This is a genomic window from Acidovorax sp. 210-6 (assembly GCF_010020825.1).
GTDB lineage: Bacteria > Pseudomonadota > Gammaproteobacteria > Burkholderiales > Burkholderiaceae_C > Simplicispira > Simplicispira sedimenti.
On sequence record NZ_JAACJE010000001.1, the window covers coordinates 1240400 to 1297831 of the forward strand.

A 57432-nucleotide genomic window follows, 5' to 3' on the forward strand; every position below is an offset into this window, starting at 1 on the left:
GAGCGGGGCCGGGGGGCGGAGGCCGACGTGGCGGACGCTGACATCACGGCACCCACGCGCGCAGGTTAAAATCAAAAGCTTTGCCAAGGCGGCAAAAATAACCTTCAACCCATTGTCCAGGAACAAAAAATGGCCATCGAACGTACCCTTTCCATCATCAAGCCCGATGCAGTTGCCAAGAATGTCATCGGTCAGATCTATGCCCGCTTTGAGGCTGCCGGCCTGAAGGTCATTGCCGCACGCATGCAGCACCTCTCGCGCCTGGAGGCCGAGCAGTTCTATGCTGTGCACAAAGAGCGTCCCTTCTTCAAGGACCTGGTGGATTTCATGGTTTCCGGTCCCGTCATGATCCAGGTTCTGGAAGGCGAGAACGCCATCCTCAAGAACCGTGAACTGATGGGTGCCACCGACCCCAAGAAGGCTGCCCCTGGCACCATCCGCGCCGACTTTGCCGACAGCATCGATGCCAACGCAGTGCACGGTTCGGACGCTGCAGAAACCGCCCAGGTGGAAGTGGCATTCTTCTTTGCCGGCCTGAACGTTTACTCCCGCTGACATGGTTTTTGGCAGGCTGCATATTCCGCAACCCCGGCTCGGCCGTGTGGCTCCTGGGCCTTGCGGTGTCTTGTGGATCTGCCAACAGGAATCCAGCTCATGACGGTCAATCTGCTGGATTTCGACCTCGATGGGCTCACGGCCTTCTGTGAGCAGCTCGGGGAGAAGCGTTTTCGCGCAACCCAATTGTTCCGTTGGATTCACCAGCGCGGCGCGCAGGATTTCGACCAGATGAGCGATCTGGCGAAGTCCTTGCGGGACAAGCTCAAGGGTTGCGCCCAGGTGTTGCCCTTGCCGGTGGTCAGTGAGCACCAATCGGCAGATGGCACCGTCAAATGGCTTTTTGATGTGGGTGCGGGCAACGCGGTTGAAGCAGTGTTCATTCCCGAGGACGACCGAGGAACGCTCTGTGTGTCTTCGCAGGCCGGATGCGCGGTGGGATGCCGTTTCTGCTCCACGGGTCATCAAGGTTTCAGCCGCAACCTGACCACCGGCGAAATCGTTTCGCAGCTGTGGTTTGCCGAGCATGTGCTGCGCAAGCGTTTCCAGACCCAGGACCGCGTCATCTCCAATGTGGTGATGATGGGTATGGGGGAGCCGTTGCAGAACTATTCGGCCCTGGTTCCCGCGTTGCGTGTCATGCTGGACGACCATGGCTACGGTCTTTCCCGTCGTCGCCTGACGGTCTCTACGTCCGGTGTGGTCCCCATGATGGATCGGCTCGCTGCGGATTGTCCGGTGGCCTTGGCAGTGTCCCTGCATGCGCCCAACGATGCGCTGCGTGATGTGCTGGTGCCGCTCAACCGCAAGTATCCGATCGACGAATTGCTGGACGCCTGCAATCGTTACCTTGTGCATGCACCCCGGGATTTCATTACCTTCGAGTACTGCATGCTCGATGGCGTCAACGATCAGCCGGAGCACGCGCACCAGTTGGTCGAATTGGTGCGCAAGCACGCCGGCAAAGGCGTGTGGTGCAAGTTCAATCTGATTCCTTTCAATCCCTTTCCCGCATCTGGGTTGCGGCGATCTGAATCGGCGCAAGTGAGTGCTTTTGCACGCATACTCAGCGAGGCAGGGATTGTCACCACGGTACGCAAGACGCGGGGTGACGATATTGATGCTGCGTGCGGTCAACTGGCCGGAGAAGTGCAGGACCGCACCCGCGTTGCGCAACGCATGGCCAAGCGTCGCACCATACCCATTGCCGTGATGGGCGCAGGATCTGACAACAAGGAGGCATGACATGACGGAAGGCAGGGCTCTTAGGGGTGCGTTTGGGGTGCGCTTGGCAACAATGCTGCTGCCGTGGATTGGCGTTCTTGCGTTGCAGGCTTGTTCCACTGCCGCTGCACCCCAAGGGGCTGCGGCAGAGATTGTCACGCCCTCTGATGAATCAGACGCTCGGCGCCGTGCACGCATCCGTCTGGAATTGGCGGTGGGCTATTTCGAAGCGGGCAAGGTGGCTTTCGCGCTGGACGAAGTGAAGCAGGCTCTGGCTTCCGATCCTGGCTTTGCCGATGCCTACAATCTGCGCGGTTTGATCTACATGCAACTCAGCGATCTGCCGATGGCGGACGAGAGTTTTCGCCGGGCGTTGAGCCTCAGACCCGGTGATGCCAACGTGTTGCACAACCATGCCTGGCTCTTGTGTCTCCAGCAAAAGTACGGCGAGGCCGACAAGCGTTTTATCGAGGCATTGGCCAACCCGGGCTACACCGCTCGCACTAAGACGCTGATGGCCCAGGGCTTGTGCCAGACCCGTGCCGGTGATTTGGCTCAGGCCGAAAAGACTTTTTTGCGTGCCTATGAACTGGACACGGCCAATCCCGTCGTGGGCTACAACCTTGCCGATATCTTTTTCCGCAAGGGTGAGTTGACCAGGGCCCAGTTTTACATCCGACGCATCAACAACAGCGAGCTGGCCAACGCTGAAACGCTGTGGTTGGGCGTCAAGGTCGAGAGGGCCTTGGGTGAGACGGTCGCGATGCGCCAGCTGTCAGAGCAACTGCGCAAGCGCTTCCCGCAAGCCAAGGAAACGGCAGCGTTGGATCGAGGGGCGTTCGATGAGTGACATGGGCGTCGTCGCTGAAGGGGTGGGTACCGATGTGGGGCAGGGCGCAGTGGCTTCTCCAGGGGCCATGCTGCGCACTGCGCGTGAGGCAGCAGGCATGCACATCGAGGCCTTGGCGGTGTCGTTGAAGGTGCCTGTGAGCAAGGTGCGGGCGCTGGAAGCCGATGATTACCAGCATTTGCCCGACACCGTGTTTGCCAGGGCTTTGGCGGGCAGTGTGTGCCGTGCCCTGAAAATCGATTCGGCACCGATTCTTGCGTTGATGCCGACAGGCCCGGCGCCCCGCTTGCAGCCTCAGGCGCCAGATGTGAATACGGCTTTCCGTGACGGAACGGAGCCCTCCCGGGTGGGGCCTGCACTGAGTTTTCTGACACGTCCGATGTTCTTGGCCGTGGCTTTGTTGTTGGCGGGGGCGGCAGTATTGGCCTTTTTCCCCGGTCTGGTGACTGAGTTGGTCTCCATGGGCGAGCGCATGACTGTGTCTGAGAAGTCTGCGGCGCCTTTGTCCACCGAGTCGGCACCACCGCCTCCGTCGCCATCACCGCAGGCCCTGCCTGCAGGGCCTGTCGCCGCTACGGTGCAAGAAGTTCAGCGTCCTGCCGAGCCTGCGGCTTCGGAGGTACTGGTCGCGCAAGCAGCGGTGGAGACAGCGTCCAGCCCGGTGATCGGAGACTCCTTGCTTGCTTTGCGGGCCAAAAGCGCTTCCTGGATTCAGGTGCGGGATGCTTCGGGAGTAACCACCTTGCAGCGTATCGTGGCCGCGGGAGAGACGGTGGTGGCAGAAGGAAAGCCGCCACTGTCGGTGGTCATCGGCAAGGCCGATGCCACAGAGGTCTTTGTGCGTGGCAAACCTTTTGACCTTGCCCCGGTGACCCGTGAAAACGTTGCTCGCTTTGAGGTGAAGCCCTGATGGCACAGCCAAACAACGCTCCAATAGACATCGCAACCCCTCGCCAGCGCCAGACGCGCCAAGCACGCGCAGTATGGGGTAGCAGGGTGGTCACCATTGGTGGTGGCGCACCGGTGCGTGTGCAGTCGATGACCAACACTGACACGGTCGATGCCATCGCCACTGCCATCCAGGTCAAGGAGTTGGCCCAGGCTGGCTCTGAATTGGTGCGTATTACCGTCAACACCCCGGAAGCCGCTCAGGCTGTGCCCTATATCCGTGAACAACTCGACCGCATGGGAGTGGATGTACCTCTGGTCGGTGATTTTCACTACAACGGACACAAACTGCTCACGGAGTTCCCTGACTGTGCACAGGCACTGTCCAAGTACCGCATCAATCCTGGCAACGTGGGCAAGGGGGACAAGCGAGACCGCCAGTTCGGCCAGATGATCGAGGCGGCGGTGCGTTGGAATAAATGCGTGCGCATTGGTGTGAACTGGGGCAGTCTGGACCAGGAACTGCTGGCGAGTCTGATGGATGCCAACAGCCAGCGTGCAGAACCTTGGGATGCCCGTCAGGTGATGTACGAGGCGTTGATTGCCTCTGCCATTGATTCTGCATTGCAGGCTGAGCGCATGGGGCTCGATGGCAGCCAGATCATCCTGTCCTGCAAAGTCAGCGGTGTGCAGGATCTGATCTCGGTGTACCGCGAATTGGCCAGGCGCTGCGATTACGCGTTGCATCTGGGGTTGACCGAAGCCGGCATGGGAACCAAGGGGACGGTGGCTTCTTCGGCCGCGCTGGCGGTTTTGCTGCAGGAAGGTATTGGCGACACGATCCGGGTCTCCTTGACACCCCAGCCGGGTGAGGCACGTACTCAGGAGGTGGTGGTCGCGTCTGAAATCCTTCAGGCCCTGGGGCTGCGCATGTTCGTGCCCAGTGTGACTGCCTGCCCGGGTTGTGGCCGCACGACCAGCACCACCTTCCAGGAACTGGCCAAGCAGATCGATGATTTTCTGCGTGAGCAAATGCCCGTCTGGCGCGAGCAGTATCCCGGGGTGGAAGCGCTGAAGGTTGCCGTGATGGGCTGCATCGTCAATGGCCCAGGGGAAAGCAAGCACGCAGATATCGGGATCAGCCTGCCCGGAACGGGGGAGGCGCCTGCAGCCCCGGTCTTCATTGATGGCCAAAAAGCGATGACCTTGCGTGGTGACAATATCGCCCAGGAGTTTCATCAACTGGTGCAGTCGTACATCGAAAAGCGGTTTGGTTCTCCGAACGGCCATCCATAAGGCGTGGATTCTCGAAACCCTGAACAAGGCGACGGCCGCCTTGAAGGATCGAGATCGACGCATCCCCTCTAACTTCTCTCAAACATCAGTGCTGTGAACACAGAAAAGGCATCGACGCCTGCCAAGGCGGAAAAGCTGCTCGCCGTCAAGGGAATGAACGACATTCTTCCGGGCGAGTCCAGTCGTTGGGAATGGCTGGAGGACAAGGTTCGAACTTTGATGGCGCGTTACGCTTACCGCAACATTCGCACGCCGATTGTCGAACCCACCGCCTTGTTTGTCCGCGGTCTGGGTGAGGTGACAGACATCGTCGAGAAGGAGATGTACTCCTTCGAAGACAGGCTCAATGGCGAGCAGTTGACCCTGCGTCCGGAGTGCACTGCCGGCGTAGTGCGTGCCACGGTGGAGCATTCCATGCTTTACGACGGCGGCAAGCGTCTTTACTACATGGGGCCGATGTTTCGGCATGAACGTCCACAACGCGGACGTTATCGGCAGTTCCACCAGATTGGCGCGGAAGCCCTGGGTTTTCCGGGGGCGGAGATCGATGCGGAGATGATTCTGTTGGCTGACGCGCTCTGGAAGGAAATCGGCTTGACCGATGTGCGCCTGGAGATCAACAGCCTGGGGCAGCCGGAGGAGCGCAAGGCGCACCGTGCGGCCTTGATTGCCTATCTGGAGCAGAACGCGTCGCAACTGGATGAGGAGGCGCGCAGGCGCCTTTACACCAACCCGCTGCGCATTTTGGACACCAAGAATCCAGCCATGCAGGCACTGGTGGAGGGTGCTCCGCGTTTGGTGGACTATCTCGGGGAGGCATCGCTGACACATTTCAATGCGGTCAAGGCCATTCTCGACGCCAACGGCGTGGCCTGGCGCTTCAACCCCCGTCTGGTTCGAGGCATGGACTACTACAACCTGACGGTCTTTGAGTTCATTACAGATCGCCTGGGCTCACAGGGCACCATCTGTGGTGGGGGACGCTACGACTATCTGATCGAACAGATTGGCGGCAAGCCCGCACCGGCGGTGGGCTGGGCGCTCGGCGTGGAGCGGGTGCTGGAGTTGCTGAAAGAGCAAGGACTGGACAGTCCGGTACCAGTACCGGATGTGTATGCCATCATCCCAGAGGCATCTGCCTTGCCGATTGCCATCAAGACCCTGCAACAGTTGCGCGCCCTCGGGGTGCGTGCCCAGATGCACAGCCCCACGGGCGCGGCTGATGGCATGGGCAGTATGAAATCCCAGTTCAAGAAGGCCGATGCCAGTGCGGCTGCATTTGCGCTGGTGTTCGGTGCCGACGAGCTGCTGCGGGGGACTGTCCTCGTCAAGGCCTTGCGTGACGGCAGCGGTCAGCAAGTCGAACAATCCCTGCAGGACGTGGCATCCTGGGCGGGCCACCTACAATCCCAGCGTTAATTCCATCTCAAGCCATGGCAAACCATCTCGACCTCGAAGAACAAGAACAGATAGACCAGCTCAAGCATTTCTGGAACACCTGGGGAACGCTCATCAGCTCTGCGGCGCTGGTGATCGCGCTAGGCCTTGCGGGCTGGAACGGTTACCAGTTCTGGCAGAACCGCCAGGCCGGGCAAGCCGCAGCCCTGCTGGATGCTGTGGATGTGGCGGCAGCCAGTGGCGACATGGGGCGCTTGGAGCAGGCGTTCTCGGATATGCGCAGCAAGTTTGGCGGCACCGCTCAAGCAGGGCTTGCGGGGCTGACTGTGGGTAAGGCCGCATCGTCGGCAGGCAATTCGGCCTTGGCAAAGTCGGCCTTGACCTGGGTGACTGAAAGCGCCAAGGACGACGGTCACAAGGCCATTGCGCGCTTGCGTCTATCGGCCCTGTTGATGGAAGAGAAGGCCTATGACGAGGCACTCAAGCAACTCTCCGTGCCTTTCGCGGCAGAGTACGCCGCGGTGGTGGCGGATCGCAAGGGCGATGTGCTGGTATTGCAAGGAAAGAAGCAGGAGGCCGTGGAGGAGTATTCCCGTGCCTACCAGGCTTTTTCTGAGTCGATGGAATATCGGCGTCTGGTGGAAGTGAAGCTCAATGCATTGGGTGTGCAGGCACAAGGCCTGTCAGCCAAGGGTTCAACGGAGGCATCCAAGTGAACGTATCGCATCGCTCTGTGGTTGTATGGGGGCGGGCATTCCTGGCTCTTGCGCTGGGGGCGTCTGTGGTGGGTTGTTCACTGTGGGGTGGGGGCTCCGACAAACCCAAACCAGCAGATTTGGGGCCGAATGTGCCGGTGTTGGGTGTGCGCCAGGTATGGATGGCCAAACTCGCGCCCGTCCACAACCTGCCTTTGGCGGTTCAGGTTCAGGGATCGCAATTGATCCTGGCTTCCGCCGATGGTGCGGTGGCCGCGTTGGACGCACGGACGGGTGGCGAGGTGTGGCGCGCCAGCCTGGATACGGCACTGTCTGCTGGCGTTGGAAGTGATGGCCGCTGGTCTGCAGTGGTTTCTCGTGACAACGAACTCATCGTTCTGGATTCCGGACGAGAGGCATGGCGCAAGAGCCTTGGCTTCCAGGTTTTCACTGCGCCCCTGGTGGCAGGGGCCCGGGTCTTTGTGCTCGGTTCGGACCGGTCAGTGTCTGCCTTTGACGCCAAGAATGGAGCCAAGCTGTGGAGCCACACCCGCCCAGGTGACCCATTGGTGTTGCGTCAGCAAGGGGTGCTGTTGGCGCAGGGCGATACCTTGGTGGTTGGCCAGTCGGGGCGCTTGGTCGGTATGAACCCAGATACCGGTACGGTGCGGTGGGAGGCACCTATCGCCAGTTCCCGTGGCACGAACGATGTGGAACGCTTGGTAGAGTTGGTGGGGCCCGCCAGCCGGATCGATGCCTCGGTTTGTGTGCGAGCATTCCAAGCCGCTGTAGGTTGCGTCAACACGGCCCGCGGAACGGTGGATTGGGTGCAGAAAGCCAGTTCGGGTCAGGGAGTGCATGGCACAGACCAAGCCCTCTTTGGCACCGAGAGCAATGGCACCGTGGTGGCATGGCGGCGCAACGACGGTAGCCGCATGTGGACCTCCGAGCGTCTGCAACACCGCAAATTGACCGCTCCGCTTGCGTTGGGGCGCTCTGTGGTGGTGGGGGACGATACGGGTTGGGTGCACTTGCTATCGCGCGAAGATGGTGCCCCGCTCAACCGCATGGCGACCGATGGCAGTGCGGTAGTGGCTGCACCTGTGGTTGCGGCCGATACGCTGGTGGTGGTGACCCGCAACGGCGGGGTTTTTGCCTACCGACCGGATTGATGAAGCGAAGCGTGCCATGAAGCCTGTAATCGCCCTCGTGGGGCGGCCGAACGTCGGGAAATCGACCCTCTTCAACCGTTTGACGAAATCTCGTGACGCCATCGTTGCGGATTTCGCTGGGCTGACCCGCGACCGACATTACGGTAACGGTCGGCAAGGAAAGCACGAGTACATCGTCATCGACACCGGCGGGTTTGAACCCGATGCGTCCAGCGGTATCTACCGCGAGATGGCCAGGCAGACCCAGCAGGCGGTGGCGGAGGCCGATGTGGTGCTATTTGTAGTCGACGCCAGAGCGGGTGTTTCGGCGCAGGACCATGACATCGCCAATTACCTGCGGCGTTTGAGCAAGCCGTGCGTCTTGGTGGCGAACAAGGCGGAGGGGATGCAGGAGGGCGCGCAACTCAGCGAGTTTTACGAGTTGGGCTTGGGTGAGGTCCACGGCATCTCTGCTGCGCACGGCCAGGGTATCCGCAGCCTGGTGGAGATGGCACTGGGTTTGTTGCATTTGCCAGAGCCCGAGGAAGAGGATCTTTCGTCGGACAAGTCCACCATACGGCTGGCGGTGGCCGGCCGTCCCAATGTCGGCAAATCCACCTTGATCAACACCTGGCTCGGCGAAGAGCGCTTGGTGGCATTCGACTTGCCTGGCACCACCAGGGATGCTATTACTGTCCCCTTTGAACGCAATGGCCAGCGCTTTGAGTTGGTGGATACCGCAGGTCTGCGACGCAAGGGCCGTGTTTTTGAGGCGATCGAGAAATTTTCTGTCGTCAAAACCTTGCAGGCCATTGAGTCCGCGCATGTGGTGGTGCTGTTGTTGGATGCGACACAGGGCGTGACAGATCAGGATGCGCATATTGCAGGCTACATCTTGGAGAGTGGCCGTGCCGTGGTGCTGGCGGTGAACAAGTGGGATGCGGTGGACGATTACCAGCGCCAGCTATTGGAGCGTTCCATCGAAACGAGGCTTGCCTTTCTGCGCTTTGCTTCCATGCATTTCATTTCGGCGAAAAAGCGCCAGGGCCTGGGGCCCCTGTGGGCGTCGATCATTCAGGCGTACAAGGCTGCCACCTGCAAAATGCCCACACCAGTGCTGACCCGGCTGTTGCTGGAAGCGGTGCAGTTCCAGAGTCCCAAGCGCTCCGGTATGTTTCGACCTAAGCTGCGCTACGCCCATCAGGGTGGCATGAATCCACCAGTGATCGTGATCCATGGCAACTCCTTGGAGCATGTGTCGGACGCCTACAAGCGGTTTTTGGAAGGGCGTTTCCGCAAGGAGTTCGACCTGGTCGGAACCCCTTTGCGCATTGAATTCAAAACTTCCCACAATCCGTACGCGGAGTCATCGGGCTCTTGATGATCCCCTGTGCCCCGAGTGGGGTGTTGTCTGCTTTTCGCGCCGAGGCACCGGGCTGTGGTAAGGTGTCTTCCCAAGAATAACTTTTGAACACGGAGAATATCGTGAGCAATAAAGGCCAACTCCTTCAAGATCCCTTTCTCAATGCCTTGCGCAGAGAGCATGTGCCGGTGTCCATCTATCTGGTCAACGGGATCAAGCTTCAGGGGCAGATCGAGTCTTTCGATCAGTATGTGGTGTTGCTGCGCAACACCGTGACCCAGATGGTCTACAAGCACGCGATCTCTACGATTGTTCCGGGCCGCCCAGTGAGCTTCTCTGTCACTGATACTGCGGATCCAGGCTCTGCACCTGCATGAATGGTCTGATGGCCGACAGCGCGGTCACCCTTGGCATGCGCCCGTACCCATACTGCTGACTTGAGCGATTCCTCTGCAACCCATCGTCGGCCAGCGCCCGTGCTGTTGGTCGGAGTGGACTTCGGGTTTCCCCATTTTGATGGGGAGCTAGAAGAGCTCGCCCTGCTCGCCAAGACCGCAGGGATGGAGCCGGTAGCGCACCTGACATGCAAGCGCAAGGCGCCTGACGCTGCGCTTTTTGTGGGCAGTGGCAAAGCCGATGAGATTCGTATGCTGGCGCAGATGCATGGTGCGAAGGAGGTGCTCTTCGATCAGTCGCTGAGTCCGGCGCAGCAGCGCAATCTCGAAAGGCATTTGGAAATGCCGGTGAATGATCGCACGCTGCTGATTCTTGAAATCTTCGCTCAGCGAGCCCGCAGCCATGAAGGTAAGTTGCAGGTGGAACTCGCGCGCCTGCAATACCTGAGCACACGCTTGGTTCGTCGCTGGTCGCACCTCGAACGCCAAACGGGCGGTGCGGGCGTGCGAGGCGGTCCAGGGGAAAAGCAGATCGAGCTGGATCGGCGGATGATCGACGATGCGATCAAGAGAACCAAAGAGCGCTTGGTCAAGGTGAAGCGCCAGCGTTCGACGCAGAGACGCCAGCGGGAGAGGACAGCGGTCTTCAATGTTTCCTTGGTCGGCTACACCAATGCGGGCAAATCCACGCTGTTCAACGCACTGGTGAAAGCGCGGGCCTATGCGGCAGACCAACTGTTTGCCACCCTGGATACCACCACCCGACAGATGTATCTGGAGGCTGCTGGCTGCTCGGTTTCTCTCTCCGATACGGTGGGTTTCATCCGCGATCTTCCCCATGGGCTTGTGGCCGCATTTCAGGCCACGTTGCAGGAGGCTGTGGATGCTGATCTGTTGCTGCATGTCGTTGATGCGGCCAATCCCCACTACCCCGAGCAGATTCAACAAGTCCAGAAGGTGCTGAGGGAGATTGGTGCAGATGAGATACCGCAGATCCTGGTATTCAATAAACTGGACGCAGTGAATCCTGAAGCGCGCCCTGGTGTGCTCAAGGACAGCTACGATTTGGAGGGAAGACAGGTCGTACGCCTTTTCCTTAGTGCGCGCAATGCACAGGGCCTGGAGGCTCTTCGCACCGAGTTGGCTGAACGGGTGCTGGAAGCGCGCTTGACAACGATGTCCCCAGAACTTGATGCTCCATTGCAGGATACCCCGGATGATTGGGCACAATCGCCGGGCCAACCATGATAGAGAACCTGAGAAACTGCGCATGAACTCTGAACACAACGTCCGCCGCTGGGCCAGCTTGCCTCAGCGCATGCGAGGGATGTTCAACCTCAATGATCCTCGATGGGGCAGGGGTGATGACGATGCGGGTTCGCGTCCCGATTCAACCCGTCCTTCCTCCGAGCAGCCAGGCAATGATCGCGGTGGGCGTGATCCGAAGCAGGGAGGGCAGCCGCCCGACCTGGATGAGCTGTGGCGTGATCTCAATCGCAAGCTATCAGGTCTTTTTGGCGGAAAGAATGGTGGCGGAAGAGGTCCGACCAACAGCGGTGGTGGGGGCTTTCAGCCAGACATGAAGAGCGCTGGTGTGGGCGTTGGGCTTATCGCCGGCGTGGCAGTGTTGATTTGGCTAGGTACCGGCTTCTTTATCGTGCAGGAAGGCCAGCAGGCGGTCATCACCCAGTTTGGCAAATACAAAAGCACGGTAGGTGCCGGTTTCAATTGGCGCCTGCCCTATCCCATCCAGCGCCATGAGCTGGTGTTCGTGACGCAGATCCGTTCTGTGGATGTGGGGCGGGACACCATCATCAAGGCCACGGGCTTGAGGGATTCGGCGATGCTGACCGAAGACGAGAATATCGTCGAAATCAAGTTTGCCGTGCAGTACCGCCTCAGCGACGCTCGGGCGTGGTTGTTTGAGAGCCGCAATCCAGCGGAAGCCGTCGTTCAGGCTGCAGAAACGGCCGTGCGCGAGGTGGTCGGAAAGATGCGTATGGATTCCGCCTTGGCGGATGAGCGCGATCAGATCGCTCCCAGGGTGCGCACCCTTATGCAAACCATTTTGGATCGATACAAGGTGGGTGTGGAGATCGTAGGAATCAACTTGCAGCAGGGAGGCGTGCGACCACCTGAACAGGTGCAAGCCTCTTTTGATGATGTGCTCAAGGCGGGTCAGGAGCGCGAGCGTGCCAAGAATGAGGCGCAGGCATACGCAAATGACGTGATCCCCAGGGCGACAGGTACTGCTGCCCGGCTCAAGGAAGAGGCGGAGGCCTACAAGGCACGTATCGTGGCCCAGGCGCAAGGTGATGCGCAGCGATTCAGTTCCGTGTTGGCGGAGTACCAGAAAGCCCCACAGGTGACCCGCGATCGCATGTATCTCGACACGATGCAGCAGGTGTATTCGAATGTGACCAAGGTGATTGTGGACTCTCGCCAGGGATCCAATCTGTTGTACCTGCCGTTGGACAAAATCATGCAAAGCGTGGCACAGCAGCCTGCTGTGCTTGCGCAAGATGGTTCTGCCTCTGCCGGCGCAGGAATTGCCGCAGGGGCCGTACCTGCGCTCCCAGGAGCGGCATCCAATGACTCCAGGTCTCGCGACCTCAGCCGTTCGCGTGACCGTGAATCCCGTTAGGAGAGCAGTGTGAACAAGGTAGGTTTTTTTGCAACATCGATTCTGGTGGCCTTGGCTTTGCTCAGCTCGATGGTGTTTGTGGTTGACCAGCGCCAGTTCGGCGTGGTGTATGCCCTGGGGCAGATCAAGGAAGTGATTACTGAGCCGGGGCTGAATTTCAAGCTCCCGCCGCCGTTTCAGAATGTGTCCTACATCGACAAGCGGCTGCTGACTCTGGACAGTTCAGACACTGAGCCTGTCTTGACTGCGGAAAAGCAGCGTGTGGTCATCGATTGGTATGTTCGCTGGCGAATCACCGATCCATCGGAGTACATTCGCAACGTGGGTTTGGACGAGAGCGCTGGTGCTTTGCAGCTCAATCGAGTGGTGCGCAATGCTTTTCAGGAAGAAATCAATAAGCGCACTGTCAAAGAGTTGCTGTCCCTCAAGCGGGAAGCTTTGATGGCGGACGTCAAGCGCGAAGTTCTCGAGTCCGTCAAGGGGCAAAAGCCATGGGGTGTGGATGTGGTGGATGTCCGTATCACCCGCGTGGACTACGCTGAAACAATTACCGAGTCGGTGTACCGGCGCATGGAGGCCGAGCGCAAGCGAGTGGCCAACGAGTTGCGCTCTACCGGTGCAGCGGAAGGGGAAAAGATTCGCGCGGATGCGGATCGTCAGCGAGAAATCACCATTGCCAATGCCTACCGCGATGCCCAAAAAGTGAAGGGGGAGGGCGATGCAGAGGCAGCCAAACTATATGCAGATGCCTTCGGCAAAGATCCTCAGTTTGCCCAGTTCTATCGCAGCTTAGATGCCTACAAGGCCAGTCTGAGCAAAAAAGGTGATGTCATGGTGCTTGATCCCTCGACCACGGATTTCTTCAAGGCTTACCGAGGGGCTGGCGCAGGAAGCCAGGCCAATCGTTGAGCGTGGGTGTGCCTGAGTCTATCCAGTGGGTAGATTCGCTCTGGATCGCGCTTGCACTCTTCTTCGTGCTGGAGGGATTGCTGCCATTTGCATCGCCCTCGCGGTGGCGACAGTGGTTTTTGCAAGTGATGCAGATGCGTGATGGGCAGATTCGTTTCTTCGGCCTTGTGAGCATCCTGATGGGGTTGGCCATTCTGTTGCTTCTCTAGTGCTTGTGAAATGTGACCGTTTTTTGCTGCTTGGTGCGCAGCCGGTAGAATTGCGGTTTTAACAGCCACCCTTTCTTTCATGTCTGCCTGGCTCCTGCCGGATCACATTGCCGATGTTTTGCCTTCTGAGGCACGGAACATCGAAGAACTGCGCCGTAGCCTGCTTGATACGGCGCGCAGTTTTGGTTATGAATTGGTGATGCCTCCTTTGCTGGAGCACCTGGAGTCGTTGCTGACGGGTGCCGGCGAAGCGCTTGATTTGCAGACCTTCAAGCTTGTCGATCAGATTTCGGGTCGCATGATGGGTCTGAGGGCAGATACGACGCAGCAGGTTGCACGCATTGATGCACACTTGCTGAACCGACGAGGAGTCACTCGCCTGTGTTACTGCGGTCCTGTGCTGCACACTTGGCCCGATCGTCCCCATGCAACACGCGAGCCATTGCAGTTTGGTGCTGAGATCTACGGTCACACGGGCCCTGAGGCTGATCTGGAGGCACTGGACTTGTCCCGCGCCTGCCTGAACGTCGCTGGGGTTCGGAACATTACGGTGGACTTGGCAGATGTGCGGATTCTTCGCGCTTTGCTGGAAGGCGTTACGGTGGATCAGGACACCCTGCGCAGCGTGTTCGCGGCGCTGGCCGCCAAAGACTCCAGCGAATTGGCCTCGGTCACTCGGGAGTTTCCGGCCCATGCCCGGGAGGGGTTGCTGGCGTTGGTGCAACTGTATGGCGATATCTCCGTGTTGGATGAGGCGTCGTCTTGTCTGCGGTATGTGCCAGGTATTTCTGCGCTGCTGGCTGGATTGCGGTGGTTGGCGGATCGTATCGATGGTTGTGACGTCCGATTTGATTTGTCGGATTTGCGTGGCTACGCTTACTACAGTGGTGCTCGGTTTGGTATCTATGCCGATAGCGCCAGTGATGCACTGGTTCGTGGTGGCCGTTATGACCAGGTGGGGGCTGTGTTTGGACGTGACCGCCCGGCCGCAGGCTTCAGTCTAGACGTCAAGCAATTGGCCATGGTGACCCCAGTGCGACCGCTCAAACCTGCCATCCGCGCGCCTTGGGGTGATGCGGCAGACCTGCGACGGGTTATTTCCGACCTCAGGGCCCAAGGTGAGACGGTGGTCTGTGTGATGCCGGGCCATGAAAGTGAAGTCCAAGAGTTCCAATGTGACCGAGAGCTGATCATGGTTCAGAACCAATGGTCAGTACGTTCCATTGTTTAAAGCGTATCGAAATCGAAACTGGGTTGGAAATGAACACAAGCAAAGGTCGCAACGTTGTCGTGGTTGGTACCCAATGGGGCGACGAAGGCAAGGGCAAGTTGGTGGATTGGTTGACCGAAAGCGCCCAAGGTGTGGTGCGCTTCCAGGGTGGGCACAATGCCGGGCACACCCTCGTCATCAATGGTGTGAAGACAGCACTGCACTTGATCCCCAGTGGCATCATGCGCCCAGGAGTCAAGTGCTACATCGGCAATGGGGTGGTGCTTTCCGCTGCCAAGCTGTTCGAGGAGATTGAGGGGCTGGAGCGTGCTGGCGTGGATGTTCGCTCGCGCCTGCGAGTGAGTGAAGCATGCCCATTGATCTTGCCGTTCCATGCCGCCCTGGATGTCGCGCGCGAGGCAGCACGTGAAAAAGGCGGTACCGAGAAGATCGGTACCACAGGTCGTGGTATCGGTCCTGCCTATGAAGACAAAATCGCCCGCCGTGCGTTGCGTGTACAGGATCTTAAGGATCCGCAGCGCTTTGCGTCCAAGCTTCGCGAACTGCTCGCCTTGCACAACCATGTGCTGACTAGCTTTCTCAATTCGGCACAGTTCGATTTCGGGCCTGTGTTGTCACCGTATATCCAAAACGGCCAAGTGCAGTTCGAGCCTGTGTTTGAGGAGGCCGTGCGTCACGCAGAGCAACTCAAACCGATGATGGCAGATGTATCCCGGGAGTTGAACGAAGGCCACCTCCAAGGGCAAAACCTTCTTTTCGAAGGCGCGCAGGGTACCTTGCTCGATGTGGATCATGGCACCTATCCCTACGTCACATCCAGCAACTGTGTTGCCGGTAACGCGGCCGCAGGCGCCGGTGTGGGGCCTGGCATGTTGCATTACATCTTGGGCATCACCAAAGCGTATTGCACCAGGGTTGGTGGAGGACCTTTCCCTACAGAACTTGATTGGGAAACACCCGGTACGCCTGGCTATCACATGAGTACGGTAGGGGCAGAAAAAGGGGTTACCACTGGGCGCAGCCGTCGATGCGGCTGGTTTGACGCCGCTTTGCTCAAACGAAGTGCTCAGGTCAATGGCCTCACGGGTCTCTGCATTACCAAGCTAGACGTACTAGACGGCCTCAAGGAACTTCAGCTCTGCACGGGCTACATGCTCGATGGCGAACGGATTGATCTGTTGCCTATGGGCGCCGACGAGATTGCCCGGTGTACACCCATCTACGAAACGATGGAGGGGTGGAGTGATTCCACCGTGGGGATCACTGAGTACGGCAAGCTACCTGCAAATGCACGTTTGTACCTGCAACGCATTGAAAGGGTCACTGGTGTACCTGTGGCACTGATCTCGACCAGTCCTGATCGGGACCATACCATTGTGATGCAACATCCTTACATGCCTTAATGGCTTGAAAGCGCCAAAAATAAAGCGTCAATAGCTATTAAAATAGGAGCAAATATGTTGACTGAAGACGGTAAGCATCTATACGTCAGCTATGACGAGTACCACAGCCTGATCGAAAAACTCGCACTGAGGGTTCATCAATCGGGCTGGCAGTTCGACACCATTCTGTGTCTCGCGCGCGGAGGGATGCGCCCTGGCGATATTTTGAGCCGCATCTTTGATAAGCCTCTGGCCATCATGTCTACCAGCTCCTACCGGGCGGAGGCGGGAACGGTTCAAGGTCATCTTGACATTGCACGTTTTATCACCACCCCCAAAGGGGAAATTGCTGGTCGCGTGCTTCTGGTTGACGATCTTGCCGACAGCGGACACACCTTGCATGCTGTGATCAACATGCTCAAGACCAACTATGCGCCCATCACTGAGCTGCGCAGTGCGGTCATCTGGACCAAGGCGGTGTCTTCGTTCACTCCAGACTATTCCGTGGAGTTCCTCTCCACCAACCCGTGGATACATCAGCCCTTTGAAACCTACGACAACCTCAGCCCTGAGAAATTGCTGGAGAAGTGGAAGGTCTGACTTGGGCGGCTCGTGACGCGTGCTACAATTCGCCTCCTTGCTTGTCGTTGATTGGTTGGAACAGCTGCAAAAATAAAAATTTTTTGCAAAAGTCAGAGAAAACCGATGTACAATGCAAGGCTTCGCTGAACAGAAGGTTGCTGCTTGCGGTGGTTCTGGTTGGTGGGGGTGCTGAAGAGACGAAAGACCTTCAGTGTTGACGGGAAATAAAAAATCCTGTTATAATTTGAGGCTCTGCTGATCGCAGCGGGGTTTGCAAAGAGAGAGATACTTTTTGCGGTGTACGTTAAAAACATACAGCCGATAAGCGTGGGCGTTTGAGGCGAGTGACCAAGTTCGAAAGAACAAAAGTCGCAAGACTGAAACGCTCATGGAAATAGAAGTGAAGTTCACTTCAATTCCGTTTTTATGAGTAATAGCCGAAAGGCTTTAAATTTTAAGATCGAACTGAAGAGTTTGATCCTGGCTCAGATTGAACGCTGGCGGCATGCCTTACACATGCAAGTCGAACGGTAACAGGTCTTCGGATGCTGACGAGTGGCGAACGGGTGAGTAATACATCGGAACGTGCCCGATCGTGGGGGATAACGCAGCGAAAGCTGTGCTAATACCGCATACGATCTACGGATGAAAGCGGGGGATCGCAAGACCTCGCGCGGACGGAGCGGCCGATGGCAGATTAGGTAGTTGGTGGGATAAAAGCTTACCAAGCCGACGATCTGTAGCTGGTCTGAGAGGACGACCAGCCACACTGGGACTGAGACACGGCCCAGACTCCTACGGGAGGCAGCAGTGGGGAATTTTGGACAATGGGCGCAAGCCTGATCCAGCCATGCCGCGTGCAGGATGAAGGCCTTCGGGTTGTAAACTGCTTTTGTACGGAACGAAAAAGCTCTCTCTAATACAGGGGGTGAATGACGGTACCGTAAGAATAAGCACCGGCTAACTACGTGCCAGCAGCCGCGGTAATACGTAGGGTGCAAGCGTTAATCGGAATTACTGGGCGTAAAGCGTGCGCAGGCGGTTATGTAAGACAGAGGTGAAATCCCCGGGCTCAACCTGGGAACTGCCTTTGTGACTGCATAGCTGGAGTGCGGCAGAGGGGGATGGAATTCCGCGTGTAGCAGTGAAATGCGTAGATATGCGGAGGAACACCGATGGCGAAGGCAATCCCCTGGGCCTGCACTGACGCTCATGCACGAAAGCGTGGGGAGCAAACAGGATTAGATACCCTGGTAGTCCACGCCCTAAACGATGTCAACTGGTTGTTGGGTCTTCACTGACTCAGTAACGAAGCTAACGCGTGAAGTTGACCGCCTGGGGAGTACGGCCGCAAGGTTAAAACTCAAAGGAATTGACGGGGACCCGCACAAGCGGTGGATGATGTGGTTTAATTCGATGCAACGCGAAAAACCTTACCCACCTTTGACATGTACGGAATCCTTTAGAGATAGAGGAGTGCTCGAAAGAGAGCCGTAACACAGGTGCTGCATGGCTGTCGTCAGCTCGTGTCGTGAGATGTTGGGTTAAGTCCCGCAACGAGCGCAACCCTTGCCATTAGTTGCTACGAAAGGGCACTCTAATGGGACTGCCGGTGACAAACCGGAGGAAGGTGGGGATGACGTCAAGTCCTCATGGCCCTTATAGGTGGGGCTACACACGTCATACAATGGCTGGTACAAAGGGTTGCCAACCCGCGAGGGGGAGCCAATCCCACAAAGCCAGTCGTAGTCCGGATCGCAGTCTGCAACTCGACTGCGTGAAGTCGGAATCGCTAGTAATCGTGGATCAGAATGTCACGGTGAATACGTTCCCGGGTCTTGTACACACCGCCCGTCACACCATGGGAGCGGGTTCTGCCAGAAGTAGGTAGCCTAACCGTAAGGAGGGCGCTTACCACGGCAGGGTTCGTGACTGGGGTGAAGTCGTAACAAGGTAGCCGTATCGGAAGGTGCGGCTGGATCACCTCCTTTCTGGAAAACTGTCACACAAATTGAACGCCCACACTTATCGGTTGTTGGAAGAAGTCGCTGCGAAGGCGGGAAACTGCCCTGAGGCGGTGGCCGGCTTGGGTCTGTAGCTCAGTTGGTTAGAGCACCGTCTTGATAAGGCGGGGGTCGTTGGTTCGAGACCAACCAGACCCACCAAGTGCGGTGCCATGCGAAGCGACACGACAATGCGATTCCTGGGGGATTAGCTCAGCTGGGAGAGCACCTGCTTTGCAAGCAGGGGGTCGTCGGTTCGATCCCGTCATCCTCCACCAACCCAAAAAAATGCTTCAACACCAAAGCGGCTTTGCAAAAGGCTGCTTTGTTGTTGATCGAGATAGAGCGATCAAACGGCTGTTCTTTAAAAATTCATAGAGTCGAATCAGCGTTGCCGGCGGAAAGCAGGAAACTGCACCGTGCCGCCGGTGACAAAAATTTGATTGCGTCAAAACGAACGAACTTTGTTTGTTCAAGTAATGACGAATAGTTCTCCAGGTAGAAATACCGAAGAAAGATTCACATTACGGCATAACGCGCGAGGTGAAAGACCTCGCAAGTCAAGACAGATGGCGGAGATGTTTCGAAAGAGACGTCAAAGTTATAGGGTCAAGTGACTAAGAGCATGTGGTGGATGCCTTGGCGATGATAGGCGACGAAAGACGTGATAGCCTGCGAAAAGCTTCGGGGAGCTGGCAAATAAGCTTTGATCCGGAGGTATCTGAATGGGGAAACCCACCTAGCGATAGGTATCGTTGACTGAATACATAGGTCAACGAAGCGAACCGGGTGAACTGAAACATCTCAGTAGCTCGAGGAAAAGACATCAACCGAGATTCCGAAAGTAGTGGCGAGCGAAATTGGAAAAGCCTTGCAGTGATAGCGCGCTGGTTAGCAAAACGGGATGGAAAGCCCGGCCATAGCAGGTGATAGCCCTGTATGCGAAAGCCAACGTGTGGTACTAGGCTGCAGACAAGTAGGGCGGGGCACGAGAAACCCTGTCTGAACATGGGGGGACCATCCTCCAAGGCTAAATACTCATCATCGACCGATAGTGAACCAGTACCGTGAGGGAAAGGCGAAAAGAACCCCGGGAGGGGAGTGAAATAGATCCTGAAACCGCATGCTTACAAAAAGTAGGAGCCCGCAAGGGTGACTGCGTACCTTTTGTATAATGGGTCAGCGACTTACATTCAGTGGCAAGGTTAACCGAATAGGGAAGCCGTAGAGAAATCGAGTCCGAATAGGGCGAATTTAGTCGCTGGGTGTAGACCCGAAACCAAGTGATCTACCCATGGCCAGGATGAAGGTGCCGTAACAGGTACTGGAGGTCCGAACCGACTAGTGTTGCAAAACTAGCGGATGAGCTGTGGATAGGGGCGAAAGGCTAAACAAACTTGGAAATAGCTGGTTCTCTCCGAAAACTATTTAGGTAGTGCCTCAAGTATTACCGTCGGGGGTAGAGCACTGTTTAGGCTAGGGGGTCATGGCGACTTACCAAACCTATGCAAACTCCGAATACCGATGAGTACAGCTTGGGAGACAGAGCACCGGGTGCTAACGTCCGGACTCAAGAGGGAAACAACCCAGACCGCCAGCTAAGGTCCCTAAAATTGGCTAAGTGGGAAACGAAGTGGGAAGGCTAAAACAGTCAGGATGTTGGCTTAGAAGCAGCCATCATTTAAAGAAAGCGTAATAGCTCACTGATCGAGTCGTCCTGCGCGGAAGATGTAACGGGGCTAAGCCAGTTACCGAAGCTGCGGATGCACAGTTTACTGTGCGTGGTAGGAGAGCGTTCTGTAGGCCTGTGAAGGTGTGTTGTAAAGCATGCTGGAGGTATCAGAAGTGCGAATGCTGACATGAGTAGCGTTAAAGGGGGTGAAAAGCCCCCTCGCCGTAAGCGCAAGGTTTCCTACGCAACGTTCATCGGCGTAGGGTGAGTCGGCCCCTAAGGTGAGGCAGAGATGCGTAGCTGATGGGAAACAGGTCAATATTCCTGTACCGATGTGTAGTGCGATGTGGGGACGGAGAAGGTTAGCTCAGCCAACTGTTGGACATGTTGGTTCAAGCCTGTAGTCGTGCCTGGTAGGCAAATCCGCCGGGCTAAGATGAGGGGTGATAACGAGGAAGCTTGCTTCCGAAGTGAGTGATACCCTGCTTCCAGGAAAAGCCACTAAGCTTCAGCTGCACACGACCGTACCGCAAACCGACACTGGTGCGCGAGATGAGTATTCTAAGGCGCTTGAGAGAACTGCGGAGAAGGAACTCGGCAAATTGATACCGTAACTTCGGGAGAAGGTATGCCCTAAGTAAGTGAAGTTGTACAAATGGAGCTGAACAGGGTTGCAAAAAATCGGTGGCTGCGACTGTTTAATAAAAACACAGCACTCTGCAAACACGAAAGTGGACGTATAGGGTGTGACGCCTGCCCGGTGCTGGAAGATTAAATGATGGGGTGCAAGCTCTTGATTGAAGTCCCAGTAAACGGCGGCCGTAACTATAACGGTCCTAAGGTAGCGAAATTCCTTGTCGGGTAAGTTCCGACCTGCACGAATGGCGTAACGATGGCCACACTGTCTCCTCCGCAGACTCAGCGAAGTTGAAATGTTTGTGATGATGCAATCTCCCCGCGGAAAGACGGAAAGACCCCATGAACCTTTACTGTAGCTTTGTATTGGACTTTGAACGGATCTGTGTAGGATAGGTGGGAGGCTTTGAAGTGAGGTCGCTAGATCTCATGGAGCCAACGTTGAAATACCACCCTGGTGCGTTTGAGGTTCTAACCTGGGTCCCTTATCGGGATCGGGGACAGTGCATGGTAGGCAGTTTGACTGGGGCGGTCTCCTCCCAAAGCGTAACGGAGGAGTTCGAAGGTACGCTAGGTACGGTCGGACATCGTGCTAATAGTGCAATGGCATAAGCGTGCTTAACTGCGAGACTGACAAGTCGAGCAGATGCGAAAGCAGGACATAGTGATCCGGTGGTTCTGTATGGAAGGGCCATCGCTCAACGGATAAAAGGTACTCTGGGGATAACAGGCTGATACCGCCCAAGAGTTCATATCGACGGCGGTGTTTGGCACCTCGATGTCGGCTCATCTCATCCTGGGGCTGTAGCCGGTCCCAAGGGTATGGCTGTTCGCCATTTAAAGAGGTACGTGAGCTGGGTTTAAAACGTCGTGAGACAGTTTGGTCCCTATCTTCCGTGGGCGCTGCAGATTTGAGGAAGCCTGCTCCTAGTACGAGAGGACCGGAGTGGACACACCTCTGGTGTACCTGTTGTCACGCCAGTGGCATCGCAGGGTAGCTAAGTGTGGAAGAGATAACCGCTGAAAGCATCTAAGCGGGAAACTCGTTCCAAGATGAGATCTGCCGGGGGCTCGACCCCCCTGAAGGGTCGTTCTAGACCAGGACGTTGATAGGCTGGGTGTGCAAGAGCAGCAATGCTTTGAGCTAACCAGTACTAATTGCCCGTGCGGCTTGACCCTATAACTTTGACTTAACCGTCAATCTGTTATGCCAAGCACGCAATCAAATTCAATCTGACAAGACTCTATGAATTCGCCAGCCAGACCAACCATCTGGCCAGCAACAAGTTATGCCTGACGACCATAGCAAGTTGGTACCACTCCTTCCCATCCCGAACAGGACAGTGAAACGACTTTGCGCCAATGATAGTGCGGATCCCCGTGTGAAAGTAGGTCATCGTCAGGCTCCTATTCCAGCCCAGCAGCGCCCCGCACTAATACAGTGCGGGGCGCTTCTGCTTGGGGAAACGATTTCAATTAATGGACAGACGTGGTATGCAATTGCAGGACATCCTATATTCGCAAGGCTTCGGAACGAGGCGTGTATGTTGTGGGCTGATCCAGCAAGGCCATGTGCGTGTATGGCCTGCAGGCTGTCCAGATGTTGACGGCATCGAATGTCTGGATCCGTTGCAATCGTTTGAGCCTTTGGATTTGTGGTTCTCCGTGAATGGTGAGCGCTGGCCGTTCCAGGAGCATGCATACATACTCATGCACAAGCCCACGGGCACAGAGTGCTCGCACAAGCCTGCAGTGCACCCTAGCATTTACACCTTGCTCCCGCCACCACTGCGTCAACGGCCGGGACGCGGAGCGATTTCAGGGGTTCAGGCCGTGGGGCGGCTGGATCAAGACACGACGGGAATGTTGGTGTTGTCGGATGATGGGCAGTTCATCCACAAGACGACCTCACCCAAAAAAAAGGTGCCCAAGGTATACAAGGTCACCACCAAACATGAGATACGCCCAGAGCAGGTCCGGCAATTGGTGGAGGGGGTGTTACTGCATGACGAAAGCGTTCGGATTGCTGCGGCCGAGTGTAAACAGACGGCAAGCCACGTGTTGGAGCTTACGTTGACCCAAGGGAAGTTCCATCAGGTCAAACGAATGGTGGCCGCGGTAGGCAACCGAGTGGAGCAATTGCATCGTTTTCGGATCGGGGTACTGGAACTGCCTGAGGATTTGGGACCGGGTCAATGGCGTTGGTTGCAGGCGGAGGAAATTGACGCACTGACCCAAAGTCCCTGAACTCTGCCTGTCACCCGAATGCGACGGGACAGGGTATGCTTGCCAGCATGGGATCGATGTTTGATGCATTTTGGCGTGCGGCAATCTACTGTGTGCATCCGCGCGTGATCGCACTTTCTCTGCTGCCCCTGATACTCATGGCAGTGGGGGCTTTGGTTCTGGGTTACTTTTTTTGGCAGCCCGCGCTTGATCTGGCTGCCACATGGCTCGATGGGTGGCCGCTCCTGGAGTCGTTTTGGCTTCGCCTTGAGGATTGGGGTTGGGGTGGTGCAAAAGCCTGGGTGATTCCACTTCTTGTCGTTTTGGCATTGGCGCCAGTGGTGGTGATGGTTTCGCTGCTGGCGGTGGCGATTCTGGCCACACCATCGCTCTTGTCACTGGTGGCGCAACGGCGTTTTCCGCTGCTCGAACGCAAGCAAGGAGGATCATTCCTCTGGAGCATGGCTTGGTCACTGGGCTCCACCTCGTTGGCTTTCGTTGCGCTCATCCTTTCCATGCCCTTGTGGCTGATCCCGCCCTTGGTTTTGATATTGCCACCCTTGATCTGGGGTTGGCTGACCTATCGGGTGATGGCTTTTGATGCGTTGGCCGAACATGCGAGCCGACAGGAGCGCATCGCGCTGTTTGAGCGGCACAAGATGAGCCTCTTGGTGATGGGCGTGGTGACGGGGTTCCTGGGGGCTGCTCCGGCGGTGGTTTGGGCCTCTGGGGTGCTTTTTGTCGCCGCCTTTTTCATCCTGATTCCCTTGGCCATATGGATTTACACCCTGGTCTTTGTTTTCTCCTCGTTGTGGTTCATTCACTATTGCTTGGCGGCGCTGGAGCGTCTGCGGCTTGAGCAAGTTTCTGCCGCTGGCGCGGAGGCAGATCCCGTTCCCCCAGCGTCCGAGCCGACAGGATTGCCTGTGCAACCGCCCCTGCAACTACCCATGGATCAAGAGCCGAAACCATGACGCCTCAATTTGGATTGATTGTCGTTGGAGACGAAATCCTGTCGGGAAAAAGAGCCGACAAGCATCTCAACAAAGTGATTGACCTGCTCTCTGATCGCGGCTTGGCGCTGTCGTATGCGGAGTACGTGGGTGATGAGCCAGAGCGCATCAAGGCGGTGCTGTCCAGGGCCTTTGCTTCGGGCGATGTGGTTTTCTGCACCGGCGGCATTGGTGCGACGCCTGATGACCATACCCGTCTATGTGCCGCGCAGGCTCTGGGTGTGTCCCTGCAGTTGCATCCGCTGGCGGCGGAGTTGATTCGCGAACGCATGCAGGCGATGGCTCAGGAAAAAGGAGAGGTGTTTGACCCAGAGCGGCCCGACAACATTCACCGCTTGAACATGGGGTGTTTCCCGCAAGGAGCGTCCATCATCCCCAACCCATACAACAAAATTCCAGGGTTCAGTTGCAGTGGATCCGCCGGGGGGAGCGTCCATTTTTTTCCCGGCTTCCCGGTCATGGCATGGCCCATGCTGGAATGGGTGCTGGACACGCAGTATGCCCACCTGTTTGGCAGTCAGGCCAAGGTAGAACGATCGGTGATCGTGTACGAGGCCCTGGAGTCCACGCTGACGCCCTTGATGCAGAGGATTGAAGCCACCCATTCTGGGGTTCGGGTGTTCAGCCTGCCTAGCGTGGATCACCCGGTGCACGGTCGCCATATCGAACTGGGTGTCAAGGGTTTGGCGACGGACAGTTTGGCGGCCTGGAAGGACCTGATCGATGGATTGCACCATTTGGGTGCAAAACTAGGCCCTGAAATGGTGCGCGATTGACGGTCCTTGATCTGTCGCGCGTCATTGCACCAACATAGCGCAGACAATCATAAGAGGTCGTCCAAGACTGCGCACCGGATGATCCCTATTTCTTGGAGTTGCAGCTGGCACACTCCCTGCTAGTTGATAGCACCTTTCTTAACAGCCCTCTACCCAGGAGAACCTGATGGCCAAGACCGTTGCAGACGTGATGAAGATGGTGAAGGAAAACGAAGTCAAGTTTGTGGACTTCCGTTTCACCGATACCCGTGGCAAGCAGCACCACACCACGGTGCCTGTGTCGCATTTCGATGAAGAAAAGTTCTCCTCGGGTCATGCTTTCGACGGTTCTTCCATCGCTGGCTGGAAGGGTATCGAAGCGTCGGACATGCAGCTGATCCCTGACCCGAACTCGGCCAATATCGATCCCTTCTTCGAAGAGACGACCCTGATCATGACTTGCGACGTGATCGAGCCCAGCGATGGCAAGGCCTATGACCGAGACCCCCGTTCGATCGCCAAGCGCGCCGAGGCTTATCTGAAGGCTTCTGGCCTGGGCGACACCGCTTTCTTTGGTCCGGAACCTGAATTCTTCATCTTCGACGGCATTCGCTGGGGCACCGAGCCGCACAACACCTTCTACGAAATCGAAGAGTACGAAGCTCCCTGGAACACGGGCTCCAAGCTCGAAGGCGGCAACCGTGGCCACCGTCCCACCGTCAAGGGCGGCTACTTCCCCGTGCCCCCCGTCGACAGCACCCAGGACATGCGCGCCGAAATGGCCCTGATCCTTGAATCGGTCGGCATTCCGGTCGAAGTGTTCCACCACGAAGTGGCGGGCGCCGGCCAGAACGAAATCGGCACCAAGTTCTCCACCTTGGTGGAGCGTGCTGACTGGACCATGCTGCAGAAGTACGTGATCCACAACGTGGCTAACGCCTACGGAAAGACCGCCACCTTCATGCCCAAGCCCTACCACGGTGACAACGGTTCCGGCATGCACGTGCACCAGTCCGTCTGGAAAGACGGCAAGAACCTGTTCGCTGGCGACGGCTATGCTGGCCTGAGTGATTTCGCCCTGTACTACATCGGCGGCATCATCAAGCACGCCCGTGCCCTGAACGCCATCACCAACCCCGGCACCAACAGCTACAAGCGCCTGGTGCCGCACTTCGAGGCGCCGGTGAAGCTGGCCTACTCGGCCAAGAACCGCTCGGCATCGATCCGTATCCCCTACGTGGCCAACCCCAAGGCGCGCCGCGTCGAGGCCCGTTTCCCCGATCCGCTGATGAACCCCTACCTGGGCTTTGCCGCGCTGCTGATGGCCGGCCTGGACGGCGTGGAGAACAAGATCCATCCGGGCGAAGCCGCCACCAAGGACCTCTACCATCTGCCGCCCGAGGAAGACAAGCTGGTGCCCACCGTGTGCCACAGCCTGGACCAGGCCCTCGAAGCCCTGGATGCCGACCGTGCGTTCCTGACCAAGGGCGGTGTGTTCTCGGATGCCATGCTCGACGCCTACATCGAACTGAAGATGCAGGAAGTGACGCGCTTCCGCATGGCCGTGCATCCGGTCGAGTACGACATGTATTACTCGCTCTGATCCCCAGGGCAGTATGGGCAAAGCGGTCTGCGGACCGTTTTGTCGTTTTTGGGCTCGACGATCTGGTTCCCAATGGAACTGTGGTGCCGGAATGTGCTCCACCGTGGCATGGACCAAACGGCGTTGCCCTTCGTTGCAGATGCTTCGCGGGGCATGATTGGAGATGGCATCTCTTTGGGGGATACTCCCACACTGTCCTGCCCAAAGCCTGCCGCAATGGCTGCTTGCGAGAAAACCGTATGAACCTGAAACTGATGAGCGCACGTTGTCTGCCGCTGTTGCTGGCCCTGGGGGCTGCTTCGGCCGCGCAGGCGCAAAACACCATCTACCGATGCGGCAACGAATACACCAACAACGCCAACCAAGCCCGTGAGCGTGGATGCAAGCCGGTGGATGGGGGTAACGTGACGGTGGTGGAGGGTACGCGCCCTGCTGTAGCGGCTTCCGGTGCGGCCAAGCCCAGCTCCCCGGCGGGTGCTCCCAAGGTCACGGCCAACGACCAGCGTGCGCGTGATTCCGACGCACGCGCCATTCTGGAGGCCGAGCTGCGCAAGGCGCAGGCGCGCCGTGCAGAGTTGGTGAAGGAATACAACAACGGGGCTCCAGAGCGCAATGCCCTGGACCTGCGCAACCCGCAAAAATACCAAGAACGGACTGCTGAACTCAAGGCGAGCATTGCCCGCAGCGAAAGCGACATTGAGGGCATACAACGCGAACTCAGCCGTTTGCCTACACCTTGAGAGCCGCGCTGCGCCCGCATGCCATTGACCCATCCTGCGGGCGTCCCCGCGCACATGCTGGCCCTCGACTGGCTCTCCGTGCTGGTGGCGGTGTTGCGGCCCGACGGCGCCGTGATGTTTGCCAATGCCGCACTGGAGCAGCAACTGGGCATGTCGCGCCGCACCCTGGAGGGCGCAGACTTCTCAATGTGTTTTACCGAACCCGCCCTGCTGCAAACAGCGCTCGCCGGGGCGCGCAGCCAGGACTTCGAGGCCCTGCGCTACGAGGCAGGCCTCAAGCGCCTGCACCAGGAGCCCTTGCCGGTGCATGTGAACGTGTCGCCAGGGCAGGGCGATGAGTTGGTCGTGGAGCTGTGGCCGCTGGAGCAGCAGGCGCGACAGGACCGCGAAGACCGCCTGCTGGAGCAAGCGCAGGCGCACAAGGAGCTGATCCGCAACCTGGCCCACGAGATCAAGAACCCCCTGGGCGGCATCCGTGGCGCAGCGCAGCTTCTGGAAATGGAGTTGCAAAACCCCGAGCTGACCGAGTACACCGAAGTCATCGTCCACGAGGCCGACCGCCTGCAGGCACTGGTGGACCGCTTGCTGGCGCCGCACCGCCACCCGCACCAGGTGGGCGACGTCAACATCCACGAGGTCTGCGAGCGGGTGCGTTCGCTGATCCTGGTGGAGCACCCCCAGGGCCTGCGCGTGGTGCGCGACTACGACACCTCCATCCCTGAATTCCGGGGCGACCGCGCCCAGTTGATCCAGGCCTTGCTCAATATCGTGCAGAACGCGGCCCAGGCCCTGGCCGAACGCATTGCCGCCGGGGATGCCTGCATCACCTTGCGGACCCGCGTGGCCCGGCAGGTGACTTTTGGGCGCCAGCGCTACAGGCTGGCACTGGAATTGCATGTCATCGACAACGGGCCAGGCGTGCCCGACGCCATACGGGATCGGATCTTCTATCCCCTGGTGTCGGGCCGGGACGGCGGTTCGGGGCTGGGGCTGACGTTGGCGCAAACCTTTGTGCAGCGTCACCACGGCATGATCGAATGCGAAAGCAGACCCGGTCGCACCGATTTCCGCATCCTGATTCCCTTGCCCTGAGGAACCTACGACCCGCTGCACCAACCTGTGGAAGCACCCAAGCCCATGAAGCCGATCTGGATAGTAGATGACGACCCCTCGATCCGCTTCGTACTCGAGAAGGCCCTGGCGCGCGAGAACCTGCCCACGCGCAGCTTCACGCACCCGCGCGAGGTGCTCGATGCGCTCGAAGCCCTGCAGGGCGGCGATGTGCAGCACAGCGCGCCGCAGGTGCTGGTCAGTGACATCCGCATGCCCGGCGGCAATGGTCTGCAACTGCTGGAAAAGGTGCATGCCCTGCAACCGGGGCTGCCCGTCATCATCATGACGGCGTTCTCCGACCTGGACAGTGCGGTATCGGCCTTCCAGCGCGGCGCTTTTGAATATCTGCCCAAGCCCTTTGACCTGCCCAAGGCAGTGGAGCTGATCCGCCGCGCCGTGCAGGAAAGCGAGCGCGAATCAGTGGCCCAGGACGCGCACGAGGTGGCCCCGGAAATGCTGGGCCAGGCACCGGCCATGCAGGACGTGTTCCGTGCCATTGGGCGCCTGAGCCAGAGCCAGGTCACCGTGCTGATCACCGGTGAATCGGGCTCGGGCAAGGAACTGGTCGCCCGCGCGCTGCACAAGCATTCGCCCGTGGCGGGTGGCCCCTTTGTGGCCATCAACACGGCCGCCATCCCGAAAGACCTGCTCGAATCCGAACTCTTCGGCCACGAGCGCGGCGCCTTCACCGGCGCGCAGACGCAGCGGCGCGGGCGCTTCGAGCAGGCCGAGGGCGGCACGCTGTTCCTCGACGAAATCGGCGACATGCCCTTCGACCTGCAGACGCGCCTGTTGCGCGTGCTGTCGGATGGGCAGTTCTACCGCGTCGGCGGCCATGCCGCCGTCAAGGCCCATGTGCGCGTGATTGCCGCCACGCACCAGAACCTGGAGCAGCGCGTCAAGGACGGCGTGTTCCGCGAGGACTTGTTCCACCGCCTCAACGTCATCCGCCTGCGCCTGCCGGCGCTGCGTGAGCGGCGCGAGGACGTGCCCATGCTCACGCGCCATTTTCTGCAGCAAAGCGCGCGCCAGCTGGGGGTGGAGCCCAAGCGCATTTCCGACGCTGCTTTGGCGCGCCTGGGGCAGTTCGGCTTTCCGGGCAACGTGCGCCAGTTGGAAAACATCTGCCACTGGCTCACCGTGATGGCGCCTGCCCAAACCATTTCGGTGCAGGACCTGCCGCCCGAGGTGCTGGAGGCCCCCAGCGCCACCACCGATCCGCTGCTGGCCACATCACCGTTGGCGGAGCCGGCGGCAGAACCCCTGCCTGCCGTGGCGGCACCCGTGCCCGTGGCAGGCGTTTCAGCCGTGGCGCACCGGCCCGTCGCGGTGCCGCCGGGCAGTCCGTCGCCGCTTGCTGCGTACCCGCTGGTCGATGGGGCAGATGCCACCGCCTGGGAGCAAGCCCTGGAGCGCGAAGCCCAGGGCCTGCTGGCCGCGGGCCAGAACGATATTTGGGATGTGCTGGCGCACCGCTTCGAGTCACGCCTGATTCGCACCGCGCTGGCGGCCACCCACGGTCGCCGCATGGAGGCCGCCCAGCGCCTGGGCATTGGCCGCAACACCATCACCCGCAAGATCCAAGAGCTGGGCCTGGATGGTGTGGATGAAGCAAAAAACGGCTACGGCGCTTGATTTATAAGCGCTAGCAGCTATAAAAATAATAGCAAATTACAGTGTCAATTCCAGCACCACCGGCGCGTGGTCGCTGGGCTGGGGGTTCTTGCGCGGAGCGCGGTCGATGGTGCAGGCCGCCACGGCGGGGCGCAGCGCCGGGCTCACCAGCATGTGGTCGATGCGCAGCCCCCGGTTCTTCTGGAAACCCAGCATGCGGTAGTCCCACCACGAAAAGCTCTTGTCGGGCTGATCGAACAGGCGGAACGCATCCACCAGGCCCAAGGCCAGCAGCGCCTGGAAGTGCCCACGCTCTTCGGGTGTGTGGTGGATGGTGCCCGCCAGCCCCACGGGGTCGTAAGAGTCGCGGTCTTCGGGCGCCACGTTGAAGTCGCCCAGCAGCACCAGGCGCGGATGCGCGGCTAACTCACTGGCCACCCAGTCGTGCAGGGCCTGCAGCCAGCGCAGCTTGTAGGCGAACTTGTCCGTGCCCGGCGCCTGGCCGTTGACGAAATAGCCGTTGAGCACGCGCAGTGGGCCTTGGGGCGTTTCCACCGTGGCCGCGATCACGCGTGCCTGTTCATCCTCAAAGCCGGGAATGTTGCGCACCACAGCTGTGGGCGCTGTGCGCGTCAGAATTGCCACGCCGTTGTAAGTCTTCTGCCCGAACGCCACGGCCTCGTAGCCGGCTGCGTGCAGCTCCATGAAGGGGAATTTGTCTTCGGTGAGCTTGAGCTCCTGCAGGCACAGCACATCCACCGGGTGCGCGGCCAGCCAGTCCAGCACCTGGGGCAGGCGTACGCTCAGGGAGTTGACGTTCCAGGTGGCAATCTTCATGAGTTTGTCTAACTTATTGATTTATAAGGTAAAAATTGATTATCAAGACCTGGAAAATTGGGCTAGCTACCAGCCTAGCTACCAGCAAAAGGGGTGGTAGGAACCAACCGTTCCCTCTTGTGTGTCATGAAGAGTCATAGTATGCAACTTCATCCCAAGGCCAAAGCCGGACATCGCGGGCCTCTGTCGCGAGAGGAGGAGTTCAAGCCCGGAAAGAACACACCCTGGCTGCAGACGCCCGCTGACCTGATCGGCCCGCTGTACTTCGGCGCCGAGGACGAAACCATCCCGCCGTTTCTTCTGGCAAGCTTCGACGGCCAGCCGCCACGTCGCCGTGAATGTGGCGCGGTGCTCCTGTCTTCGAACATCGCCGACGTCTACGAAGACGGCGCCTACGAGCGCTATGGATGCGTGCTCGAGGTGTGGCTCCACAAGCGCACACGGTGGCGCTACCGCCCAGATGTCGAGCAGCCCGGTGGTCTTCAAGGCAGCGAGCCTGCAGTTTGGCGCCGCCCAGAGGATCAGAATTCCCTCGACGCGATCCGTGCCGGATCGGGTGAGCAGTGGTACGTGTGGAATCCCAGAGCCGTTTCCATCGTGCGGCGCCTTGCCTATCACGAAGCAATCCCGCTGCTGTGCGTCGCCCTGGATGAGGCGGGGCCCGCGGCCAGCTTCAATGGGCTTGTTGTTCATGATTACTCATGCATCTGGTGGGGGCGCATTCAGGGCAGTCCTCGGCTTTCGGTTCTCGCCTATCGGCAGCAGCTTGAACGCGTACTGCGACGCTATGTGGGGCGTAAGCGATCGCTTCGGCTACGAGACGCGGCTGAGCCCATGGGTGCTGCGCGCCGCGCGGTACGTGCGCGGGAACCAAGCCCTTCGGCTCGAGGGAGCTCCGGCCGAAAAGTTGAGCATTCTTGAGGGGTCCTTCGGCATCTCGAGACCGAAATGCGGTGGCGGGTGCCGTGCTCGAGCGGTGCGGCCGGTGCCTAGCTCTTCGGCGTCGAGAGCTCCTTCGCGACAAACAGAGGTGTCACTCCCAGGGTCAGCGCGCCGTGAGTATATCGTTTTGGTAGAGATGGGCTGTTTTTCTAGGAGAATTGCCGAACCTATAGCGAAATTGCATCCCATGCCTGACACCCTATTGGGCTTCCACCGGCTTGCCGAGCTCTACGGCATCCAACTGGTACAGCCGCTTTTCTCCCGCAGCCGCCTGGGGCCGGTGCGCCAGCGCGAAGCGGCGGATGGACGGGAGACGCGAACCTGGACCGCCGCGTATCAGCCCGCGGACAACTTCCGCGGGCACTTCGAGTTCGGTTTGAAGTACGAGCGGCTGAGCTTTGAGTTCTTCTCGCGGCTGTTCCAGCGGGTCGATCCTCAGGACGTGGTGGCGTGGGTGAAGGATGAGCCCACGGGGAGCTATGCACGGCGCGCCGCGTTCTTCTACGAGTGGTTCACCGGCCGGCAGCTTGCTGTGCCGGACACGGCGCCCAACGTGGGATACGTGGACGCGATCGATGCCGCACAGTATCTGGTCGCCCAGCGGCCGGATCGCGTCCGGCGCTGGCGTATCAACGACAACCTGCCGGGCTCGCGCGACTTCTGCCCCGTGGTGTACTTGGGACCGCAGGAGCAGCGCGAATGGCTCTACGACGTGGCGGCGGGCGTCCAGTTGCTCGACGACACCTACGGGCCGGAGTTACTGCTGCGCAGCGCGGCCTGGCTGACGTTTAAGGAATCGCGGGCGAGTTTCGCCATCGAACACGAGGCGGACAAGCAGGATCGGGTGAAGCGCTTCGCGGCGGCCATCGGTACGTACAGCGGCCACATGGACGATCCGATGGCGCCCGAGCAATTGCTCACGCTGCAGCAGGCCGTGCTCGGTGAGGCCGCGTTGCGCGTCGGCATTCGCCAGTCGCCGGTGTTCGTCGGCGAGCGCGGCTTCGTGAGCGAGATCGTCCACTACATTGCCCCGTCCGAGGAACTTGTGGTTGGTATGCTCGATGCGCTGCGCTGCTTCGAGAACCGCACGCGGGGCGCAAACCCGGTAGCGCGCGCGGCGGCAGTGTCATTCGCATTCGTCTACCTGCATCCGCTCGCCGATGGCAATGGGCGCATCCACCGCTTTCTTGTCAATCACCTACTCGCGGCGGACAAGGTGGTGCCCGCCAACATCATCGTGCCGGTCTCGGCGACGATCGCCGGCTCGGCCAAGGGGCGCGCCGGCTATGACCAGGCCCTGGAGGGCTTCTCCCGGCCCTTCATGCAGGTCTATGTCGATGCCTACCGCTTCGGATCGAAGCGGCTGTGCCCCGATGGCGTCGAGACCAATTTCGAGTTCCTTCGGACCGAGGACGCGCAGCATGCGTGGCGCTACCTCGACCTGACCGAGCAGGCGCGCTACCTGAGCAGCGTGCTGCGCCAGACGGTCGAGCAGGAGATGGCGCAGGAGGCACTGGTCCTGCGCCAGTACGACGAGGCGCGCACGGCGATCAAGGACTTTTTGGAGATGCCGGACCAGGACGCGGACCGCATCATCCGGTCGCTCAAGGAAGGGGACTGGCAGGTGAGCAACAAGCTGCGCAAGACGCTGCCCCAGATCTTCGCGGAGGACGGTGCCTTCTATGCGAGGCATGCGCAGATCATCGCAGCGGTGCGCTCCGTCTTCGAGGGCGAATCGCCGGAGGCAGAGAAGGCCTAGTCGTGCCTCGCGTGCTCCTGCCCATCGCGTCCGCACCGGCGTTACGATGAAGGCCGAGGTCAGAGGAGGGTTGGCGTGATGCCACTACCGGATAGAAAATCAGGCGTGGTCAACGTGCCCGACGTCCAGATGCGCGTGCTCCCGTTGGGCGAGCGTCATTTCGTGCCGCGCGTGAGCAGAAACGTGCGGTTGCTCGGAGTCGTTCGACGAGGCTTGGAAACGGGCGCTCTCGCCTGGTTGCCAGACGGGCGCTACGCGCAGGTCAACGGCGACATTGTTCAGCCCTTGGATCCGGTGGAGGTCGAGGCCGCGCTGCAGTGCGCAGGGATCGCCGTTCCCGGTGCCGCGCGGGCGGCACGGCGGCCCGATTCCGCGTCGGAACGACCGATGTCCGGCACGCCTACGGTGGTGATCAAGCGGCGCCGCACGATCCGGCTTCCCGATGAAGGGCACGGCACAGGGGCTTAGTTGCGGCATGGGCGGTGTCGGCTTGGGGAAGCGACGCCAGAGGGGGTTGGACAGAAATGCAATTCTGCAGCCATGGCGTGTCCTCGCCATTCGCGCTGGGCGGCACCGACTCGACACTGTGACCGCGCGCGGGCTTGCGCCTCGTCTGCGCAAGCCCGCGTAAAGGCGAAGATCAGCCGAGTAACTCCAGCACATGCTCTTCCGGGCTCGGCCCTACCGACAGGCGGAAGGTGCGACCCACCATCACTGGAAACCGTTCCAGGTTGAGCCGTTCCAGCATCGCGCGCAGCGTGGACACGGGGTCGCTGGCGCGCATGCGATGGATGAGTTCGGCCAGCATGGCCGTATCGGCCTCCATGTCGTCCTCGTGCCAGTGGCCATCCGAATCCACAAAGTCCGATGCCTGCTGAACCGCGCAGCCAGAGCATTCGCCGGCGGGAATGAAAAGCGTCCCTTCATGGGCGAGGCCATCCTCTTCGAGCTCCACGGTCTCGCCGCCGGCCTCGAGGCGCACGCGTTCGCACAGAACCACGTCGGCCCATAGCCAGCGTCCCTCCAGCCGCGTGCGGAGTGTCTCGCCCACGGCCCGCACGCTGACGTCGCGGGCCGACAATTCGCGCACGTGGGCATGGACCCAGTGGCCCGGACCCAGGACATGCGCGTCGAAGACGACCATCTTCAACGACCATGCAAGCATCCAATCGGCCATCGATTCATCGGATGGCGCGTCGAGGCTCACCAGGCGGAGCCGGCCCGATTCGACCTCCTCGCGCGTCGGGGCCGAGGCCAGCGGCTCCATGAAGTCGCGGGAAGGGAACGCCTCCTGGACAGGGTACGTGATCGTGTCGCAGAGTACCCGCGGCAGCACCGGCACGTCGTCCAGAAGATCGAGGTGCTTCCACATGTGCATCGCCCCGTAGAACGTCTCGACGAACTCGGCAGCGGGAAGACTGCCTTTCCTGTGCAGGAGAATCCGCCGCCACAGGTGCGTGACCGCCTCGTCGACCGCCTTGAGCTGTGTGTCCTCATCGATCAGCCTGTCGCGGTCAGGCAGGCGAGCGAGGTGTCGAGCCGGGTCCAAATGGACCACGTTCGAATCGTCGTGCTCGTCCAAGTGGCTGGGCCGGCGGTTCACGCAGAAGCCCTGCAAGTAGACGCGCGTGCGCACCGAGCATCTGCCGTCGACGGACCCCGACAGGCGCACGGCACCGACAGGCGTGTCGTGGAACCCATCGCCGTTGCTGGCGTCGGTCGCGTCCGGTCTCGGGATCAGCCGCCCATTGAACTCGACGGGCACCGGGAAGCCTCGGCACATCGGGCCGATGCGCCGGTGCAGCCCTTCCAGGTCCACGCCGTACAGTTCGACGATGGTCCCGGGATGCACGCCGACAGCGCTCGGCCTCACTGGAACGGACGCGTGCGCCAGCGCTGCCGCCGTGTCGATGTCCGCTTCGAGGCCCCCGCTCGTGACGATGCAGCGCGTGGAGGCATAGAGGCACTTCGAGAAGCCGACCCCGAACGGCTGCTCCTGCCGCTGCAGGTCTTGGTCCCAGCCGGACTCGTGGAAGGTCAGCAGCTTCTGGAAGTCGCCGAGGCCTCGGCCGTTGTCGCGCACGCGCAGCGTGCGGCTCGGCTCGTCATGGCTCACCTCGATCAGTGTCGCGCCCGCGCGGCGGGCGTTCTGCAACAGTTCCGAGACGAGGGTGAAGCGGTCTGTGAAGGCATAGCGCTGGTTGCGCAGTGCGCCTTCGCTGTTGATGCGAACTTGGATCTCCATGGGTTTCTCCATCGGAAAGAAAGGCCACGGGCGACGAGGGCAGCCGTGGCGCGAGGAAGGGCCCGCGAGGAGCGGAAACTCTGCGGGTGCGATTCGAAGGACCGCGAATGTGCGGCCTGGGAGACGAACGACGCCGCGCGAGCCGGCGCCGCGGCCGGCTGGCTGGGAGCGCCAAGGCGCCCCGGACTCGCTCGCGTCACGTTCAGAAGAAAGGAAGTGCGTCGTCCCCGAGGGAGACGACGCACCATGGCCCTCGCGGCGCGATCAATGCGGCGCCGGCGCCACCATCGACTGCAGCCGGTCGATGACCCCAGGCTCGACGAAGACGCAGGCCTGCTTGTCAGGGATCGGCACATCGAAGATCTGCGAAAACACCGGCCGCCGCAGGTGGGCCAGCCGGCCCGTTCGGTACGCCTGCTCGGGCTTCAGGCGTCCGTCCGCCGGCGGGCCGCTGCGCTCTGGATCGCACTCGACCAGCGCGACGTAGCCGTCATCGAACAGCTTCTGGTGCTCGGGGCACAGGCCCCAGCCCGTGGTCGTGTGAGGCTCCATGCTCGCGCGCAAGCGCTTGTCCAGCAGGATGGCGCCGGTGTCGAACGTCGTGCCGCACACCAGGCAGGCGTGCTGCTCGAGAGAAACGTGGGACTTCTCGCTCATGATGCGCTCCGGCCGCAGGAATGCAACTGGCTGGAAGCGGCATCCCCGCGGCGCTTTGCCGCAGTCGTCCCCTCGGAGCGCTTCAGATGGCTCCGGAAAAGATGGGAACGGGTCTTGTGCGCGGGCCGTTGGCCCGTGAATGTGGTGAACATGCTCATCTCCAAAATGAGTGAGACGAGAGATGCCCTCGCCCCGCGGGGAAGGGATCCCCCGTCGGGTTGGTCTGCAGGCCGCAAGGGCCTCGGTTTTCGTGGCGGCGCGATTCGCGCCACCACCGTTGCACCGGCGTGGGCCTGTGCACGTTCAACGCGGCACGCGGTGGAAGCGCGGCGTCGTCAAGCATGCGAGGCGCAGCGCGATGAAGCCCGCCTCTCAGGTGCTCCGTAAGAGACGTTCCGGGGCAGTGGTGCCTCGGGCGGCGACGCCGCAGAGAGGTCGCTGCGGTTCGCCAGCAAGCTGCAGGCAAACGCGCGCGGCCTGCGCGGATGCGCGATCGAAGCGCTCATGCTTGTTGTCTGCGCTGCATCTGCGGCAACCGAGAGTGCAGCGGGACGCGAGGGCGGGTTTCGACCGCGACGCCAGCCGAGCAGGCTGGACTCCATACGCCCGTCGCGGGGGATGGAGGCTGGGCGGACCACGATGTCCGCTGAACGCAGGCACAGTATGGTCCCGCAGAGGCTGCGGGTCATGGCAGTTGCCTTTGCGGCCACACCGAAACGACGGAACTCGCCGCGCATTCGGCAGGAGAGGCGGCGGCGCTGGTTCAACGTGACAGCTGCGGCGTGGGATCATCGATCGCGCAAGGATGGGCGTGGAGACGCCTGACAGCGCCAGCGCGCGGCGCTCCCATGTCGGGGGTACCGTCGCACCGCAAAGGGGAAATACGTCCTATCTATAGTTTGCAGGTTTGCCCTGCATGCTGAGGTGGAGGCCTTGCCGCGATGCGGCCGGCTCCCGTTGGGCCATCGTTGCCGAGGGCTCCAACCGCTCGGCGGGAACCGCCTGCGGTGGCCGGGGCCTGGCGGCCGCGCCCTCCACCTTGCGATCCCTCGGGCGGTCCGGGCCCGGAGGGTCGGGGCCGCCATCGCGGCGTACCTGTTCATGTGCTGCACGAACGAAGGTTCGGGGCAGCGGGGAGTGAATCGATGATCGAAAGGAAGGAATCTGCGGTGCCGCCCTCAGGTTGGGAGTACGGCCATCGGCTGCGCGAGCCTGGATGCGACCAGCGGCGCTGCAGCGAACTGCTGAGCGCGCAGGCACGGGAGATCGAGCGCCTAAGCCGCGAGGCCGTGAAGCTGCGCGCTGCGGTCATCATTCGTGAGACCGCCTTGATGTGGGAGCGCGAGGACCGGGCGGCGCTCGTCCAGGCGGCTCCGGGCCTGCCTCGCAGGGTGACGCTCGCCAGGCATGTGGAAGCGTTGCTGGCGCGCGTTCAGGAACTGATGCGCGAGCGGGCGCGCTGGCAGCGGCCTCAGGATGGCAAGGGCGAGGGAGCGCTCGCCGCCGCTGGCATGGTGTCACAGGACACGTTTGGCGATGCGGGACTGGCGGCCGAAGGCGGCGCGGCCGTGCTCGAGGCCAGTCTCAGGGCGGCGGACCTCGTGATATGCCAGACGGGCTGCCTCAGCCACGGCGCCTACTGGCGGGTCCAGGACCACTGCAAGCGGACTGGCAAGGCTTGTGTGATGGTGGAGCGTCCTCAGGAACTGCGCATCGTGCGCATCGGCAAGGATGGGGATGGCGAGAGCCGTTCAGGAGCCGTACGGGTTCTGTAGTTGCCCGGCCATCGCCTTCGGCCATGTGCTGATTGCGCGGCGCAGTCGCCGCCGGCAGATCAGTCGATCACGCTGAGCAGAGAGGGATTCTGCGCCAGCAGCCCCCGCACACGCTGCAGGGCGATGGTGACGTCTTCCCGCGACGGGACCGCGCCGGTGGCGATGCGCACGGCGTTGGGCGCCGAGGCCGGGTCGAGCGAGAAGACCTTGGCCGGCGCCACCACCACGCCCGCTCGCCGCAGCCGCATCGCGAAGTCCGACGCGTCCCAGGGGACGGGCAGCGGCAGCCAGAAGAACAGCGCCTCGTCCGGTACGTGCGCGGCGTGTTCCCCCAGCAGCTGCCGGGCCAGCCCCTGGCGCTCCTGCGCCTCCGTGCGGACCTGCTTGATCAGTTTGGCCATCTGGCCATGGCGGATCAGGTGCGTGGCCAGCGCCGCCTCCAGCGGCGGGACTGTCTGCATGGTGGCGCGCAGGATCTCCGCGAGGCGCTCGGCCTTCTCGGCATCCGGCGCCACGACGTAGGCGACGCGCAGGCTGGGCGAGATGAGCTTTGCCAGCCCGAAGACCGAATAGGTGAGTTCCGGGGCCAGCGTGCCCAGCAGCGGGGGCGGGTCGCGGTGCAGGCCGCCGTAGGCATCGTCCTCCACGAGGGTGAGGCCGCGCCGGCGCGCGACCTCGACGAGCGCGCGGCGCCTGCGCAGGCCCATCACCGCGCCGCTCGGGTTCTGCAGCGTCGGCACGCAGTACAGCACCGTGGCCTGCGACGCCTGCGCCGCGGCGTCCAGGGCGTCCGGCAGGATGCCTTCGGCGTCCAGCGCGACCGGCACGAGTTCGATGCCCAGCACCGTGGCCAGGGTGCGCATGGTCGGCCAGCACATCGCTTCCACCAGCAGCCGGCCGCCGGTTCCCACGAGGCTGGACAGCAAGCCGATCAGTGCGTTGCGCGCGCCCGAGGCCATGGCCAGGCGGCCGCCCACCTCCAGGTCGAAGCGCGGCTGCAGCCAGTCGCGGCCGGCCGCGAGGTCCAGCGCCGGCACCGTGCCGGCGCGACGTGCCAGGAAGTCAAAGCTGCGGTCGCCGGTCAGCCGCGCCACCGCGGCCGCCAGCGTCGATGCGATCTCCAGGTTCGGCGGCCACGTGGAAGTGAGGTCGATAGGCTCGCGCACCCCCTCCTCGGGCGCCGGCTCGGCGACGGTGCGCGCGAAGCCCTTTTCCGCCGCCACGAAGGTGCCCTGCCCATGGCGCGACTGCACGAGGCCGATGCGCTTGGCCTCATCGTAGGCGCGCGTGACGGTCGTGAAGTTAACGCCCAGCTGCCGGGCCATGTCGCGCTGGGAAGGCAGCGGCGCTCCGGGCGAAAGCCTTCCCTCCCGGACCTCTTGGGCCAGCAGTTCAACGATGCGCAGATACAGCGGGCCGCCCATCGCTTCGATGGCGGCCTGCCAGCGCGCGGACTTCTCCTCTCCGCCTGCTTGCGGTCTACGTACAGATGACATACACTTCTTGTGCGATATAAGTGAACTGTACGGGAAATCTCCATACAGTTTGATCTCATGGGTGTCAGCGGACAAAGGAGCCAAGTATGAGTGAAGCGGGTGCGGTGGTGGTCGGCAGCGGAATCATGGGGCGGGACATCGCCGCGATCTTCCTGAATGCGGGTTGGCAGACGCAGGTCGTGGCGCCCGCGTCCGGGGAGTGGGACGCGGTGCGGCGCCACGTGGCCCAGTCGGTGTCCCAGATGGGCGGGCAACTGTATGGCGACCTGTTGCACCTGCGGCCGGCGCTGGATGCGGTGGACTGGTCCGGCGTGGAAATCGTCATCGAGTCCGTGACCGAACGGCTCGAGGTCAAGCAGGGGGTGTTCGCGCAGCTCGACGCGATGGTGCCCCGGCACGTGCCCATCGGTTCCAACAGCAGCGGCATGCGCATCACGGACATCGCCCGCGCCTGCAGCAGCCGGGAGCGCATGGCCAACGCGCACTTCTTCCTGCCCGCCCACCTCGTGCCGCTCGTGGAAATCGCGCGGGGCGAATTCACACGGGGCGAGACGATGGACCGCCTGATGCGGATCTTCTCGGACGTCGGGCGGATCCCCGTGCGCGTCAACCGGGACGTGCCGGGCTTCCTAGCCAACCGCATCCAGCACGCGCTGATGCGAGAGGCGTTCTCGGTCATCGACGAGGGCCTCGCGACGCCCGAGGACGTTGACGCAGCGGTGCGCTTCGGCTTCGGCTTCCGGTACGTGGCGGCGGGGCCGATCCTGCAGAAGGAGTTCGCGGGACTGGACACGCAGTTTGCGGCGGCCTCGTCGATCTACCCGACCCTGTGCAACGACAGCGTGCCCAGCCGCACGCTGCGCGAGAAGGTGGCCGATGGCCGCTTCGGCACCAAGAGCGGGCACGGCTTCTGGCGCTGGACGGACGAGCAGATCGCGCGCGAGCGGTCGCGCTACGAACAGGTGCTGCTGCAGGCACAGCGGCTGCTCGCGCCCTCGGCGCTGCCGGGCACGGCGGAGCCGGGCGAGGGCGGGGCGGCCCCGGCCGCATGGGCGCCGGCGGCGGCACAAGAAGTGGTGGGGAGCGGCACGCCATGACGACCCCCGTGATCCCGGAGACGGAGCGCTCCCCGGTCGACGTGCAGGCCATCCACCGGGCCGCCCAGCGGCTGCAAGGATGGGCCGTCACCACGCCGCTGTTGCGCTGCGATGAACTGGACGCGCATGCCGGCGGGCGCGTCTACCTCAAGGCCGAGAACCTCCAGCGCAGCGGTTCGTTCAAGTTCCGCGGCGCCTGCAACCGCATCCTGGCCTTGACGCCTGGCGCGCGCGCGCGCGGCGTGGTGGCCTACTCCTCGGGCAACCATGCCCTCGCGGTCTCGCAGGCGGGCCGGATGCTGGACGTGGCCGCCACGGTCATCATGCCGGCCGACGCGCCGGCCATCAAGATCGAGGGCTGCCGCGCGAGCGGCGCGACGGTGCTGTTGTACGACCGCGAACACGAGGACCGCGAAGCCATCGGCCGGCGGCTCGTGGTGGAGCAAGGCCTGACGCTGGTGCCGCCCTTCGACGATGCGCTGGTCATGGCGGGCGCAGGCACCGGCGCGCTGGAGGCCGTCGCGCAGATGCAGGGGCAGCGCGTGGACACGGCGCTGGTGTGCTGCAGCGGCGGCGGCCTCGCGGCGGGGTGGACCCTGGCGCTGCGCGCGGCATGGCCCGATGCCCGCATCGTGGTGGTCGAGCCCGAGGGATTCGACGACACGGGGCGCTCGCTCCGGTCGGACAGTGCGCAGACCAATGCGCGCAGGTCCGGCTCCATCCAGGACGCGCTGCTCGCTCCTGCGCCGGGCCAACTGACCCTGCCGGTGCTGCGGACCCACGCGGCGCAGGGCGTCACCGTCTCGGACGCCGAGGCGCTGGAGGCCATGTTCTTCGCCTTCGCCGCGCTCAAGCTCGTGCTCGAGCCGGGCGGGGCCGCACCGCTCGCGGCCGTGCTGGCGCGCAAGGTCGCGCTCGAGGGCCGCAACACCCTGGTGGTCTGCTCGGGCGGCAACGTCGATCCGGCGGTGTTCGCGCGCTGCCTGTCCCTGGGCACGGAGCGGGGAGGACGGGCATGACGACCGCAGCGACCCGCTCGCCCGAGCAGCGCGTGCGCGAGCTTGGCCTGGCGATCCCGGAGGACGTCGCGCCGGCCGCCCACTACGAATTGGTGACCGTGCACGGCGGCCTGCTGTACCTAAGCGGACAGCTGCCGCGCGTGGACGGCCGCGTCGCGGTGACCGGCTGCGTCGGCGGCGGCGTCAGCCTGGAGCAGGCGCGCGAGGGTGCGCGCCTGTGCACGCTGCGCGCCATGGCCGTGCTGCGGCAGGCGCTCGGCTCGCTGGACCGCGTCGAGCGCGTCCTCAAGCTGCAGGTCTTCGTGCACAGCGACCCCGCCTTCACGCGGCACAGCGATGTGGCCGACGCGGCCTCCGACCTGTTGGTCGAACTCTTCGGGTCCGCCGGCCGCGCCGCGCGCACCGCCATCGGCGCCGCCCAGCTTCCTCAGGGCGCCAGCGTCGAGCTCGATCTGATCGTCGCCTCCACGGCGGCGGTCCCGTCTTCCAAGGAGCCTTCTCACCATGCCATCCACCGCTGAAGCCTTCATGGCCCCCGGACCGACAGCCGGGGCCGCCCCGGAGTCCCTGACCCCGCCGTCCGGTGCCTGGACGCCTGACGAGCGCCTGCGATGGCAGGCCCGCTTCGACGCCTTCAAGGCACGCGGCCTGCGCATCGACATGACGCGCGGCAAGCCCTGCACCGAGCAGGTGGCGCTGTCGGACGCGATGCTCGACTGGCCCGGCGTCGGTGGCCACCGGACGCAGGAGGGGGGCGATGCGCGCAACTACTACGGCAGCCCGCTGGGCCTGCTGGAAGCGCGCACGCTCTTCGCGCCCATGCTCGATGCGCCGCCCGAGCAGGTCGCGGTGGCCAACAATTCCAGCCTCGCGCTGATGCACGACACGCTCGTGTACGCCCTGCTGCACGGGGTGCCGGGCGGCGCGGCGCCCTGGCATGGCCAGGGGGCGAGGTTCCTCTGCCCGGTTCCGGGCTACGACCGGCACTTCGCGATCTGCGAGGCCTACGGCATCGAGATGGTGCCGGTGCCCCTCACGGGGCACGGGCCCGACATGGATGCCGTCGAGGCGCTGGTCCGCGACCCGCGGGTCAAGGGCATGTGGTGCGTGCCGGTCTACAGCAACCCCACGGGCGAGACCTACGCGCCCGAGGTCGTCGAGCGGCTGGCGCGCATGGCGACCGGCGCGCCGGACTTCCGGATCTTCTGGGACAACGCCTATGCCGTGCACCATCTCACCGACGTGGAGGAATCGGTGCCGGGCATCCTCGCGCTGTGCGCGCAGGCCGGCCACGCGGATCGGCCGCTGGTCTTCGGGTCGACGTCCAAGATCACCTTCGCGGGCGGCGGCCTGGGCCTGCTGGCGGCCTCGCCGGCCAACCTCGCCTGGTACGCCCGGCATGCGGGCGTCCGCTCGATCGGGCCCGACAAGCTCAACCAGCTGCGCCACGTGCGGCTGCTGCGCGACCACGCCGGGCTGCGCGCGCACATGGCCCGCCATCGCGCCATCCTCGGGCCCAAGTTCGCCTTGGTCGAAGCCTGCCTGCGGCGCGAGCTGGCGGGCCGCGGGCTCGCCAACTGGACCACGCCGCGTGGCGGCTACTTCGTGAGCCTGCAGGTACGCGACGGCAGCGCCCGGCGCGTCGTGGCGCTTGCCCAGGAACTGGGCATCGCGCTGGTGCCGGCGGGCAAGGCCTTTCCCCTCGGGCACGACCCGCGCGACAGCCATCTGCGCCTGGCGCCGAGCTTTCCGGGCCTGCAGGAGCTGGAGCAGGCGATGGAAGGCATCTGCCTGAGCGTCCTGCTCGCCACGACCGAGGAGGTGCTGCCATGAAGGGCCACCTGATCGCCTTCGCTGACTACTTGGCGCGCACCGCCCAGCCCGTGGGCCGGCCCGCCATCTGGCGCAAGCCCGATGTGGGCGCGGCCCTGGCGGCCCAGCCGAGCAGCCCGCAGCGGCTCACGCGGGCCATGGCGCTCACGCGCAGCGACGAGCCCGGGGCCTTCGCCCTGAACGGCAGCATCTCCCTGATCGTCCAGGCTCTGGGGCCCGGCGAGCGCGGACGCATGCACAGCCATTCGTTCTGGCACCTGTACTTCGTGCTCAAGGGGCAGGGCGCCTCGGAGATCGCCGGCGAGCGCATCACCTGGTCGGACGGCGACAGCTTCTACGTGCCGGCCTGGGTCGCGCACGACCTGCAGAACCTCAGCGACACCGAGGACGCCATCGTCTATTCCGCGCAGAACCTGCCCGAGCAGGCCTTCAGCGGCGCCCTCATGCGCAGGGAGCCAGGCGGCGGCTACGCGCACATCGCCTCGGATCTTCCCGCGGAGGCCGCCAGGGACTGAGCGGCGCGGCGCCCGCGCATGCCTCGCTTCCGCCCTTCCTCACGCCGTCCCTTTCCCATCCCTCAACCCGTTTCAGGAGTTCCCATGCATCTCGCCCGATTCCTGCGCGCGGCCACGGCCGCCCTCGGCCTGTTCGCCGCGCTCGCCACGCATGCCCAGTCGCTCGGCGACCGGCCGGTGCGTCTCATCGTTCCCTTCGCCCCCGGGGGCGCCACGGACATCGTGGCGCGCGCGGTTTCGGACGCGCTGGGGCGCGAGCTCGGCCAGCCCGTCATCGTCGAGAACCGCCCGGGCGCGGGCGGCTCCGTCGGCGCGAACTTCGTCTCCAAGGCGCCGCCCGACGGCACCGTGCTGGGCCTGGCCACCGTCTCCACGATGGCGACCAATCCGGCCATCAACCCGAAGAACCCGTACGACCCGGTCACGGGCTTCACGCCGGTCATCACGCTCGCCACCGTGCCCGTGGTGCTCGCCGTCAACGCCGCCAGGCTGCCGGTGAACAGCCTCGAGGAGCTGGTCGCACGGCTCAAGCGCTGCCCGGTGCCCTGTACCTTCGCGTCGGCGGGCACGGGCGGCGTCGGCCACCTGGACGGCGAGCTGTTCAAGGCGGTGTCCGGCACCGACCTGGTCCACGTGCCCTACAAGGGCGCGGGCCCCGCCATCTCGGACCTGCTGGCGGGGCAGGTGGACATGATGTTCGACAACCTGCCGTCGATGCTCCCGCACATCCAGTCGGGTGCGCTGCGCGGCATTGCCGTCATGAGCGCGCAGCGCAGTCCCAGCCTGCCGCAGGTGCCCACGTTCACCGAGGCCGGCATGCCCGCGCTCGACAACACGGCGTGGATGGGGCTGGTCGCCCCGCCCAAGCTGCCGCAGGCGCTCCACGACAAGCTCCAGGCCGCGGCGGCGCGCGCGCTGGAGGATCCGGTCGTGCGCCAGCGCTTCGAGAAGGCCGGCATCCGGCCCGTCGGCGGCACCTCGGCCGCGTTCGCGGCGCTGATCGAGCGCGAACTGGCCGTGCGCCGCAAGATCGTCGCGGAACGCCAGCTCAAACTCGAGCCGTGAGCATGCCCATGGTCCACGCTGGCCCCGTGCGGGCCTATCCGCTGCCGCGCGACTTCCGGGTGGGCATGTCCGAGCTGCGGCCGGCCTTCGCGGGGCTCAGGAGCCCGGAGTGCATCCTCGCGAACCACGAAGGCGCGTTCCTGATGTCGGACCGGCGCGGGGGATTCACCGCCATCGCGCCGGACGGCCGCGCCCGGCTCGTCCGGGGCGCCACGCTGGCGGGTGGACCGCTGCACGCCAACGGCATCGCGCTGCGCGGCAACGGCTGCGTGCTGGTCGCGCACCTGGGCGACACCGACGGCGGCGTCTACGAGCTGGGCGCGGACGGACCGGCCGTCCCTGTCGTCACGGCGTTGGAGGGACGGCCGCTGCCGCCGACCAACTTCGTGCTGGAGGACGCCGAGGGCAGGGTGTGGTTCACGGTCAGCACGCGGCGCATCCCGCGCATGGCGGCCTGGTACCCGGACGTGGCGGACGGCTACATCGCGGTGCACGACGAACGGGGAACGCGCATCGTGGCCGACGGGCTCGGCTACGCGAACGAACTGGCGTTCTCGCCGGACGGGCGATTCGTCTACGTCAACGAGACCCATGCCCGGCGCCTGTCGCGGTTCCGGCTGCGGCCCGGGCCGCGGCTTACCGATCGCGAGACGGTGTGCGAGTTCGAGCCCGGCGACCAGCCCGACGGCGTGTGCTTCGATGCCTTCGGCGGCGCCTGGCTGACCTGCATCGTGAGCAACAAGGTCTACGTGGTGCGGCCGGACGGCGAGCGCCAGCTCGTGCTGGCCGACACCGACAACGCTCACGTGCGGCGCTACGTCAGCGACCTGGAGGCGCGGTGCCTGCAGCGCGACAGCATCTGGACCTGCGGCAGCAGCGGGCTTGGGAACGTCTCGAGCCTGTGCTTCGCAGGACCGGAGCGCCGGACCGTGTACCTCGGGTCCCTGCTGGGCGAGCGCGTGCTGAGCTTCGACAGCCCGGTGCCCGGCATGGCGCCGCTGCACTGGCAGCGCCGCTACGCCGCGGGTGTCGGACCGGGCGCCTAGCGCCCTGGGCGACGCGCGGCAAGGAAATCCCTGTCCCGCAGCGGCCCGAGCCGGGCCTTGCCTTCATGTTCACCATCACCCCATTGGAGAGACACACCATGCCACGTCTTCTGCACTCCCTCGCCGCCATGCTGGCGGCCCTGGCCACGCTGCTTCCGGCGGCAGCCAGCCGCGCCGAACAGCCCTGGCCCCGGGACACCATCCGCGTCGTCGTGCCGTTCGCGCCGGGCGGGCTCACCGATGTGATCGGGCGCACACTGGCCCAGGAGCTGGCTGTCTCGCTGAAGGTCCCCGTGATCGTCGAAAACAAGTCCGGCGCGTTCGGCCTCGTTGGCACCGAGCACGTGGCGCTCGCCAAGCCGGACGGCAACACGCTGCTCGTCGGCGGCGGCATCGTGGCGCTGGCGGATGCCCTGTACCCGAAGCTGCGCTTCGATCCGCGCAAGGACCTGACACCGGTCTCGATGATCGAGCGCAACGGCCTGCTGCTGGTCGCGACGAATGCCGACGAGCGCTGGCGCACGGCCGGCCTGCCGGACGTGCTGGCCCGGGCGAAGGAACGCCCGGGGAGCGTCGCGGTGGCGAGCTTCGGCTCGGGCAGCATCAGCCACATGGCGCTGGAGGCGCTCAAGACCGCCAGCGGCGCGGACCTGCTGCACGTTCCCTACCGCGGCACTGCGCCAGCCCTGCCCGACCTCATCGGCGGCCAGGTGCCGCTGATGCTCGACAACAGCGTGACGGCGCTGCCCCAGGTCCAGGCGGGAAAGATCCGCGCAATCGCCTACACGGGCAGCCAGCGGCTGCCCCAGCTGCCGGATGTGCCGACGTTCGTGGAGATGGGCATGCCGTCGATGCAGATCTACAACTTCTTCGGGCTGTACGTGCCGGCGGGCACGCCGGCGCCCATCGCCGAGCGGCTGAACGCGGAGGTCAACCGGATCTTCCGGGAGCCGAAGGTGATCGCCCGGTTCGCGGAGATGGGCGCGGAACTGTACCCCGGGACGGCGCGCGATTTCGCGCGTTTCCTGGAAGGGGAGCGCTCGCGGTGGGGCCAGCTCATCCGCACGCGCGGGATCCGGCCGGAATGAACCTGCCGAGCGGGGAATGGGCGAATTCACGTTCGGTGTCGCCTTCCGGGGCGGGATGCTGCATGCCACGGCAAGCTGGGATGCGGCGCGCTGTTCCCCGCAGGACTACGCGCTGTTCCTGCACGGCGGCGGAGCCGCCACCAGCGCCGACGGCACCCGCTATCTGCGCGAGGCGCTGGCGCGCGAGGGCGTGGCCTGCGCGGCCTTTGATTTCTCGGGCCATGGGCGCAGCGGAGGGCGGCTCGCGGACGCGACGCTGCGCCAGCGGCAGGAGGAAGTGGCGTGCGTCGTCGAGGCGCTGAGGCCGTCGCGGGCCCGCGCGCTCATCGCCACCAGCATGGCCGGGCACACGGCCTGCCGCGTGCTCGACGCAGTTCGGCCCAAGGCCCTCGTGCTCTTCTGTCCCGCGGCGTACGAGGCGCGCGCCGAGGACGCGCGCTTCGGCACGGCGTTCCGCGAAGTCATCCGCGCCACCCGCACGTTCGCCGATTCGCCGGCCCTCGATGCCCTGGGAAGGTACGCAGGGCGCGTGCTCGTCGTCTATGGCACGGCGGACGAGGTCATCCCTGAGGCCGTGCGGGACGGCTATGCGCAAGCCGCCGCCCATGCGCGCAGCGCCGAGCTCGTGCGCCTGGAGGGTGCGAGCCACCGGCTGCACGACTGGCTGGCCGGCCGGGCATCAGCCCGGCGGGACCTGGTGTCCCGGCTGCTTCCCCTGCTCGCCTGACGCGCAGCCCGGCCCGGCGGCGTGCGCGGGTGGCTCGCGAAACGGCAGGACCGGCAGCCGTGTCGCGGCCAGCGACGCCAGGCCCAGGATTGCCGCGAAGGCGGCGAAGAGGATGCCGAGCGTCTGCGGGCCGACGACGGGACCATTGGCCTGCACCGCGAGACCGTCCGCGCAGGCCGCGCATGGTCCCGGCATCTGAGGCACCAGGGCGCTGGAGGCGGCGACGCCGATGGCCGCGCCGACCGCCCGCGCGAACATCTGCAGGGCGGTGGCGATGCCGATCTCGCTCGGCGGGACGGCGTTCTGGGAGGCCAGCGTCATGGGCGGCTGGCTGGCGCCGATGCCCAGCCCCAGCAGCAGCATCCAGGCCACCGCCGTCCAGGCGGCCGAGCGGCCGGGCGCCCAGGCCTGGGCGCCCGCCGCGATCGTCGCCAGCAGCAGTCCCGCGAGCGCAGCCGGCTTGTAGCGGCCGCTGCGGCGCATGTACTGCCCCGACAGGAAGGCGCCCAGCACCACGCCGGCCAGGGGCACCGCGAGCGCGGTTCCCGCGCTCGAGCCGCTCATGGCGTGGATGCCCTGAAGGTAGACCGGTGCCTGCATGTACAGCGCCCCGTGGACCATCGCGACAAGCAGGCCGACGGCAGATGCCACCGCGACGACGCGGTGGCGCCGCACGGAGGCGGGCACCAGCGGGTAGCGGGCCAGGGTCTGCCAGCCCAGGAAGGCACCGGCGAGCGCGGCGGCCGCCCCGAGCAGCGCCAGGGTGGGGGGCTGCATCCAGCCGATGCGACGACCCGACCAGGACAGCGCGAGCAGCAGGCAGGCGGTGGCACCGGACATCAGTGCGACGCCGAGCGGATCGAGGCCGCCCCGCCGTCCGGCCGCGGGCCGGCCGTCGAGGGTGCGCCAGCACAGCGCCGCTGCGGTCGCGATCAGCGGCACCTGCAGCCAGTAGATCCAGCGCCAAGACGCATGGGCCGACAGCAGCGCGCCGGCGAGTGGCCCCGCGAGGCCGGCCAGTGCGTGGGTACAGGAGATGTAGGCCTGGTAGCGGCCACGCTCGCGCGCCGTCAGGATGTCCGCGACGATGGCGTTGGGCAAGGCGACCAGCGCGCCGCCGCCCAGCCCCTGGACGCTGCGCCCCGCGACCAGCGTCCCGAGCGAAGCGGCCCATCCGCACACCAGGGCGCCAGCCAGGAACAGCCCGAGCGCGCCGAGCAGCACGCTGCGCCGTCCGTAGAGGTCGCTCAGCCGCCCGGCGAGCGGAGCACTTGCCGTGGCGCTCAGCAGATAGGCCGTCACGACCCAGACGACCTCGTCGCGGGCATCGAAGGTCCGGGCCATGGCGCCCAGCGCGGGCGCGACGAGCGCCTGGTCCGCCGCCCCCAGCAGCATGACCGGCACGAGCGCCCAGAACACCGCGTGGACCTGGCGCGCCGCGACGCCCCCGGGCGATCCTGTGCGTGCCGTCCTGGCGGGATGGGGAGGGCTTCGAGGCCGCTTCGGTGCCACGGCTCACGCGCCCACGGCGCGCCGGAGGCTCGCCGCGGTACGTCGGAGTTCCGACAGGAACCGCCTGCGGATCCCCGTCGCGGCCCGGCGGCAGGCGGGCGTCATGGTGCGGGCCGGTCTGCGGCTTGCAGGGTGCGGGCACTGGCGCCTGTGGTCTGCCGCGCGATGTCCGAGAGCATCTCGAGGATGCAGCGCTGCGCATCCTCGGTTTGCCGCGACGGGATGTGCGGGCGCGGCAGCGCATGGGTGTAGAAATGCGGACCCTCGGCAGGGTAGCCGAGCACCCAGATGTCGGGCCGTGCCGTGCCGTCGGCGCCGATGGGATGCATCGCTGCGTCAATGTCGATACCGCTCGGGTGGTAGTCGCCGTTGCGGAAAGGGCGAATCAGCCCGCGCGCGAGGAGGTGGGACGTCAGCGTGGAGGCGTCGGTCAGCGGCGAGTAGGCATCCAGCCGGGCGATCACAAGGACGTCGGCCTCGCTGCTGTGCGTGCCGGCGGGGTAGGGCGCCTCGATCCGGAACCGCGCCAGACCGTCGTCGGCGACCACCCGCGCGCCCGGCCCGCCCACGATGTCGATCAGCCCCGCCTGCCGCAACGCCAGGTACTCGGCGTTGCGCTGGCGCGGCGGACCGAAGGCCACGCGGTTGGTGGCCGCGTTGAAGTCCTGCACGAAGAAGCGATGCGATGCGGGCGTGAGCCCGCCGTGCTCCACGGCCGCGCGCAAGGCTTCGCGCGTGTCGCGCAGGACATCGGTGGCGGCCTTCACGGCGCTGCCCCGGTTGCCCTTGGCGGCCTCGAGGAGGTCCTGCTCGACGAGGCCGTGCACGAAGGCCTGGAACGCATCGAACGAGGCAAAGGAGTTCCGCTTCAGCGGCCAGAGAATGGACTCCAGGGCCAGCAGCTCGTCCGGCGTCGGCTCGAAGCCCTCGCCGGGGCCTGGTGCGTCCCCTTCGGCGTCTTGCCCGGCACAGCGGTACGCGTACGCCATTTCCCGAAGGACGAGCGGCAGCACGTCTGCCTGGAAGTCAAGGCGCGGGTCGCCCGTGGCGGCGAGCACGGCCTGCCTCGTGCGGGCCACGGTCTCCGCAGTGAAGAAGCGGGCCTGGTGGCGGCCGGTCAGTCCCTTCTGGTTGACGCCCCGCGCCGCGAAGGGCAGGCTGTTGCGGGAGAACAGCAGCAGGCGGGGCTCCCGGCCGGAGGGCAGGTAGCGCAGCGCACCTGGGGCCTGAAGGTAGCGACCGCCGCGTCCCAGCGTCAGGGCCGACACGACGTCGTGCGCGGTCAGGCCCAGCCCCTGGACGGCCACGGTGGCGGCCGCCGGGATGCTGTCCAGCGTCTCGATGGGGTAGGGCGAGGCGAAGTACGCAAGGCGGCCGTTGCGCGGAGCGTGGCGCGCGGCGAAGTCCGCGAACGAGCGGTCCTCTTCGGTCGGCTGGCGGCGGCCGTGGCCCGTGGTCAGGAAGAGATAGCGGGCCGGGTGCTCCCCGCCGTCGGCGCACACCACCCGGTGGCCCTCGGCCTGAGGAATCACGTCCCTCACGCGCTGGCGGTGGTGGGCCACGGTGACGTGTGCCGGCAGCATACCGGCGATGCGCCGGTAGGCCCAGGCGAGGTATTCGCCGAGCAGGCTGCGCGGCAGGTGGTCGGCCTGGGTGATCGGCACGCCCGATCCGGGCGCCTCGCGATGGAAGCGGTTGCCATGCCGCCGGTAGCCCGCGCCGTGCGCCCACTCGACCAGCGAGATGCCGCCCTGGCCTCCCGCCTTGCTCGCGGGTGCGAAGACGGTGACCTGCGAGGCCACGGTGTTGATGAGCAGGTGATCGGGCTGGGCGGAGCGGTGGCAGCCTTCCCCGGCCACGCCGTCGTCGTAGACGTCGATCCGGACAGGGGTCGCAGCGGGGAGCCTGTGTGCATGCTCCAGAACCCGCTCGAGCACGGTGAGCCCGCGCGGGCCCATGCCGATGATGGCCATCCGTATCGCTTGCATGGTCGATGTCTCCTCGTGTGGCGCCGTGGTCCGTGGGTCCGGCGGGTATGCCCGCGGGCTCAATGCACCGCGGAAGCGATCGGAATGGAGCGCGCGCCCTCGTGGCGGATGGGACCGTCCGTTGCGTCCTCTTCCTCGAAGAAGAAGCGGCGCGCGCCGAAGGCCGGGCGCAGCTGGTCGAGCCAGCCCGCCTGGTCGTCGAAGCCGGCATAGAAGGGCCTTCGCACCCAGAGCGGATTGCGCGCCTGCAGGAACTGCAGCGCGAACACCTTCTCACCGGCGAGCTCGACCACGCCGTCGATCATCACCTTGCCAGGGAATGCGCTCATCGATGGGCCGCGCACCGTGCGCGCGAGGCCGGAGACCGAGCGGTAGGCGCGCTGGAAGATGTCGTAGGCGCGCGCGAGGGGAAGCTTGAAGTAGTCGCTGGGGCCGGTGTCGCGCTCGACGAACATGTAGTACGGCGTCGCGCCCAGCCTCACGCCGGTGGTCCAGAGCTCGCTCCAGCAGGCCGGGTCCTCGTTGACGTGGCGGATGAGCGGCGCCTGCATCCGCAAGGTCGCTCCCGTGCCGATGATGCGCCGGACCGCCTGCTGCGCGACCGGGTGCTGCAGCTCGCGCGGATGGTTGTAGTGCCCCATCACGGCGAGATTGCGTCCGGCGGACACGATGCGCTCGAACAGACGCATCAGCTCGTCGGCGTCCTTGTCGCTGACGAAGCGCTGCGGCCAGTAGGCCACGGCCTTGGTCCCGATGCGGATGTTTTGCACGTGCGCCAGCTCGGGCGCCAGCAACGGCTCAAGGTACTCCGACAGCGAGCGCGCGTTCATCACGAGAGGATCGCCGCCGGTGATCAGCACGTCGGTGACTTCGGGGTGGCGGCGCAGGTAGGCGACCAGTTCCTGCGACTCCTTGGCATCAAACTTGAGTTCCTCCATGCCGACGAACTGCGGCCATCGGAAGCAGAACGTGCAGTAGGCGTGGCATGTCTGCCCCGCGCTCGGGAAGAACAGGACGGTCTCGCGGTACTTGTGCTGCAGGCCGCGCAGCGCGACACCGTCCAGCATGGGGATGTTGTGCGTCATCTGCCCGGCCGGGTGCGGATTCATCCGCATGCGGATCGACCGGACCACCGGATCGATCGCGGCGTCGGGCTCGCCGTTGGAGACCATGCGATGCAAGAGCGAGAACTCACTCTCGAACAACATGTCCCTGTGCGGGAAGGTCAGCCGGTAGATCGGATCGTCCGGAATGTTGTCCCAGTCGATCAGCTGGTCGAGGACATAGGCGTTGACGCGGAAAGGGAGCACCCGCGCCACGATGTCGATCGCCAGCCGCTGTTCGCCGGACAGGGCTTCCCATTGCGGCGCTTGCCGGATCGTGAGACGTGTGTAGGGCTTGTACCTGGCTGCGGCGGGGACTTGTTGCATGGCTGCTCCCTGGTTGAAGGTCTGCGGACGGCGTGGGCCGTGCATGGAAATCCGGAAGGGTCCATGCGTCGCGGTGCATTGGGAACAATCTATCGGCGCGGGGCGCCGAGATAAAGCCAGCAGCAGCTGTTTCAGAGATAGCGGCTCGTTGTCCAGCATGCGCCAGCACCTCGATCTCGCCGCCGTGGAGACCTTTGTTCTGGTGGCCGAGCTGCACAGCTTCACGCTGGCCTCCGAGGCCCTGGGCATGACGCAGGCCGGTGTCAGCGCCCAGGTGCGCCGGCTCGAGGCCGCGATGGGCAGGCGCCTCATCGATAGGACGCCCAGGCACGTGCGCCTGTCCACCGAGGGCGAGGCCTTCCTACCACTGGCGCAGGATCTGCTGGCCGCGCAGCAGAGCGCGTTGGAAGGGGTGAAGGTGCCGGGCCGCGAGCTCAACATCGCGATCAGCGATCACGTCGCGGGGCCGGAGCTGCCCGAGATCATCGCGCGCGTGAACGCACACGATCCTGGCTTGCTCCTGAAGGTGCGCGTCGACTTCTCGAGCGAGGTGCGCAAGGCCTTCGAGCAGGGCGATCTGGACGTGGCGGTGATCCGGCAAGGCGCGCGGCGCGATGGCGATCTGCTCTTCGAGGACTGCTACGGCTGGTACGCCAGCCGCACGGCGCGACTCGCGGGCAAGCCTCTGCCGTTGATCACCGTGGTGGAGACCTGTGGCGTGCGCGCCCTCGCCATCCGTCTGCTTGTTCGCTCCAACGTGCCGTGGGTCGATGCGTTCCGCGGGGGAGGGGTGGCGACCGCCATCTCCGCGGCGGCTGCGGGAATCGGTGTGCTCCCACTTCCCCGCCGCCTCGCGACGGCGGGGCTCGTGGAGGTTGGCGAAGCCCTCGGACTGCCGGCTCTCCCGCCGGCCAAGGTCGCCATGCTGTCGCGCAGCGTCGACGGCTCCACGAAGGGCACGGTACGCACCTTGCGTTCCGCGTTCCGTGCGTCGGTGGGGTGCCGGTGACCCCGCCCGCGATGGCCACCGGCAGTGCCATCGGTGGGGGCCTGGGCATGGCTGCATGCCAGACCGAGCACCACGCCGGCGACGCCGAACGGTGCAAACGCCTCCTGGCCGGCGTGGGGAGCTGTGCGCAGGTGCGGGCCTGCCGGCCTCGGCCGGGAAGCCGACGGCTCACGCGCCTGCGGCCCGTACGGCGCGTTCCCTGGGATGTGGCGTTTTTGGATAACAGAAGTTTGCACGATAACTTCTTAGATGTTATTGTGCGAAAAGAGAGTTATGATGCAAGGGCAATGGAGAATTTCGAGGCAGAAGTGCGGGCGTACCTGCAGCAGGTCCTGGGCCTTCGCATCCAGGACGCAACGCCGTGGGCGGGTGCCGACGAGCTGCCGTATTTCCTGCGCGACGCCTTCCGTTTCAGCGAAATGGTCCTGCTGGGACAGGGCGTCGTGCTGGCCTTCGCGCCATCCGCGCAACGGCCGCCGCTCAGCGAGATCCGCAGGTGGATGGACAAGGTCCGGGCGGTATCGGGCAAGCCGGTGATCTACGGTACGGACGCGTTGGCATCGTACGAACGCAAGCGCCTGATCGAACACCGGGTGCCGTTCGTCGTGCCCGGCAACCAACTCTACCTTCCCGACCTCGGGCTGGATCTGCGCGAGTACTTCCGGCAGCGTGCTCCGGCGGCTGAAGAGGCACTGAGCCCTTCCGCTCAGGCCGTGCTGATCAGCGTATTGTTGAGACAGCCCTGGCAGGCCGAATGGCAAGCCTCGGCCATCGGGAGCGCACTGGGCTACACGGCCATGACGATGTCGCGGGTGGTCAGGGAACTCGCCAAAACCGGGCTGGCGAAGCCGTACGCCGTCGGGCGGTCGCGCTGGCTGCGGATGGATTCGCACCCGCGGCAGATCTGGGAGCGGGCAGCGCCGCTTATGCGCACACCCGTGAAGAGAACCGTGTGGGTGCCCGGGAGCGCAAACGCCGTCGGGCAGCTTCGGCTCGCCGGCCTCAGCGCCCTGTCGCGCCATACCCTCGTGGCTGAGCCAACCACTGTCGTGTACGCGGCTGGGCCGGCAGAGTGGAAGGCCGCCAGCAAGGTCGGCATGCAGGTGCTGCCCGAGCCGACGCCAGCCGCGCACGAGTGGCAGCTGTGGGCCTACAGCCCCGCTCTGGGGCCGGAACGGGCGACCGTGGATCCGCTGTCGCTGATCCTGAGCTTGCAGGACAGCACGGACGACCGGGTCCGAATGGCGCTGGATGAACTGAAGGAGCAACTGCCATGGTGAGGGGCCTGGATCTCTTCCGGCACTGGTTCGAGGAGCATGCAGACCAATATGTCCTGATTGGCGGCACGGCCGCCACGCTGACCATGGAGGACGCCGGCCTCCCATTCCGCGCCACCAAGGACCTGGATGTCGTTCTCCACGTCGAGGCGCTGACGCCTGCCTTTGGCGCGGCGTTCTGGAGCTTCGTGGAGGCCGGGGGATACGGGATCCGGCAGGCCAGCGAGACCGGCAAGCCGGTGTTCTATCGCTTCCAGAAGCCGGCCGACGAGCGCTTTCCGGCCATGGTCGAACTCTTCGCGCGCGCACCGGAGGGACTGGAGCCGGCCGCGGGCAGCCGCCTGACGCCGATTCCGATGGAAGAGGCCGTGTCGAGCCTGTCGGCCATTCTGCTGGACGAGGACTACTACGAGTTCATCCTGTCCGGCCGCCGCGAAGTGGACGGCCTGCCATGGGTCGGTGAAGACCGGTTGATCCCGCTGAAGGCCATCGCGTGGCTGGAGTTGAGCCTGCGCAAGGAGCAGGGCGCCAATGTCGATGGCAGGGACATCCGCAAGCACCTCAATGACGTGCTGCGCCTGTCCCAACTGCTGGCACCAGCGACGCGCATCCCTTTGGCGCCCAGGATCGGGGACGACCTCCGCCGGTTTCTCGATCGCGTCGTGACCGACGATTCGATCGATCCCAAGGCCCTGCAGCTGGGCGACGTGACGGTTCACGAGCTCGCGGCGCGCATAGCGCGAGCGTATGAGCTGGATCAACGAGACGGGGTGTCTGGATGATCGAACTCCGTCAGGCCATGAGGTTTCGCTCGGCGTCCGACTAGCGCACGCATCGTGAGAGGGTAGAAGGTGGCGAGAGGTCCAGAGTCTTGCCTGGCAGCAGATGCATTGCACCAATCGATTCGAATCGCTAAGGTTGAGACCATTCAGAGAGGCTCGTATGCGGAAAATCGTCTTCGTCGTCTTCTTGCTGCTTGGCATTGGGGCGGGATTTCTGCCAGCTCGCAACGATGACTGGGGGCTGCGGATCGTGATGATGGCTGTCGGCGCTCTGTTCGGTGGAGCGATCGGTGGCGCGCTGTCGCAGTTCGGGAAGCGACGGCAGCGGCCTCGCCAGCTTCGGAACACCGAGGAGGCTGATTCAATCGCCGGCTCCGACATGATGGGCCGCGAAGCTGCCTTCAACTATTGGCGAGATGAAGGTCATTTACCCTTCACGAAGCCCCCGCGCCCTGAGCATGGGTCCCATATGTTGGATGCCGATAAGAACATCTAACCTAGCTATTTCTTCAAGACGTCCTTTATCGCTCGCGTCGCGTTATCGACGAGCGGTGCAGCGTCCTCTTTGACCTGCTTGCCCGCCTGCAACACCAGGGAGCGTTCGGATGCAAGGGTGCCGTCGGCCGTGCTCGTGATCTGTGCCTTTCGGTCGAATTCGCCTTGGTCGGCTGACGTGAGCGCCCTGATGCGCTCTCCTTCCTCGCGAACCGTGCTCCGCAGCGACGATGGCGTGTTCGCTACAGACGCTGTCGACGTCGCCGACCCTCCGAAACCTATCACCTCCCCTTGATTTGATAGGTGACGTCCGGCAAGGTCAGGGGCTAGTGCAGGATCGCTGGAGTTCTGCATATGCTGTGCTCGAACATCGCTGAAGGCCGTGGGCACCCCTGTGCCATCCGAGAAAACGCGATTCGGCCGCAGGGACTGCCGCGCCAGTTCCGCCTCCATCAGGATGCGCGCAGAGGCGCTGTTACCGCCGTACTGTTCAGCGTAGCGGGTGAACATTGCAAGGTTGTGAGGATCCTGAGCGATGTCGATGGAGATGGTCTCCCCCCTTTCATAGGCCGTCGAGACGCGCTCGGCGAAGGCACTTCGCTCCGATAGGCTGGCGTCGGCGCGCTCCGACCTGGCTGTGCTCGTCGCAAGGCGGGCCGCGAGATCCTGTCCCTCACGCGCATCGCTGGCA

50 protein-coding genes, 2 tRNA genes and 3 rRNA genes (2 of these 55 only partly in view) are annotated in these 57432 nt (G+C 63.4%); 47 read left to right on the forward strand and 8 right to left on the reverse strand.

Translation table 11 applies throughout. The features are described 5' to 3' along the window. From GWK50_RS05750 to ntrC, 30 genes are all read left to right on the forward strand, one after another. Positions 1-41, forward strand: partial view of a pseudouridine synthase gene (locus GWK50_RS05750; protein WP_197904981.1) — the 3' portion only. It extends 1183 nt beyond the left edge of the window; only the last 41 of its 1224 coding nucleotides appear in the window; the start codon falls outside the window, past its left edge; it ends in the stop codon at positions 39-41. 88 nt (positions 42-129) lie between these two features. Next, positions 130-555, forward strand: a complete 426-nt coding sequence (gene ndk / locus GWK50_RS05755) for a nucleoside-diphosphate kinase (protein ID WP_162015717.1) — start codon at positions 130-132, stop codon at positions 553-555. A 99-nt stretch (positions 556-654) separates the two neighbouring features. Beyond that, positions 655-1800 (forward strand): 23S rRNA (adenine(2503)-C(2))-methyltransferase RlmN, encoded by a 1146-nt coding sequence (rlmN, locus tag GWK50_RS05760; protein ID WP_162015718.1) that lies wholly within the window; start codon positions 655-657, stop codon positions 1798-1800. A gap of 1 nt (position 1801) precedes the next feature. Next, positions 1802-2629, forward strand: coding sequence for a type IV pilus biogenesis/stability protein PilW (gene pilW, locus GWK50_RS05765; protein ID WP_162015719.1), 828 nt, complete (start codon positions 1802-1804; stop codon positions 2627-2629). A 67-nt stretch (positions 2630-2696) separates the two neighbouring features. Beyond that, positions 2697-3539: a RodZ domain-containing protein gene (locus tag GWK50_RS05770; RefSeq protein ID WP_162018030.1), complete on the forward strand. Its 843-nt coding sequence runs from the start codon at positions 2697-2699 to the stop codon at positions 3537-3539. Further along, a complete protein-coding gene (gene ispG / locus GWK50_RS05775) occupies positions 3539-4813 on the forward strand; it encodes a flavodoxin-dependent (E)-4-hydroxy-3-methylbut-2-enyl-diphosphate synthase (RefSeq protein WP_162015720.1) in 1275 nt (424 codons plus the stop codon). The genes GWK50_RS05770 and ispG overlap by 1 nt, the downstream gene beginning before the upstream one ends. A 153-nt stretch (positions 4814-4966) precedes the next feature. Further along, on the forward strand, positions 4967-6232 hold the full coding sequence (hisS, locus tag GWK50_RS05780; protein WP_242455458.1) for a histidine--tRNA ligase: 1266 nt from the start codon (positions 4967-4969) through the stop codon (positions 6230-6232). 14 nt (positions 6233-6246) lie between these two features. Beyond that, positions 6247-6927, forward strand: a complete 681-nt coding sequence (locus GWK50_RS05785; protein ID WP_162015722.1) for a tetratricopeptide repeat protein — start codon at positions 6247-6249, stop codon at positions 6925-6927. After that, on the forward strand, positions 6924-8078 hold the full coding sequence (gene bamB / locus GWK50_RS05790) for an outer membrane protein assembly factor BamB (RefSeq protein ID WP_162015723.1): 1155 nt from the start codon (positions 6924-6926) through the stop codon (positions 8076-8078). Before GWK50_RS05785 ends, bamB begins: the two co-directional genes overlap by 4 nt. Before the next feature lie 16 nt (positions 8079-8094). Beyond that, on the forward strand, positions 8095-9438 hold the full coding sequence (gene der / locus GWK50_RS05795) for a ribosome biogenesis GTPase Der (RefSeq protein ID WP_162015724.1): 1344 nt from the start codon (positions 8095-8097) through the stop codon (positions 9436-9438). A 104-nt stretch (positions 9439-9542) separates the two neighbouring features. Then, positions 9543-9797: an RNA chaperone Hfq gene (gene hfq / locus GWK50_RS05800; RefSeq protein WP_242455304.1), complete on the forward strand. Its 255-nt coding sequence runs from the start codon at positions 9543-9545 to the stop codon at positions 9795-9797. 99 nt (positions 9798-9896) lie between these two features. After that, positions 9897-11063 (forward strand): GTPase HflX, encoded by a 1167-nt coding sequence (gene hflX / locus GWK50_RS05805; protein ID WP_162018031.1) that lies wholly within the window; start codon positions 9897-9899, stop codon positions 11061-11063. 22 nt (positions 11064-11085) lie between these two features. Next, a complete protein-coding gene (gene hflK / locus GWK50_RS05810; protein ID WP_162015726.1) occupies positions 11086-12459 on the forward strand; it encodes an FtsH protease activity modulator HflK in 1374 nt (457 codons plus the stop codon). Between the two features lie 9 nt (positions 12460-12468). Then, the gene (gene hflC, locus GWK50_RS05815; RefSeq protein ID WP_162015727.1) at positions 12469-13368 is read left to right on the forward strand and encodes a protease modulator HflC; all 900 of its coding nucleotides are present in this window, start codon (positions 12469-12471) and stop codon (positions 13366-13368) included. 8 nt (positions 13369-13376) lie between these two features. Further along, the gene (locus GWK50_RS05820) at positions 13377-13577 is read left to right on the forward strand and encodes a DUF2065 domain-containing protein (protein WP_242455305.1); all 201 of its coding nucleotides are present in this window, start codon (positions 13377-13379) and stop codon (positions 13575-13577) included. Positions 13578-13656: 79 nt separating this feature from the next. After that, complete coding sequence (locus GWK50_RS05825; protein ID WP_162015728.1) at positions 13657-14808, forward strand: ATP phosphoribosyltransferase regulatory subunit; 1152 nt, start codon at positions 13657-13659, stop codon at positions 14806-14808. 29 nt (positions 14809-14837) lie between these two features. Then, positions 14838-16211, forward strand: coding sequence for an adenylosuccinate synthase (locus tag GWK50_RS05830; protein ID WP_162015729.1), 1374 nt, complete (start codon positions 14838-14840; stop codon positions 16209-16211). 54 nt (positions 16212-16265) lie between these two features. Continuing rightward, complete coding sequence (locus tag GWK50_RS05835) at positions 16266-16790, forward strand: phosphoribosyltransferase (protein ID WP_162015730.1); 525 nt, start codon at positions 16266-16268, stop codon at positions 16788-16790. 444 nt (positions 16791-17234) lie between these two features. Beyond that, positions 17235-18763 (forward strand): 16S ribosomal RNA (locus GWK50_RS05840). 97 nt (positions 18764-18860) lie between these two features. Beyond that, positions 18861-18937: transfer RNA gene (locus GWK50_RS05845), tRNA-Ile, on the forward strand. A gap of 40 nt (positions 18938-18977) precedes the next feature. Further along, a tRNA-Ala gene (locus tag GWK50_RS05850) sits at positions 18978-19053 on the forward strand. 329 nt (positions 19054-19382) lie between these two features. Further along, a 23S ribosomal RNA gene (locus GWK50_RS05855) occupies positions 19383-22262 on the forward strand. 113 nt (positions 22263-22375) lie between these two features. Then, positions 22376-22488 (forward strand): 5S ribosomal RNA (gene rrf, locus GWK50_RS05860). Together the 16S, 23S and 5S rRNA genes with 2 tRNA genes alongside form the textbook arrangement of a ribosomal RNA operon. 89 nt (positions 22489-22577) lie before the next feature. Next, the gene (locus GWK50_RS05865; RefSeq protein WP_162015731.1) at positions 22578-23330 is read left to right on the forward strand and encodes a 16S rRNA pseudouridine(516) synthase; all 753 of its coding nucleotides are present in this window, start codon (positions 22578-22580) and stop codon (positions 23328-23330) included. Between the two features lie 35 nt (positions 23331-23365). Further along, positions 23366-24283 (forward strand): EI24 domain-containing protein, encoded by a 918-nt coding sequence (locus GWK50_RS05870; protein ID WP_197904982.1) that lies wholly within the window; start codon positions 23366-23368, stop codon positions 24281-24283. Then, positions 24280-25098, forward strand: a complete 819-nt coding sequence (locus GWK50_RS05875) for a molybdopterin-binding protein (protein WP_162015732.1) — start codon at positions 24280-24282, stop codon at positions 25096-25098. The genes GWK50_RS05870 and GWK50_RS05875 overlap by 4 nt, the downstream gene beginning before the upstream one ends. Positions 25099-25264: 166 nt before the next feature. Beyond that, positions 25265-26680, forward strand: coding sequence for a type I glutamate--ammonia ligase (glnA, locus tag GWK50_RS05880; RefSeq protein WP_162015733.1), 1416 nt, complete (start codon positions 25265-25267; stop codon positions 26678-26680). Between the two features lie 254 nt (positions 26681-26934). After that, the gene (locus GWK50_RS05885; protein WP_162018034.1) at positions 26935-27420 is read left to right on the forward strand and encodes a hypothetical protein; all 486 of its coding nucleotides are present in this window, start codon (positions 26935-26937) and stop codon (positions 27418-27420) included. Between the two features lie 54 nt (positions 27421-27474). Continuing rightward, on the forward strand, positions 27475-28512 hold the full coding sequence (glnL, locus tag GWK50_RS05890) for a nitrogen regulation protein NR(II) (RefSeq protein ID WP_162018035.1): 1038 nt from the start codon (positions 27475-27477) through the stop codon (positions 28510-28512). Positions 28513-28557: 45 nt separating this feature from the next. Beyond that, positions 28558-30168 (forward strand): nitrogen regulation protein NR(I), encoded by a 1611-nt coding sequence (gene ntrC, locus GWK50_RS05895; RefSeq protein WP_162015734.1) that lies wholly within the window; start codon positions 28558-28560, stop codon positions 30166-30168. A 36-nt stretch (positions 30169-30204) separates the two neighbouring features. Here ntrC and xth read toward each other — a convergent pair whose 3' ends face one another. After that, positions 30205-30984 carry an exodeoxyribonuclease III gene (gene xth / locus GWK50_RS05900; protein WP_162015735.1) on the reverse strand — a complete coding sequence of 260 codons (780 nt, stop codon included), beginning with the start codon at positions 30982-30984 and terminating at the stop codon, positions 30205-30207. Between the two features lie 141 nt (positions 30985-31125). On the opposite strand from xth, the gene GWK50_RS05905 reads away from it, so the two are divergent. The 3 genes from GWK50_RS05905 (at position 31126) to GWK50_RS05915 (ending at position 34153) form a co-directional block, all read left to right on the forward strand. Next, a complete protein-coding gene (locus GWK50_RS05905) occupies positions 31126-31905 on the forward strand; it encodes a hypothetical protein (protein WP_139222798.1) in 780 nt (259 codons plus the stop codon). 208 nt (positions 31906-32113) lie between these two features. Then, positions 32114-33685, forward strand: coding sequence for a Fic family protein (locus tag GWK50_RS05910; protein WP_059400239.1), 1572 nt, complete (start codon positions 32114-32116; stop codon positions 33683-33685). A gap of 105 nt (positions 33686-33790) precedes the next feature. Continuing rightward, positions 33791-34153: a hypothetical protein gene (locus GWK50_RS05915; protein WP_059400240.1), complete on the forward strand. Its 363-nt coding sequence runs from the start codon at positions 33791-33793 to the stop codon at positions 34151-34153. A gap of 172 nt (positions 34154-34325) precedes the next feature. Here GWK50_RS05915 and GWK50_RS05920 read toward each other — a convergent pair whose 3' ends face one another. Both GWK50_RS05920 and GWK50_RS05925 read right to left on the reverse strand, forming a co-directional pair. Then, positions 34326-35930, reverse strand: coding sequence for an ATP-binding protein (locus GWK50_RS05920; protein ID WP_139222799.1), 1605 nt, complete (start codon positions 35928-35930; stop codon positions 34326-34328). A gap of 264 nt (positions 35931-36194) precedes the next feature. Then, positions 36195-36587: a hypothetical protein gene (locus tag GWK50_RS05925; protein WP_059400242.1), complete on the reverse strand. Its 393-nt coding sequence runs from the start codon at positions 36585-36587 to the stop codon at positions 36195-36197. A gap of 1145 nt (positions 36588-37732) precedes the next feature. On the opposite strand from GWK50_RS05925, the gene GWK50_RS05930 reads away from it, so the two are divergent. After that, positions 37733-38362, forward strand: a complete 630-nt coding sequence (locus tag GWK50_RS05930) for a DUF2325 domain-containing protein (RefSeq protein ID WP_059400243.1) — start codon at positions 37733-37735, stop codon at positions 38360-38362. A 59-nt stretch (positions 38363-38421) separates the two neighbouring features. Here GWK50_RS05930 and GWK50_RS05935 read toward each other — a convergent pair whose 3' ends face one another. Then, positions 38422-39858, reverse strand: a complete 1437-nt coding sequence (locus tag GWK50_RS05935; protein ID WP_082136751.1) for a PLP-dependent aminotransferase family protein — start codon at positions 39856-39858, stop codon at positions 38422-38424. A gap of 86 nt (positions 39859-39944) precedes the next feature. Here GWK50_RS05935 and GWK50_RS05940 point away from each other — a divergent pair, with 86 nt between their 5' ends. From GWK50_RS05940 to GWK50_RS05980, 9 genes are all read left to right on the forward strand, one after another. Next, positions 39945-40955 carry a 3-hydroxyacyl-CoA dehydrogenase NAD-binding domain-containing protein gene (locus tag GWK50_RS05940; protein ID WP_063840187.1) on the forward strand — a complete coding sequence of 337 codons (1011 nt, stop codon included), beginning with the start codon at positions 39945-39947 and terminating at the stop codon, positions 40953-40955. Beyond that, positions 40952-41974, forward strand: coding sequence for a threonine/serine dehydratase (locus tag GWK50_RS05945; RefSeq protein ID WP_092939576.1), 1023 nt, complete (start codon positions 40952-40954; stop codon positions 41972-41974). Before GWK50_RS05940 ends, GWK50_RS05945 begins: the two co-directional genes overlap by 4 nt. Next, on the forward strand, positions 41971-42495 hold the full coding sequence (locus GWK50_RS05950) for a RidA family protein (RefSeq protein ID WP_059400246.1): 525 nt from the start codon (positions 41971-41973) through the stop codon (positions 42493-42495). The genes GWK50_RS05945 and GWK50_RS05950 overlap by 4 nt, the downstream gene beginning before the upstream one ends. Next, a complete protein-coding gene (locus GWK50_RS05955) occupies positions 42479-43807 on the forward strand; it encodes an aminotransferase class I/II-fold pyridoxal phosphate-dependent enzyme (RefSeq protein WP_242455306.1) in 1329 nt (442 codons plus the stop codon). The genes GWK50_RS05950 and GWK50_RS05955 overlap by 17 nt, the downstream gene beginning before the upstream one ends. After that, on the forward strand, positions 43804-44322 hold the full coding sequence (locus GWK50_RS05960) for a cupin domain-containing protein (protein WP_059400247.1): 519 nt from the start codon (positions 43804-43806) through the stop codon (positions 44320-44322). Before GWK50_RS05955 ends, GWK50_RS05960 begins: the two co-directional genes overlap by 4 nt. Positions 44323-44406: 84 nt before the next feature. Further along, positions 44407-45387 (forward strand): tripartite tricarboxylate transporter substrate binding protein, encoded by a 981-nt coding sequence (locus tag GWK50_RS05965; protein ID WP_059400248.1) that lies wholly within the window; start codon positions 44407-44409, stop codon positions 45385-45387. A 2-nt stretch (positions 45388-45389) separates the two neighbouring features. Then, positions 45390-46433, forward strand: a complete 1044-nt coding sequence (locus GWK50_RS05970) for an SMP-30/gluconolactonase/LRE family protein (protein ID WP_242455307.1) — start codon at positions 45390-45392, stop codon at positions 46431-46433. Positions 46434-46531: 98 nt separating this feature from the next. Next, positions 46532-47521 (forward strand): tripartite tricarboxylate transporter substrate binding protein, encoded by a 990-nt coding sequence (locus tag GWK50_RS05975; RefSeq protein WP_059400249.1) that lies wholly within the window; start codon positions 46532-46534, stop codon positions 47519-47521. Between the two features lie 16 nt (positions 47522-47537). Next, a complete protein-coding gene (locus GWK50_RS05980; protein ID WP_082136753.1) occupies positions 47538-48248 on the forward strand; it encodes an alpha/beta fold hydrolase in 711 nt (236 codons plus the stop codon). On the opposite strand, the gene GWK50_RS05985 is transcribed toward GWK50_RS05980, so the two are convergent. The 3 genes from GWK50_RS05985 to GWK50_RS05995 form a co-directional block, all read right to left on the reverse strand. After that, positions 48201-49667, reverse strand: a complete 1467-nt coding sequence (locus GWK50_RS05985) for an MFS transporter (protein ID WP_162015736.1) — start codon at positions 49665-49667, stop codon at positions 48201-48203. The two genes, GWK50_RS05980 and GWK50_RS05985, sit on opposite strands and share 48 nt — an antisense overlap. Before the next feature lie 194 nt (positions 49668-49861). Beyond that, entirely contained in the window at positions 49862-51748 is a 1887-nt protein-coding gene (locus GWK50_RS05990) for an FAD/NAD(P)-binding domain-containing protein (RefSeq protein WP_063840188.1), read from the reverse strand. 59 nt (positions 51749-51807) lie between these two features. Beyond that, positions 51808-53178 (reverse strand): lysine 2,3-aminomutase, encoded by a 1371-nt coding sequence (locus GWK50_RS05995; RefSeq protein WP_059400441.1) that lies wholly within the window; start codon positions 53176-53178, stop codon positions 51808-51810. 157 nt (positions 53179-53335) lie between these two features. Here GWK50_RS05995 and GWK50_RS06000 point away from each other — a divergent pair, with 157 nt between their 5' ends. From GWK50_RS06000 to GWK50_RS06015, 4 genes are all read left to right on the forward strand, one after another. Continuing rightward, on the forward strand, positions 53336-54187 hold the full coding sequence (locus GWK50_RS06000; RefSeq protein ID WP_059400252.1) for a LysR family transcriptional regulator: 852 nt from the start codon (positions 53336-53338) through the stop codon (positions 54185-54187). A 287-nt stretch (positions 54188-54474) separates the two neighbouring features. Next, the gene (locus GWK50_RS06005; protein ID WP_059400253.1) at positions 54475-55467 is read left to right on the forward strand and encodes a hypothetical protein; all 993 of its coding nucleotides are present in this window, start codon (positions 54475-54477) and stop codon (positions 55465-55467) included. Further along, positions 55461-56246: a hypothetical protein gene (locus tag GWK50_RS06010; protein WP_059400254.1), complete on the forward strand. Its 786-nt coding sequence runs from the start codon at positions 55461-55463 to the stop codon at positions 56244-56246. The genes GWK50_RS06005 and GWK50_RS06010 overlap by 7 nt, the downstream gene beginning before the upstream one ends. 160 nt (positions 56247-56406) lie before the next feature. Continuing rightward, positions 56407-56742 (forward strand): hypothetical protein, encoded by a 336-nt coding sequence (locus GWK50_RS06015; RefSeq protein ID WP_059400255.1) that lies wholly within the window; start codon positions 56407-56409, stop codon positions 56740-56742. Between the two features lie 5 nt (positions 56743-56747). Here GWK50_RS06015 and GWK50_RS06020 read toward each other — a convergent pair whose 3' ends face one another. Further along, positions 56748-57432, reverse strand: partial view of a conjugal transfer protein TraG N-terminal domain-containing protein gene (locus tag GWK50_RS06020; protein ID WP_059400256.1) — the end only. Its footprint extends 2063 nt past the window's final position; 685 of the gene's 2748 nt are visible here — the last part of the coding sequence; the start codon falls outside the window, past its right edge; it ends in the stop codon at positions 56748-56750.

Bases quoted from the DNA above. Each gene is read 5' to 3' on its own strand.
- hisS (WP_242455458.1), top strand. From the start codon at position 4,967: ATGAACGACATTCTTCCGGGCGAGTCCAGTCGTTGGGAATGGCTGGAG.
- GWK50_RS05950 (WP_059400246.1), top strand. From the start codon at position 41,971: ATGACGACCGCAGCGACCCGCTCGCCCGAGCAGCGCGTGCGCGAGCTT.
- GWK50_RS06005 (WP_059400253.1), top strand. From the start codon at position 54,475: ATGGAGAATTTCGAGGCAGAAGTGCGGGCGTACCTGCAGCAGGTCCTG.
- GWK50_RS05960 (WP_059400247.1), top strand. From the start codon at position 43,804: ATGAAGGGCCACCTGATCGCCTTCGCTGACTACTTGGCGCGCACCGCC.
- GWK50_RS05885 (WP_162018034.1), top strand. From the start codon at position 26,935: ATGAGCGCACGTTGTCTGCCGCTGTTGCTGGCCCTGGGGGCTGCTTCG.
- ispG (WP_162015720.1), top strand. From the start codon at position 3,539: ATGGCACAGCCAAACAACGCTCCAATAGACATCGCAACCCCTCGCCAG.
- GWK50_RS05945 (WP_092939576.1), top strand. From the start codon at position 40,952: ATGACGACCCCCGTGATCCCGGAGACGGAGCGCTCCCCGGTCGACGTG.
- rlmN (WP_162015718.1), top strand. From the start codon at position 655: ATGACGGTCAATCTGCTGGATTTCGACCTCGATGGGCTCACGGCCTTC.
- GWK50_RS05875 (WP_162015732.1), top strand. From the start codon at position 24,280: ATGACGCCTCAATTTGGATTGATTGTCGTTGGAGACGAAATCCTGTCG.
- GWK50_RS05940 (WP_063840187.1), top strand. From the start codon at position 39,945: ATGAGTGAAGCGGGTGCGGTGGTGGTCGGCAGCGGAATCATGGGGCGG.
- ndk (WP_162015717.1), top strand. From the start codon at position 130: ATGGCCATCGAACGTACCCTTTCCATCATCAAGCCCGATGCAGTTGCC.
- GWK50_RS05995 (WP_059400441.1), bottom strand. From the start codon at position 53,178: ATGCAACAAGTCCCCGCCGCAGCCAGGTACAAGCCCTACACACGTCTC.
- GWK50_RS05865 (WP_162015731.1), top strand. From the start codon at position 22,578: ATGCAATTGCAGGACATCCTATATTCGCAAGGCTTCGGAACGAGGCGT.
- GWK50_RS05910 (WP_059400239.1), top strand. From the start codon at position 32,114: ATGCCTGACACCCTATTGGGCTTCCACCGGCTTGCCGAGCTCTACGGC.
- GWK50_RS05975 (WP_059400249.1), top strand. From the start codon at position 46,532: ATGCCACGTCTTCTGCACTCCCTCGCCGCCATGCTGGCGGCCCTGGCC.
- glnA (WP_162015733.1), top strand. From the start codon at position 25,265: ATGGCCAAGACCGTTGCAGACGTGATGAAGATGGTGAAGGAAAACGAA.
- GWK50_RS05785 (WP_162015722.1), top strand. From the start codon at position 6,247: ATGGCAAACCATCTCGACCTCGAAGAACAAGAACAGATAGACCAGCTC.
- GWK50_RS05830 (WP_162015729.1), top strand. From the start codon at position 14,838: ATGAACACAAGCAAAGGTCGCAACGTTGTCGTGGTTGGTACCCAATGG.
- hflK (WP_162015726.1), top strand. From the start codon at position 11,086: ATGAACTCTGAACACAACGTCCGCCGCTGGGCCAGCTTGCCTCAGCGC.
- GWK50_RS05970 (WP_242455307.1), top strand. From the start codon at position 45,390: ATGCCCATGGTCCACGCTGGCCCCGTGCGGGCCTATCCGCTGCCGCGC.
- GWK50_RS05920 (WP_139222799.1), bottom strand. From the start codon at position 35,930: ATGGAGATCCAAGTTCGCATCAACAGCGAAGGCGCACTGCGCAACCAG.
- glnL (WP_162018035.1), top strand. From the start codon at position 27,475: ATGCTGGCCCTCGACTGGCTCTCCGTGCTGGTGGCGGTGTTGCGGCCC.
- GWK50_RS05955 (WP_242455306.1), top strand. From the start codon at position 42,479: ATGCCATCCACCGCTGAAGCCTTCATGGCCCCCGGACCGACAGCCGGG.
- GWK50_RS05925 (WP_059400242.1), bottom strand. From the start codon at position 36,587: ATGAGCGAGAAGTCCCACGTTTCTCTCGAGCAGCACGCCTGCCTGGTG.
- GWK50_RS06000 (WP_059400252.1), top strand. From the start codon at position 53,336: ATGCGCCAGCACCTCGATCTCGCCGCCGTGGAGACCTTTGTTCTGGTG.
- GWK50_RS05835 (WP_162015730.1), top strand. From the start codon at position 16,266: ATGTTGACTGAAGACGGTAAGCATCTATACGTCAGCTATGACGAGTAC.
- GWK50_RS05965 (WP_059400248.1), top strand. From the start codon at position 44,407: ATGCATCTCGCCCGATTCCTGCGCGCGGCCACGGCCGCCCTCGGCCTG.
- GWK50_RS05935 (WP_082136751.1), bottom strand. From the start codon at position 39,858: ATGTCATCTGTACGTAGACCGCAAGCAGGCGGAGAGGAGAAGTCCGCG.
- der (WP_162015724.1), top strand. From the start codon at position 8,095: ATGAAGCCTGTAATCGCCCTCGTGGGGCGGCCGAACGTCGGGAAATCG.
- GWK50_RS05980 (WP_082136753.1), top strand. From the start codon at position 47,538: ATGGGCGAATTCACGTTCGGTGTCGCCTTCCGGGGCGGGATGCTGCAT.
- GWK50_RS05930 (WP_059400243.1), top strand. From the start codon at position 37,733: ATGATCGAAAGGAAGGAATCTGCGGTGCCGCCCTCAGGTTGGGAGTAC.
- GWK50_RS06010 (WP_059400254.1), top strand. From the start codon at position 55,461: ATGGTGAGGGGCCTGGATCTCTTCCGGCACTGGTTCGAGGAGCATGCA.
- GWK50_RS06015 (WP_059400255.1), top strand. From the start codon at position 56,407: ATGCGGAAAATCGTCTTCGTCGTCTTCTTGCTGCTTGGCATTGGGGCG.
- GWK50_RS05990 (WP_063840188.1), bottom strand. From the start codon at position 51,748: ATGCAAGCGATACGGATGGCCATCATCGGCATGGGCCCGCGCGGGCTC.
- pilW (WP_162015719.1), top strand. From the start codon at position 1,802: ATGACGGAAGGCAGGGCTCTTAGGGGTGCGTTTGGGGTGCGCTTGGCA.
- GWK50_RS05905 (WP_139222798.1), top strand. From the start codon at position 31,126: ATGCAACTTCATCCCAAGGCCAAAGCCGGACATCGCGGGCCTCTGTCG.
- ntrC (WP_162015734.1), top strand. From the start codon at position 28,558: ATGAAGCCGATCTGGATAGTAGATGACGACCCCTCGATCCGCTTCGTA.
- GWK50_RS05825 (WP_162015728.1), top strand. From the start codon at position 13,657: ATGTCTGCCTGGCTCCTGCCGGATCACATTGCCGATGTTTTGCCTTCT.
- xth (WP_162015735.1), bottom strand. From the start codon at position 30,984: ATGAAGATTGCCACCTGGAACGTCAACTCCCTGAGCGTACGCCTGCCC.
- GWK50_RS05770 (WP_162018030.1), top strand. From the start codon at position 2,697: ATGCTGCGCACTGCGCGTGAGGCAGCAGGCATGCACATCGAGGCCTTG.
- GWK50_RS05870 (WP_197904982.1), top strand. From the start codon at position 23,366: ATGCTTGCCAGCATGGGATCGATGTTTGATGCATTTTGGCGTGCGGCA.